Source organism: Anaerosolibacter carboniphilus, assembly GCF_014205875.1.
GTDB classification, from domain to species: domain Bacteria; phylum Bacillota; class Clostridia; order Peptostreptococcales; family Thermotaleaceae; genus Anaerosolibacter; species Anaerosolibacter carboniphilus.
In genome coordinates, this window is record NZ_JACHEN010000023.1 from 1 (window position 1) to 57671 (window position 57671).

The following is a 57671-nucleotide window of genomic DNA, read 5'->3' on the forward strand; positions in this document are numbered from 1 at the left end:
CACACCTGTTCCCATACCGAACACAGAAGTTAAGCCCTTCAGCGCTGATGGTACTTAGGGGGTAGCCCCTTGGGAGAGTAGGTCGTCGCTGGTTTTTTTATTACATAAAGAATGCAAGACGAAGAAGAGTCGTCTTGCATTCTTTTATTTTATCATCATCCTACTTAAAATCTTCCAAATGAGATGAGGAACTTAAAAACCTGTTGCACGTCTAAACATACATAGGCTATCATATATATATATCAAGAGAATTATGAAAACAAGCTAAGGTAGAGTGAATACTTTATAACCTTAGAAGATCAGCAGAGAAGGGGGGATTTGTGGGATATGAAAGAACTCTTTGAGACAGGGAGCACATTTCATGAGTTTGTAAATAGAGACAAAGATACCTATAAAGAAAAAACCCTAGAGAACTATCACCAAATCGAATTAGATAAGGGATTAGAAAATGAAATAAAAGAAATTGATGAGATTGTCAATATACTTGTTTTTGCTGAAATATGGTGCCCAGACTGTATGATTAATGTTCCAGCCTTACAGAAAATGGCCGATATCAATGATAAAATTATCATCCGTATCGTGTCCCGTGAGGGGAATGAAACTCATATGGCCAATTATTCGCTAAATGGCAAACCTAGGATTCCAACATGTATCGTGATGAATCAAGGATTTCAAGAAAAGGGCGCTTTCGTAGAGCAACCTCAAGCCCTAAAGGATATTGTAGCAAAAGGAAATCAAGCAGAGATTATTGTAGCCAGAAGAAAATATCAAAAAGGTGAGTATACTCGTGATACCATCAAAGAAACATTGGATATAATCAAGAAATCTTAATGATATTGAAATTTCTAGCTTTCTATGAAATTCATAGGAAGCTTTTCCTATTTTTTGATCATAGTGGGTATAAATGATATGAATGGGAATAAATAAGAAGGAATCTCTAGTAAGAGAGAAAAAGAAGGCAAAAGAAAGAAGTGTTTAACGAAAATTGCATGGAATGAACAATTATCATTTTGACATCAAAAGGGGTAGGTGGTACAATATTTAGTACATCGACTTTACCAATTATACCAAATGTAGTAATAGGAGGTACTATTATGCAAATTTCAGAAAACGCCTTGAAGGTTTTAGAGAGACGCTATCTCGCTAAAAATGAAAAAGGTGAAGTGATCGAAACAGTAGAAGAAATGTTTAGAAGAGTGGCAAAGCATATTGCTAAGGCGGACGAACACTATGACGCCAATGCCGACCTTCAAACTTTAGAAGATAAATTTTATCATATGATGACAAACTTAGAATTTTTGCCAAACTCTCCAACTTTAATGAATGCCGGTAGAGAGCTAGGACAACTCTCCGCTTGCTTTGTACTTCCGGTGGAAGATACGATGGAAGGAATCTTTGATGCCATTAAGAACGCAGCGATTATCCATAAGTCTGGAGGAGGTACAGGATTTAGTTTTTCCAGATTGAGAGCCAAAGGATCTACGGTGGCCTCCACAGGAGGTGTGGCATCAGGCCCCATCAGTTTTATGAAGGTATTTAACTCAGCTACAGAGGCTGTGAAGCAGGGAGGAACACGCAGAGGTGCCAACATGGGGATTCTGCGGGTAGACCATCCAGATATACTAGAGTTTATTCAGTGTAAAAAGGAAAACACTGAGATCACAAATTTTAATATCAGTGTAGGAATTACTGAGGCCTTTATGGAAGCAGTACATGATGGCACAAAATATGATTTAGTAGATCCCAATACCAAAGCGGTTGTAGGACAGTTAAATGCGAAAGAAATATTTGATAAGATTGTTGATATGGCATGGACAAATGGAGAGCCAGGAATTGTATTTCTGGATCGTTTAAATAAAGATAATCCTACGCCTAAGGTTGGAGAAATTGAAAGTACCAACCCTTGTGGAGAGCAGCCACTGCTTCCTTACGAGTCATGTAACCTGGGTTCAATTAATCTGATGAGAATGATTAAGGGAGAAGGAACTGAAAAGTACATAGATTATGATAAGTTAGGAGAAGTTGTAGATTTAGCGGTACACTTCCTGGACAATGTGATTGATGTAAACAATTATCCCCTTCAGGCCATTGATGAAATGACCAAAGGAACACGGAAAATTGGTCTGGGTGTTATGGGCTTTGCAGATATACTTATCGAATTAGGCGTCTCCTATAATTCAGAAGAGGGCGTACAGCTGGCTGAAGAAATCATGGGATTCATCGATCAAAGATCAAAGGCAATGTCTATGAAACTGGCTGGGGAAAGAGGCGTGTTTCCATATTATGAAGGCAGTATTTATGAGAAGAAGGGCATGAGACTAAGAAATGCTACGACAACCACCATAGCGCCAACAGGAACCATTAGCATTATCGCGGGTGCTTCCAGTGGTATTGAGCCCCTCTTTGCCATCTCATATTTTAGAAATGTGATGGACAATGATAAGCTTGTGGAGACCCATCCTCTATTTGAAGCGATGATAAAGGAAGAAGGATTGTATTCTAAGGCTCTCATGGAGAAGGTGGCGGAGCAAGGCAGTGTTGCGCATATAGCTGAAATACCTGAAAGAATAAAGAAAATCTTTGTTACAGCCCATGATGTATCACCAGTGTGGCATATTAAAATGCAAGCCGCATTTCAGAATCATGTGGACAATGCAGTATCCAAGACAGTAAACTTTTGCCATGATGCTACAAGGGAAGATGTAAGAGAAGCTTATACGCTGGCCTATCAGTTGGGATGTAAGGGTGTAACCATCTACCGTGACGGAAGTAGAGAGGGCCAGGTATTAAATATTGGTACAGTGAAAGAGGAAACGATCAGAGAAGAAGCTGCAACGACAAAAGTATCAGCATCTATTACACCGAGGCCAAGACCAGATATTACAGCAGGATTGACTGAAAAGGTGAGAATTGGTTGTGGAAATCTATACATCACGGCAAACTATGATAATGATGGTATTTGTGAAGTGATTACCAACTTAGGAAGAGCCGGTGGATGCCCTAGCCAAAGCGAAGCAACCAGCCGTATTGTGTCTATTGCTTTGCGTGCCGGTGTAAGCGTGGAGGCGATCATAGAGCAGTTAAGGGGTATAAGATGTCATTCTACGCTGACCCAAAGGGGTAAAGGGAATAAGGAGATTAAGGTATTATCCTGTCCTGATGCCATCGGAAGAACCCTAGAGAAGGTACTCAATATGCATGTGAAATCCGCTGAGCCCAATGTTCAAGATATGGCCTTGGAGATAGAGGAAGAAGTGGTAGAAGGATGTGCCAGCAACTGTTCACTGTGTGCTATGTCAGAGATGTGTCACAACGAGTATCGAGATGAAGTATCTATTGGGATAGACAAAGGCGACAATGGTTGCCCAGAATGCGGATCAAAAGTAGAGCATGAAGGCGGCTGCATGATCTGTCGAAGTTGTGGATTTTCTAAGTGTGGTTAATGTATTAACATATGATAATAAGGTATTGCATGACAGGCTGTACAGCCTGTCTTCATTTTTAGTGTGGAATAAAGCAGGAACAACAGTTAGTATTAAATCGATATGAAAATGAAAGACAAAAAAGAAAATATGATATTTAAAAAGAGAGAATATATTGGAGTTGGAGAACGGACATTTATTTTATTATGTTCTATCAAATCAGAAAGAGAGATTACCAATTAATGCAAGTATTGCTTGAAATTTAGAATACTTTAGTACTGGTGAATATTGAAGTTCATAGCTCAATATTCTTTTTATTTGGGAGGAAAAATTTGAAAATAAACGAATGTTTTATATATGTTAATAGTTTTACAATTTTTATTTGCTTTTCAGGATTAGCTACTCACTAGATTTAGGGAGGATTTTTATGGCTAAAAAGCCAAGTATATTTTATGTAGTACCTATGATTTTGATTTTAGTGGTTGGTATATATTTTTCGCTAATAAGCGAGGCAGATGTTATTTCTGATCTAAAGTATCACAATAACCCTATATTGACTTTTGAAGAACAGCGGTGGTTAAAAGAGCAGGGATCTTTGATTTATGCTGCTGATAATGATGCGCCTCCGCTTAGATTTGTAGATGGGGCAGATAATCAATATAAGGGGGTTGTGGTGGATTATATCAACCTTTTATCATTGGAGCTGGGATTTAATATTGAGCTTCATCCATTGCTTTGGGAAGATGCTTTGAAAAGTCTTGAAGAAGGCAAGACGGATATATGCGATATGTTTAAAAGCAAAGAGCGTTCTAAGCACTTTCTTTTCACCAACCCTATATATAATCTAAGAGCGGTATTAGCCGTAAAATCAAATGACCAAAAGATTGATCATATAGAAAATATGACTTTAGCTACACAAAAAGGTGATTATGTTAATGAATACCTTATGAATACTTACCCTGGAATAAAGATTGTTCAGGTAGATAATATTAGTCGTGCTCTAGATTTACTTTTATCAGGAAAAGTAGATGCAGTAGCAGGAGACGAACCGGTCGTTCTTTATCAGATAAAAAACAAGGGTGCAGAATTTTTATTACATATAAAAGAAGAACCTCTTTACGAGAACGAGGTTGTCTTGGCTGTGCCAAAATCTAAGCCTGAACTCGTGTCTATTTTAAATAAAGGTATTGCCGCATTAGGAGAAACGAATCAGCTAGAGAGAATCCAGCAAAAATGGTTTGGGATTTCTGCTCCAATTGTTCAGATTCCTGATTATAGGACTAGAATCAAATATATTCTAGCAGCAGCTGGAGCTTTGATAATGATTATAATAGGTATGGTTACTTGGAACTATTTTTTGAAGCAGGAAGTAGAAAAGAGAACAAAGGAATTAATGGACAGCAAGCATGATCTTCAAATAACCTTCGATGGAATGACTGAATATATAGCTGTTACTGATTTAGATTTGAAGATTGTAAATATCAATAAGTCATTTTTAGATTTTCTAGGATATTCAAAGTCAAAGGTGCTAAATGAGCATTGCAGAGAAATATTTAAGGATTTTGGCCCTATGAACATTGAAAAAATAACTGTTGATACAATTACATTAGAAAAGAGTTTGGAAGAAGAACTCTCAAATAAGAATAATTATTACGTAGTTCGCACCTATCCCCTAAAAGATACTACAGGCAGTATGAAAAACATCTTAGTAGTAATTCAAAATATTACGAAAGAAAAGATATCGGAAAAACAGATACTGCAAGCTAATAAAATGGCCGCTATTGGGCAACTAGCGGCTGGTATGGGGCACGAGATTAGAAATCCCCTAGGGATCATTAGAAGTCATAGCTATATCCTTAGATCTTTATATGATGATGAAAGATTAATTTGTTCCCTTGACTATATCGACGCATCCGTAGAAAGAGCCAATAGAATTATTGATAATCTTTTGGAATTTTCAAGACTTACAGGTGATGATAAAGGATGGATTAATGTTAAAGAGTTTATATCTAAACTTTTTGAACTTGAACATAAAACATTGATGAAGCTCAACATAAAATATTCCATTGCGTGTGATGAAAACACAAGGTTGTACTCCAATGTAGAATCGTTAAAACACATTTTGATTAATTTAATTTCCAATGCCAAAGATGCCATAGGTGAAAATGGGAGTATAAACATAAGTGCATCTTCTGAAGAAAATCGAATCGTATTCAGAATCGTAGATACTGGGGAAGGAATACCAGAAGATGAAATTGAAAAAATATTTAATCCTTTTTATTCTACAAAAGATCCAGGCAAAGGAACGGGATTAGGTTTATATATTGTATATAATGAAGTTGAGAAATTAAATGGGCATATCGCTGTTTCAAGTATTCCTAATGTTAAAACAGTATTTGAAATTTCTTTACCCATTGATAGTAAGGAGAATTCTATATGATGGAATCAAGTAAGATATTAATTGTTGATGACGAAGTTGAATACAGAGAAACCTATAGAATGTTGTTGGAAGGCAGAGGCTTTTTTGTCGGAGAAGCTAGTTCATCTCAAGAAGCCCTTGAAATACTTGAAAGAGAGTATTATCCCATCGTGTTGTCGGATGTTATCATGCCGGGCAAGGATGGATTCTATTTATTAAATGAAATAAAGAGGATATACAAGGATTTGATAGAAGTAATAATCCTGACTGGATATGGGAGTATTGAGAGTGCTGTTAAGGCCATGAAAATAGGGGCCCTAGGATATTTTATTAAAAGCAGGAATCCGGAAGAATTATTTACTGAAATAGAAAAGGCTAAAAGATTTATAAAATTAGAGACACAGAATAATATTGTGAAGAGAGAAGTGAGTTCAAAGCTATTTTTAAATCAGACAAAAAATCCAAAAATGCTTAGGGTTTTAAAGGAAGTTGATGCTGTTGCTCAATCTTCGAGTAACATTTTATTGACAGGGGAAACAGGCGTAGGCAAAGAAGTAATTGCTAATTTGATTCATCAAAAGAGTAAAAGATCTAAAGAATTATTTGTACCAGTGAATTGCCAGGCAATATCAGATAGTTTATTGGAATCGGAGCTCTTTGGTCATGAAAAAGGCTCTTTTACGGGTGCAACTTCAAGGCGCATTGGACGATTTGAAGAAGCAAATGGTGGAACAATATTTTTAGACGAAATGGGAGAAATGTCTCTCAGCACACAAGTTAAAATCTTAAGAGTATTAGATAACAAGCAGATTGAAAGAATTGGATCTAACAAACAGATTAATGTGAATTTCAGATTGATCTCTGCCACAAATAGAAATTTACCAAAAGAAATAGAATTAGGGAATTTTAGGGAAGATCTATATTATAGAATCAATACCATAAATATTGAAATTCCACCCTTGAGAGAAAGAAAAGAAGACCTCAAAGGCATGATTGACTTTTGGATTACACATTTCAGCAATGAAATGAAGAAAAATATCAGAGGTATAGACAGGGATACAGAACAGTATTTATTAGAGTATAATTATCCAGGAAATGTGAGGGAGTTAAAAAACATCATTGAACGCATCGTGGTATTAGCTACGGATGATGTTTTAAGACTTGATACTCTAAGCAATAGGAGAATCAAAGAGATAAGTGCCAGTCAAAACAATAAGATTATTCCTTTCAAGGAAGCCAGGCAAAGGTTTGAAATAGACTATATAAAGAATGCATTAGAAAAATGCGATAATAATATTACACAGGCCGCAAGTTTGATGGGTATAAGCAGAAGGCAGTTATTTAATAAGTTAGTTGAATATAATTTAAAAACTAAATATTTTTAGCAGGGCTGATGTCAAGATTTATCCTTAGAACCAGGATAAACTTGGCATTTTTTTTGCATAAGTAAAGGCACGAAGGTGAGTTGTGTACCTCGAATTAATATGGACAAACATGTTTATAAAGGAGGAATTGAAATGGGTAGTGCAGTGAAAGGAACTTGGGTTGAAATTGAAAACCAAGTATTATCAGCGACTGAAAGAGCCTCACAAGTACCTGAAGACACAAAGAATACGCCACTTATGATGTGGACGAGAGGTTTTTTGATGGAAGAATCAGCGGAAATCGGTGATGATGTATCCGTTCGTACCTTTTCAGGTAGAATTGCAAGAGGAAAGCTAGTTGAGATCCATCCAAGGTTTGCACATGATTTTGGAAATCCAGTACCTGAATTGTTAGAAACAAGTGTATCTTTAAAAGAAGATTTTGCGAATATGCAGGAGGTGTAAAATGAGAGATCTATCATATGAAGGGGTAATGGCCAGAAAAAATGAAATCATGAAAGATGCTGTGGGAATAGATTATAGCGTTTTTGAATATGGAAAAATTGCATTTGATTATGAAAAAATGATGGATAATGTGGCTTATTCTATTGAAGAAATGCAAAAAATTCAAAAAGAAACGAAAGTAGGTAATACGCCACTGTTCGAACTGAAAAATATTACAAAACTAGTTAGAAAGTATTCAGAACCTGGAAAAGGCGCAAGAATTTTTATAAAGGATGAAGCAGCAAATGCTTCAGGGTCATTTAAAGCAAGAAGAGCAGCGATTTCTGTTTATCATGCTCAAAAAAATGGATACGAAGGAGTGATTGCCGCAACCAGTGGCAATTATGGTGCTGCTGTTGCATCCCAAGCTGCTCAAAGAGGACTTAAGTGTATAATCGTTCAGGAAGTATATGATTCAAGCAAAAAGGGGCAGCCAGAGATCATTGAAAAAGCCCGTAAATGTGAGGCTTTTGGAGCTGAAGTAATACAGCTTACCGTTGGACCTGAATTGTTTTATACTTTCTTAAAAGTAATTGAAGAGACAGGGTTTTTTAATGCTTCTTTATATACACCCTTTGGAATTGCAGGGGTTGAAACATTAGGATATGAGATTGCCAATCAAGTGATGAAAATGGAAGGAAGGTATCCAGATATAGTTGTTGCAACCCATGCTGGTGGTGGTAATCTTACAGGAACTGCCAGGGGGCTAATAAAGGCGGGAGCAACAGATTGTAAAATGGTAGGGGCATCGGTAGACTTATACGGACTACATATGGCCTCTGATAAGGACTTTAATAGAAAATCCTTTACTACAGGTCATACTGGATTTGGAATTCCTTTTGCAACGAAACCTGATCGTGCAGATGTGCCTAGAAATGCAGCCAGAGTATTAAGATACATGGATAAATATGTAACGATAACCCAAGGAGAGGTATTCTTTGTAACAGAGATGCTTGCAAAGCTCGAAGGCATCGAAAGAGGTCCTACAGGCAACACTTCTTTAGCAGCAGCTATTGCTTTGGCGAAAGATATGAACCAAGATAAGATCATTGTTGTTCAAGAAACTGAATATACAGGAGCTGGAAAGCATCCAATGCCTCAATTAACCTTTGCAAGAAATAATGGTATTGAAGTTTCCAGAGGAAATCCAGAAGGAAATATTCCAGGAAAAACAATTGTGATTCCTACATCTTTGGCGCAAGTATCTGCAAAAGATGTTGATTTGATGAAGCTTAAAACAACATACTTAAAAAATATTGCAAATGATTATAAATTAGATGAACTTGGGACTGAAGATATCAAATTCATATCTGAAGAAATAAAATTACCAGTAGAAAAAGTTATTGAGATATATAGAAATCTATAGTGAGAAAAATGATCCGTTCAAATTGCTATGAAATAAATTTCCAGGTGGAAGAAAATTTCATAGCAATTTTTTTCCTAAATGGCAAAAAGATGAGCTGTTTTACGAAAAAATAAATAAGATAGAGGTCATTTTGAGGATTTTTTATGAAGAGAACTTGGCATAGCATTTGCAATATTAGTATATGACGAAAGTCAATCGCAATGATTCATATATTAAGGAGGGTAAACATGAACAACGAAATGAAGAAGCTTGAGTTTTATGGTGGAGAATGGATGTCATTTATTCCGTTCATAGTATTTCTTGTATTAATTGTTATGACTACATTTGTAGTGGGCTCTATTTCAGATGGTGCATTATGGATTCCAGCATTTATGGCACTTATTGTTGCATTTTTCTTTGCAAAGGACAAGAAGTATTACAGTGAAGTAATTATTAATGGTATGGCTAGCAAGGAAGCCATTATTCCTGTAGTTTGTTGGATTTTTGCTGGCGTTTTTTCGAGAATTCTTAGAGAATCAGGGCTTGCAGGCGGTATTGCAGGTATGGCTGCATCCTTAGGTATTAGTGGTACATTTTTCATAATCGTGTCATTTTTAGCTTCAGCCATATTTGCAACAGCATCAGGTACTGGCTTTGGTACCATTGCAGCAGGTATGGGGGTTTTATATCCTGCAGGCGTTGCCCTTGGCGCACATCCAACACTTTTGGCTGGAGCTATTGTATCTGGTGGAGCATTTGGCGATAATTTAGCGCCTGTTTCCGACACAACGATTTGTTCTGCAACTTCTCAAGGGGTTGATGTTCCAGGTGTTGTAAAGTCCAGATTAAAGTATGCGCTTACTGCAGCGACAATCACTATAATTGGTATAATAGTATTCGGCATGATGTATAGCGGAGACACTGGAGCGGTTGGAGCTATAGAGTATAATTCTACTGCACTAATAATGTTAGTTCCTGTAGCTATTACGATATGGGTCGCCATTAAAACAGGAGATATTATTATCGCAACTACAATAGGTACTGTATTAGCTGGACTAACTGCTGTTTTTGCTGGACTGATTGATTTTATTCAAATTGATCCAGGGCAAGAAGTTACGAAGAGTGCTCTATTTAGAATATTTGGGGAAGGTCTTGATAGAACTGTTGGTGGAGTAATCTATACTGGTATTAATAGTATGATTCAAGTTGTAATGTTGGCAATTTTGCTATTTGGTTCTATTGCTATTATGAGGGCTGGACAAGGCGATGTTAAGTTACTTGAAGCTATTGGTAAAATCGCAAAAGGACCCAAAGGGGCAGAGTTCTCGATCTCTGGTATGACGATAATACTTTCATCATTAATGGGCTTAAATGCTCCAGCTATTTTGGCAGTGGGAACTTCTTTTGCAAAACCTCTTTCTAGAAAACATGGCATCAGTCCATATAGAACAGCAAACCTTTTAGATGCTACTTCCTGCACATTAGTTTATTCGCTACCCTGGACACCTGCAATCATTTATACGATTGGGTTTACGAGAGATGGTATCCATCCACTTACAGCAATGGAAGTTACACCATTTGTATTTTATGCTTTTGCGATGTTAGCAGTTATGTTAGGGAGTATAATACTGGGGATTGGAAGAAATGATAATATGGATCTTAAGGAGACAAAAAAGGAACAAGCAGCATAAGTATATTTCTTTAGTATTGAAAGAAATATTGGAGAAACTCATGAAGAGGTTCTTGACCTAAGGACAGCAAGAAGAGATCGAGATATGGATGGGGTGAAATAAAGTCTCGAAAATATCATAAGTACACAGGAAAGCAGAATAAAAAATCTTTCTAAAATTATTGAAGATATGAACAAAGTGCAGTCTGATCTAAATAGTATTATTTAAGTCGTAACATAGAAAGTAAACGATAGATGAATATATGATATTTTTTACAAGCAAAGCCCGCTTTTTAAAAGACCAGAATCCATAAAAAGTGATATTGAGGGAGAAGACCTCCTGTTGTAGCATTTTGAAAACTACAATAGGAGGTCTTTTTATGGCATAAAGAATGGGGGGTAATCATTAAGATAGTACTACAAATGAAAAGAGAGGGTAAGGTCAAGGACAATTTTAGAACGCAAAATAGAAATTATGTTTCAATATAATATAAATATATTGAAACATAATTTCATATCTGTTATTATGGGAATATAGAGAAAAATCAGAATGAGGTGACGATATTGGAAATTGATTTAAACAAGTTAGCGACAGAGGGAAGAAATCCAGAAACAATTCAAATTGACAGGGTGCCTACATTGGAAATGATGAAAATGCTGAATAATGAAGATAAAAAGGTAGCATTTGCAGTAGAAAAGGAATTGGAAAGGATTGCTAAGGCAGTAGATGTGATCACAGAGAAGCTTGAAGAAGGGGGGAGATTAATATATATTGGGGCTGGAACAAGTGGAAGATTAGGCGTTTTGGATGCATCTGAATGTCCACCGACTTTTGGCGTGGTGCGTACTATGGTACAAGGCGTTATTGCTGGGGGAGATATAGCCATTAGAAATTCAGTGGAAGGCGCAGAGGATGATATGGAAGGGGCTGTCCAGCAACTAAAGGAAATAGAATTAAGTTCTAAAGATGTGCTGGTGGGAATCGCCGCCAGTGGAAGAACACCTTATGTCTTAGGAGCATTACAATACAGCAATAAGATGGGTGCCGTCACCATTAGTGTATCATGCAGCCCAGATTCAGAAATAGCAAAAGTCGCTAATATTGCCATAACGCCAGTTGTAGGACCAGAAGCAGTTACAGGCTCTACGAGATTGAAGGCTGGAACAGCTCAAAAAATGGTGTTAAATATGCTATCCACTGGTGCAATGATTCGGCTTGGGAAAGTATACGAAAATTACATGGTAGATGTGCAGGCATTAAATGAGAAGCTGGTGGAGAGAAGCAAGCGAATTGTTATGCAAGTGACAGGTGTGAGCAGCGTTGAAGCATCCACTGTCTTGGAAACTACAGGATATGATGTAAAGCTAGCAATTTTTTTAATAAAGACAGGACTTGATATTGAAACGGGACGGAGAATCCTAAGTGAACATAAAGGAAGATTAAAAAAGGCCTTGGAGAGTCTTCAAGAGCTAGCCTATTAAAAAGTTTAGCTTTTGTATTGCCAGTACACATATGTGCAATGAGCAATAACAAATTAATATGAGTATGGGTTTAAAGGGGGAAATAGAAGTGAGTGAAAAAATTAGAAGGATCTCTGAAGGCATCCTTGAAGGCGTAGGAGGAAAAGAAAACCTTCAAAGCATCACCCATTGTATGACAAGAGTAAGGGTCACCCTAAGGGACTACGGAAAATATGATAAGGGAAAGCTTGAAAACTCCTTTGGTGTTATGGGCGTTGTAGAATCAAATGAACAGATTCAGATTATTGTGGGCCCAAGCACTGCTACAAAGGTTACAAAGACTCTTGGAGAGATCACCGGCATCGAAGAAGATACACTGGAACTGGGAAATGCTGCTGCTGTAAAACAGCAAGTGACCACGAAATACAAAGCACCATTTAGTGATCTTTTAAAGAAGATTGCTAATATATTCATACCTCTTATTCCTGCATTTATTGGCTCGGGTCTTATTATGGGAATCAATAACATTGTAAAAAAATTTGAACTTATTAGCAATGCAAATATTGTCGGATTATTAGGGATATTTGCAGCTGCAGTATTTTCTTACATGGCCATCATGGTAGGGGTGAATGCAGCCAAGGAATTCGGTGGTTCTCCTGCAATTGGAGGATTAATGGCAGGTATTTTGATTTCTCCCGGGTTGGCAGATATTATATTGTTTGAAAAGAATCTTGTTCCCGGTAGAGGTGGAATTATTGCGGTACTTTTAGTAGTAATCTTTGCATCTTTTGTAGAACGGAAGTTTAGAGAGCTTGTGCCAGAATCATTGGAATTAATCATAACGCCCGTATTGACTATTCTAATATCAGGCTTTGTGGCTGTGGTAGTGCTACAGCCCATAGGCGGAGTTATTTCTGACGTTATAGGGGCGGCCGTTACAGGAGCCATCGAGAATGGTGGTGCTTTGATAGGAGCTGCATTGGCAGGTACTTTCTTACCATTGGTGATGACAGGGCTTCATCAAGGTCTTACACCCATTCATGCAGATCTCCTTGCGAAGACAGGTGTAAATACATTGCTTCCGATATTGGCAATGGCGGGATGTGGACAAGTAGGCGCAGCCATCGCTGTATATGTTAAAACAAAAAATATAAAGATAAAGAAAACCATCGCCAGCGCCCTGCCTGTAGGAATTCTTGGGATTGGAGAACCATTGATCTATGGGGTAACATTACCTTTGGGCAAACCTTTCTTAGGTGCTTGTATAGGTGGTGCAGCAGGTGGTGCTGTGATTGCCATATTCAATGTAGGTTCTATCAGTATGGGTTTATCCGGCCTGCCATTGGCAACCCTAATACAGTCTAGCCAAATACTATTGTATCTAATAGGTGTATTGTCAGCCTATGCTGTAGGTTTTGCCGCCACTTACTTCCTAGGATTTAAAGATCCTGAAAATTATGATGTATAGTAGTCCCCTTACAAGCTGCTGCGGAATTTTGTTCCGAAGCAGCTTGATTTCCATATGAAGAGATTTTCTAGCAGAGAAATATTTAGGAGGAATAGACCTATGATTGGAATTTCAGTATTTGCGGGAATGGGAACTAGCCTGGAAGAAAACTTACAATATATGCAAACCGCCAATAGGACAGGTATAAAGTATCTTTTCACATCATGTCATATCCCTGAAGCAAGAAATACCAGCAAAGACGAATTAGCAGTCATACTGAAGGAAGCTTCCCAACTGGGAATGTATATCATCATGGATATATCAAAAAGCTATTTTGAAGAAAGGGAATTAGAAAAATATCCAATCCACTCTTTACGATTGGATTTTGGATTTAGCACTCGGGAAATTGCTGAGATGACTAGAAGATTTGGATTTAATATTACGCTGAATGCCAGTACTCTAGAGCAGGAAGAAATTGAGAAAATATTGGAATATGGAGGGGAAATAAGCAAGATTACTGCATGTCATAATTACTACCCTAGAAGGGACACAGGGATATCCGAACAACTCTTTGTCCAGCGAAACAACACATTAAAAGGGTATGGCATAAAAACCATGGCCTTCATACCTTCTCAATTTAGAAAGAGAGGACCTATTTATGAGGGATTACCTACCTTAGAAAAGCATAGAGAGATGGAGCCTAGTATAGCCGCACAGCACCTTGTACGCTTGGGTGCGGATATTGTAATGATAGGAGATGCCATGGCCTCTGAAGGAGAATTGAAAAGATTGGGAAAGCTGAGGAAGGAAATCATGATGATTCCAATCAAGCTAGAAAAAAATATAGGAGAGAGTGAGAAAAAACTACTTGGTTTCATACATACAAATAGAACAGACCCAGGAGAGTATGTCATCCGATCGCAAGAAGCTAGAGAAGTAAAGGATGGAAAAATCCATCCTAGGAATACCTTGGAAAGATATAAAAATTGTGTCACAATAGATAATGACGGCTATAAAAGATATGAAGGGGAATTGCAAATTCTTAAAAAGGAAATGGCAAAGGATGATAGGGTGAATGTAGTGGCTGATGCCAGCAGTGCAGAAATATTGGTTCATCTGCTGCAACCAGGGGAAAAATTTGTATTTGAAATCATGGAGGATGAAGCATGAGTACGATTTTAAAAATCAAAGAGCGCAAGGAAGAATATACACAGTCAGAGGTTAAACTTGCGAATTACATTCTTGAACACACTCATGACATATACAATTTGTCTGTTCAAAGCTTAGCGGATCTATCTCAAACCAGCCCTGCCAGTGTAGTAAGATTCTGTCAGAAAATAGGATATGAAGGTTTTCAGGAATTTAAGATTGCATTGGTAAAAGATATTAGCCAAAGTCAGAACAATGATGAGATTATCTATGAGGATATTACGATCCATGATAGTGTCAGGGAAATTATGCAAAAAATATCTCAAGAAAATACGATAGCAATTGAAAATACGCTGAAATTAATGGATGAAACTGAGATTGAGCGAGCCATAGAAGCCATTGCCAATGGGAGAGATATCTATATTTATGGGGTAGGGGCATCAGGGTTGGTTGCCATGGACTTCCAATATAAGCTAATGCGAATTAAAAAGAAGGTAAGTATGTATTTAGATAGTCACACCCAATTGGCTTCTTCTGTACATATTGGAAAAGAAGATGTAGCCATTGGAATTTCCTACAGTGGAAAAACGCTAGAGACATATAAAGCCATGGAAATGGCAAGAAAAAAAGGGGCAATTACGATTGCCATAACCAAATATGGAAAGAATCCGCTAAGTGAAATTGCAGATATTAATATTCAAGTAGCTGGCATGGAAAACAATATTCGCGTCGGTGCCATTGCTTCTAGAATTGCGCAGCTTACAGCTATCGATGTCTTGTTTGTAGGCGTAGCCAAAAAGGATTTTGCGTTGGTCTCCGAGTATATACAGAACACCCGGAAGATTGTTGAAGACTTGAAGTTGAAGTGATATTGCTAGCAACAAAATGTCTGCGAGAAACGTAGCCTTAAATGGTATTTCCTACAGCAGCTTAAACAAGAAAAGTGTAAAGACAGGTGAAAACCTGTCTTTTTCATTGATATTGAAGGATATATGAGAAAAGCTAAGAATTAAATAGATATGGAAAAGAAAGAGGTGATGGGATGAAGAAAAAGCACTTTAAAATAAGTATAGTAACCATCTTGGCTGCATTAGCAATAACTGCTTTGATATATACAGGTGTAATATGGCCAAATAGTATATTCGCTAGTAAGTACCCAGTACATGGAATCGATATTTCACACCATCAGAATGAGATCGATTGGGATAAGGTAAAGGATGAAAACATTAAATTTGTATTTATTAAAGCAACGGAAGGAAAAGATTTTAAAGATAGGCTTTTTGAAGAAAACTGGGTAAAGACGAAAGAAGCAGGATTGATCAGAGGGGCATATCATTTCTTTACCTTTGGAAGTGCAGGGAGTGATCAGGCGACAAATTTTATTCGATCCGTTCCAATTGAAGACAAGGTACTTCCACCTGTTATAGATTTAGAGTTTGATGGCAATTCAAAATCAGTTCCCAGTCCAGAAGTGGTAAAAAAAGAATTACGAAATTTTATTCATAGCATAGAGGAACACTATAAACAAGAACCCATTTTATATCTTACCTATGATTCGTATAGTCAGTTTATAAAAGGGGATTTTTTAGAATATCCTATTTGGATCAGAGATATTGTGAAGCAACCAAGCTTTAAAAATGGTAGGGAATGGCTATTTTGGCAATATTCTAATCGTGGTAAAATAGATGGTATTGAGGGCTATGTGGATGTGAATGTGTTTCATAGTGATTTAACGGAATTGGAGAAGCTGTTGAGCCCCAATAAAGATTAATTTAAGTACATAAAAGGGAAGGTAAAAATATGAAAGTAAAACTAATTTATAACCCGGTTTCAGGGGACGGAACTTTTAAAAATCATCTGGATTACATCATTGACAAATTTCAACAGCAAGGCTTGCAAATAGAGCCCTATAGAACCAATAAAAGAGAAGAGCTAGACCAGATGATTTCGCTGATGGATGAAAAGGAATATAAAAAAGTACTCATTGCAGGTGGTGATGGCACGCTGAATCAAGTGATGAATAGTCTCCTGAAATATGATATTCATCTGCCCATAGGAATCTTCCCTGTTGGAACAGCCAATGATTATGCACAATATTTCAACCTACCCCGTGAAATGGAAGAAATCGTAGAAATTTTGCTTAGAGATAACTATACGCTGTCGGATGTAGGGCTTGTGAATGATAGATATTTCATTAATGTTGCAAGTCTGGGTGTATTGATTGATATCAGTCAAAGAACGAATCTGGAACTTAAACACAATTTAGGGGTGTTGGCATATTATTTACATGGTATTGCTGAATTGCCCAAAGTGAAACCAGTGAATATTCAAGTCCATAGTGAAGATATGCATTATGATGGCGAGATACTTTTTATGCTGATCATGAATGGTAGATCAGCAGGTGGATTTCATAAACTTGCACCCACTGCTTCCATCAATGATGGATTGCTAGACGTTTTTATTTTCAAGAAATGTCCCATCTATGAATTAGGGGCTTTGCTTCTCGCAGCAATCAGTGGAGAACATGTGAATAATAACAGCGTCATTCATTTTAAAACACAGTACTTGTCGATTCATACGGATGGGGATGTTGGTACGGATCTAGATGGTGAAGGAGGACCAGCATTCCCTCTCAATATTCGAGTCGTTCCAAACAGACTTAAAATATTAACTCGTCATCATAATGAAGACAATACTATACTGCAAAAAAATCTAGAGTCCACTTACGGGAGAATGGCCTTCGTGAAAGATATTCTAGAAAACAAGCGGTTAACATAGTCGTATATTTTTTTAGAATATAGTGGATCTAGAAAAACCTGCCATGAGAGATATATAGAAAACAGGTCCCAAATAAAAAGAATATGACGTATCCTTTACTAAAGAAAAAGATATAGCTAAAGGGAGGACTTTTATATGAAAAAAGTAATTATATCAGGGCTTGTGGCAGGATTGTTAAGCGTTACGCCTATATTTGCAGATGAGATAAACAACACTGTAAATCCAGGCATCACACCGGATAGTCCATTATATACTGTAGATCAGTTAGTGGAAGATATTCAGCTCTCATTGACATCAAATATTGAAAGAAAAGCGGAGATTCTACTTGCCATTACCCAGGAGAGATTGGCAGAAGCGAAACAAATGACAGAAGAGGATAAGGTTGAATTTGTTAAAAAAGCCATGGAAGCATATGGGGAGAAAATCGAGGAGGCTTTCGAGACGGTATCAGAAGCAATACTAAAGGAAAGTATCGACAGTGCAGCGAAAGAGGCCCTAAGCATTCAGTTGGAAGACTCGACTGAGGTTATCGAATCTGTAGAAGCAGTGATAACGGACGAACAAAAAGAAAAATTAGGCGAAAAGAGAGATAGTGCTTACCTAGTAGCCAATGTGGTAAGAGACTTGGATATGGAGAAAGTAAAGATATTGAGGGAAGAACAGAAGTTGGGCTATGGACAAATCGCAAAGGTATTCTCACTAGCAGATGCCAGTGGAAAATCTGTAGAAGAAATTGCAGACATGATTACTGTCGAAGGCAAAGGCTTTGGTGAGATTGCAAAAGAATTAGGTATTCATCCTTCTGAAATGAAGATGAAAGCAAATAAAAAGAAGCAAGTGAGCCAGATTAAAGAGGCGAAGACAGATCTTGAAGATGTACCAGTAGCGTTGGAAGAGGCAAAAGAAACTGAGGCTGATGAGGCAGAAAAAGCTGCTGATGAGAGAACAAATGAAATTGAGAAAATAACAAAACAAGTAGAAAAGAAAATAGAAAAGATAAATAAAGCACAAGAGAAAAAGCAAAAAGAAGTAGAGAAGCAACAACAAAAAGAACAAAAGGAAAAAAAGGACAGCAAGAAGGATAAGAAAGATGAATAGAGTCATTGGTTAGAAAATACTGGACATATGTAAGAAAGACAGGTTCGATGAGGGACCTGTCTTTTTGACGTTTATGGGGCAAAGAAGAGCAAAGATCTTGTATAGGCTTAATCTGGGCAGTGTACAGTACATAAATATTCTATAGATTTTGTGCAGTGAGGGCATAATTGCACTAGGAAGTGAATACATCTTTTAGCAAGGGACAAGTAATAAAAAGAGTGGTTCGAAATAGGTAGATTTTGTGCATAGGGGGAAGGGTAATGATAGGAATTGTAATCGTATCACATAGTCAAAAGGTGGCAGAGGGAATTAAAGAAATTGCTGAGGAGATGAATAATGGCAGCATTTTGATTAAAGCAGCAGGTGGTGTTGAAGAAAATGATGGCAGAATTGGAACCAGTACCTTTAAAATAAGAGAAGCTATTGAAGAAGTCAGTTTCAAAGAGATTGTATTAATATTTGTGGATATGGGAAGTGCAGCCATGAATGCAGAGATGGCTGTGGATATGCTTGACTTGAAAATAAAGGAAAAGGTACGGATGGTAGATGCACCATTGGTTGAAGGCGTAATCGCTGCAACGATTCAGGCTACCATAACAGATAACCTTGAAAATATTATCATAACGGCCATGGAAAGCAGAAATTTGCAGAAATTCGATGGATGCATATAAAAGCAGGAAGAAAATTATAAAAAAAAGGCAGGACTATCATATATTGGGGACAAGGTAAATAAGAATATATGGGAACTTTATAAAAGGACACAAAAGGAGCTTTTAAATATACTTCAATAATAATTAAAGGGGGATAAGAAAATGAGAAGATTGGTTAACAATCCTTATGATGTGGTGGAGGAAATGCTGGAGGGCTATACCAAGGCTTTTCCCAATCATGTAAAACTTTTGGAAGAAGATGGACGGGTTGTAGTAAGTGTGAAGGCACCAGTAAAGGATAAGGTGGGTATCATCATTGGTGGCGGTTCAGGACATGAACCCTTATTCTTAGGTTATGTGGGGGAAGGATTTGCCGATGCTGCAGTAATCGGAAACATCAATACTTCACCATCACCAGAGCCCTGCTATAATGCTGTAAAAGCAGTAGATGCTGGAAAAGGTTGCCTCTATATGTATGGCAATTACGCAGGAGACGTTATGAACTTTGATATGGGTGCCGAGATGGCTGCTGACGATGGTATCCGGGTAGAAACGGTATTAATTACAGATGATGTTTATTCTTCAGAAAATATTTCTGATAGAAGGGGTGTGGCAGGAGATTTCTTTGTTTTTAAGGCTGCCGCAGCAAAAGCAGCCATGGGAGCAGATCTTGATGAAGTAAAAACAGCAGCGATCAAGGCCAATGATAATACTAGATCTATGGGCGTTGCTTTATCTTCCTCAACCTTGCCTGTAACTGGGAAGACAATATTTGAAATGGAAGATGGAGATATGGAAGTGGGCATGGGAATCCATGGTGAGCCAGGGGTAAAAAGAACGAAGCTTGCGCCAGCGGACGAAGTGGTGGATGAAATCATGAAATATGTTATTGCGGATCTTCCTTTTGAAGCAGGAGATGAAGTGGCTGTCCTTGTAAATAGTTTGGGTGCAACACCATTAATGGATTTACATATTTGTTTTAGAAAAGCAGCACAAGTGCTAGAGGAAAAAGGCATCAAGATTTATCAATCCTTCATTGGTCCTTATGCAACATCCATGGATATGGCAGGGATGTCTATTACCTTGATGAAGTTGGATGATGAATTGAAAGAGTTGGTAGACTATCCATGTGACGCACCTTACTGTGTCATTAAATAAGCAATGGTTTTGAGGAAATGAAGTCTGAGGGGGAGAGACGAAAGCATGTGCGAAGAATTTTTAATAAATAAGGGTTACTTTATAAAAGTAATCGAGGACTTAGCCCAAATGATAGAAGAAAAAAGGGATTATCTCAGCGGGCTGGATTCTGATATTGGAGACGGGGACCATGGTATCAATTTGAGTATTGGCTTTCGTGAAGTCATGAAGAATCTAGGGGATTGGAAGGAGAAGGATTTAACGTTTCTCTTCAAAAAAATGGGGATGGCATTGTTAGGAAAGGTAGGCGGCTCGGCTGGACCTCTATATGGAAGCTTCTTTATGAAGTTCGCTGAACAAGCAGGTGGCAAAGAGTCCGTAAGCTTTGTAGAATTTTATAATATGTTTAAAGCTGGAATTGAAGCCATTGAGATGCGGGGAAAAGCAGTTGTGGGAGAGAAGACAATGGTGGATGCCCTTCGCCCAGGCCTGGATGAATTTACAAAGTCTATGGCAGAAGGCGCAGCACTGAAAAAAGCTTTTGAGAGATTTGTGGATGCGGCTAGGCAAGGATCAGAAGCTACCATTCCTTTGATTGCAAAGAAGGGCAGGGCCATGCGATTGGGAGAGCGGGCTATCGGACATCTTGACCCAGGTGCAGCCTCTGCGGTGCTAATGCTCGAGATATTCTATAACAATCTATAACCAATAGGGAAGAGACCAATTGACGATATAAAGTCGACAATTGGTCTATCTATTCCCCTAAGACTTGAACGATAGAGGTGACTTGGACATGAGAAAAAAGATCATAGGCGCCAGTTGGAAGACCCATATCCACTCCATGTCTGAGGGAAAAGAATTAGCGGAGGGAATCAAAAAAAGGGTAGGGCACTTGGAAAGTGTTGAAATCTTTATTCTGCCTACTTATCCCTTGATTCCTGCAATTGCTGATATTTTTCAAGACAGCAATATCAAATGGGGGGCACAAAATATTTCCCATGCAGATAAAGGCGCCTTTACGGGAGAGGTACCACCTCAAATCTTGAGGGAATTAGGCTGCAGATATATAGAAATTGGTCATGCTGAGAGACGGAATTTTTTTCATGAAACAGATGAGATGGTGGCCAAGAAAGTGAAGCTTATCTTAGCTCATGACATGATTCCGGTAGTTTGTATAGGCGAGTCAAAAGAGGAAAAGGATGAGAAATTAAGTGATGTAAAATTAAAAACCCAAATACTATGGGCCATGAATGGCCTGGATGAAGAAGAAAGAAAAAAGGTCATATTGGCTTATGAACCTATTTGGGCAATTGGGCAAGAGAAAGCGGCAAAATCTGATTATGTAGAAGATGTTCACTGCTTTTTGCGACAAGTTCTCCAAGCAGAATATGGAAAGGAATCTGGAGATATGATTCGCATTATCTACGGTGGATCTGTAAGTCCAGAGAATGCAACGGAATTAGCTAAGAAAGAAAATATAGATGGTTTGTTCATCGGAAGATTCGGATTAAAAGCTGAAGGCTTTGAAAAAATTACACGGGCTGTTCTACAATATCAAAGATGAATAGAATGAGAGATTTTATTTCAAACGATGTATGTGAGGTATAGGGAGTGGGAAGATGAGAATTGCTATCGGATGTGATCAAAATGCGTATGCGCTGAAAACGATCATTATAAATCACCTTAAAAAGGTTGATGTGGAATTCGCGGATTTTGGATGTCATGAGGGAGAAGAGGTACTTTATCCTGATGTGGCCCATACAGTGGCAAAGGAAATTGCTAATGGAAAATATGATAGAGGAATTTTGTTGTGTGGCACTGGACTTGGCATGGCCATCACTGCCAACAAAGTTCCTGGCATTCGGGCTGCCACCTGTCATGATGTTTTCTCAGCGGAAAGAGCAATAAAAAGTAATGATGCCCAGATTATAACCATGGGAGCACAGGTAATCGGTCCAGAGTTGGCAAAAATGTTGATTGACGCCTGGCTTGCATCTGAATTTCAAGGAGGAAGATCAAAGCCAAAGGTGGATCTTATTAATGAGATTGATGGTATCTATCATCAGAAATAAATATTGAAAAACAAGAAATCCATCCATTGCAACCCTACAGGACTTAGTGGGGTTGTTTTTTATAGTATATTTTTAATAATATGATTGTTCGTTTGTAGAAAAATGTGACATAAGATGTTCCGTAGAGGCGCCCATTGGGCGTCAATGATGGGGTCATTACCAGGCAGAACGGACGTGCAATGCACGCCTCTACGATATGTCGCATATTTTATTTAATACGAAATAGAGTTTGAATATAAAAATGCATACTTTGTTATTGTATGGTAATATATGTATAAAAACATTCGAAATAGCAAGAACTTTCAAAGAAAGTGCTAAGGATGAAATGGGGTATGGATTATGAGAATAACAAAGAAACAAGCAAGACGTTATATGCTTGCACATCAAAATCTTCTTTTTCCTGAAAAGCTGCAAGGGAAGGAAGGGATTCTTGACTATATCAGAAAGGTAGGCTGTATACAATATGATCCCCTGGACGTGGTGGGGTATAATTCTCATTTGGTACTGCAGTCTCGCATTAAGAATTATAATATGGCGTATTTGCAGGAACTTCTATATGTAGATCGCAAGCTACTCGATGGATGGGATAAAAATATGGCAATCTATCCAGTAGGGGATTGGCCCTATTTTGAAAGATATCGTCAAGAAGCTTTTGATCGATACGGAGATAAGTTCAAGGAGATGGAGGCAGTATTAGAAAAGGTACGGAAAGTTCTTCAGGAAAAAGGTCCTCTATCTTCCTTAGATTTAGGCTTTGATGGAATGATTGATTGGGCTTGGGCGCCTACCCGTATTGCGCGAGCTGCCTTAGAAAGTATGTACTTCTGGGGTGAACTGATTGTTCATCATAAAATGGGAACCCGAAAGTTTTATGATTTTACAGCTAAATATATTCCCTATGAACTACGATCAAAGTCAGATCCAAATGTAAGCATCGAAGCATACTTTGAATGGCATATAAAAAGGAGAATCGGAGCTCTTGGACTCCTGTGGGGGCGGCCTAGCGATGCTTGGCTTGGTATACACTGGATGAAAAGCAAGGAAAGGGGAGAAGCTTTGATCCGGTTAGAAGAAAAAGGGGAGATTGTTGACATTGATGTCGAGGATATCGAGTACCCACTGTATCTAAGAAAAGAGGATATACCACTGCTATATGAGATATTGAATATGGAGTTTCAGGAGTTTAGGGTATCCTTTATTGCTCCTTTGGATAATTTGCTGTGGGATCGAAAATTAATAAAAGAAATTTTCGGATTTGAATACATTTGGGAGGTATATAAGCCGACCTCTGAACGTAAATATGGCTATTATATATTACCTGTTTTATATGGAGATCAATTTGTTGCTAGATTTGAGCCGAAATTTCATAAGAAAACAGGGGTATTGGAGATTTTCAACTGGTGGTGGGAGCCTGACGTATTGATTACTGGAGAATTACAGGAAGCTGTTTCAACATGTCTTATGGAATTTGCGGACTACTTGGGGGCAAGGAAGGTGGCGTTGAATGGGGAAGGAAATGCAATCGAAAATCTTGATTGGCTTAGGTTTGTTTGAAGGGTGAATGAATACAATTTAAAAATAATTTAACTGGATAAGGCATATTTCGTGGATACGTATCGTATGTTTATTATAGTACGAGCTGTAAATAAAGATTGGATACATAAATTATTAAATATAATTTAATGAAAAAACATACAAAATGAAAAAAAATTTAAAAATGTTAAATTAATAATTAACATTTGGAAGGAAAAGTTAATTCTACGGCGAATGTAATATTATTGTAATATAAATGTAAACAATATTAAACGGGGGTGTAATAATTGAAAAAGGCAATTGCATTAACAGTATGCGCTTCATTCATGTTTTCTTCAGTTGCATTGGCTGCGGATAGCGTGACATTGAAGCAAAAGGGAGTAGATGTTGTAGCAGCAGCTACATCATGGACTCCAGAACCAGCTAAGCCAGCACCAGCACCAGCGGCTAAGCCAGCGGCAAAACCAGCAACAACAAAAACTACTCAAACACCAACTGCCACAGCTACAACACTTAAGTTAGGTTCTAAAGGTAGCGCTGTTAAGGATCTACAAACGAAACTTAACGGAAAAGGTTATCAGCTTAAAGCGGATGGTGTATTTGGACAGTTAACTTTAGCTGCAGTGAAGGACTATCAAAGCAAGAATGGTCTTACAGTTGATGGTATCGTTGGAGCAGCAATGATGGAAAAATTAAACGCTGCTGCGGTTGCGACACCAACTCCTGCTGCAACACCAGCTCCAGCACCAGCACCAGTTGCAACAACAGGTAAAACAACTATAAAAATAGGAAGAACTCAATATGCGCCTCATGGAACAAAATCTTTTGCAGATACAGTAGTTGTATTGGCAGGGGATAAAATCGTTGGCGTTTCCATTGATGAATATCAATTCATGGCGGCGGCTACAACAAAAGCTGTTCCAAACTCAGATAGTGATTTTGGAAAGAACTATGCAGATCCAGCCCAAGTATTAGGATCTAAGAGAGCAAATGTAGCTTCTTACAGCGAAAACATGAAAACAAAAGGTGGCGCAACAATCGCTATCGATAAGAACTTAGATGCTGTTCAAGCTTATGCCATCGGAAAAACAGTGGCAGAGTTAGAAGGAATCCTTGCTAAAAATACAAAAGAGCAGATGGTTGACGTAGTGAGTGGTGCTACATTAGCAGATACTCATGGATATCTTTCTTCAATCGTTGCGGCTGCAAAAGAAGCAAAAGCAAACGGTTCCATTGAGCTAGATGCTGCAGCATTGACTGGCTTGAAAATAGGAAGAACTCAATATGCGCCTCATGGAACAAAATCTTTTGCAGATACAGTAGTTGTATTATCAGGTAACCAAATCGTTGGTGTTTCCATTGATGAATATCAATTCATGGCGGCAGCTACAACAAAAGCTGTTCCAAACTCAGATAGTGATTTTGGAAAGAACTATGCAGATCCAGCCCAAGTATTAGGATCTAAGAGAGCAAATGTAGCTTCTTACAGCGAAAACATGAAAACAAAAGGCGGGGCAACAATCGCTATCGATAAGAATTTAGATGCTGTTCAAGCGTATGCCATCGGAAAAACAGTAGCCGTATTGGAAGGAACACTTTCAACAAAGAGCAAAGAGGAAATGGTTGACGTAGTGAGTGGTGCTACATTGGCTGATACTCATGGATATCTTTCTTCAATCGTTGCTGCTGCAAAAACTGTTCAAAGCGCACCTGCAGTAGATGCCGTTGCATCTGCTTCCATCGTAGATAATGCTGCTGCTTTTGAGCAGGCGATAGGCAAAGATGGTAAGTGGATCATTTGTACATTAAATGATTTAACTACAGACAAGAACCTTGTTTTAGAAGGTGAGTTTAGAGATAAAAACTTACCAGAAAATGATCTTAAACGTAAAATAGCCCTTTATACTCAAGACGACAAGAAAAATGTAACAGCTAGATTTACATTAACAGCACCAAAATTATCAATTAAGAGTCCAAATGCTAGAATCCAAAGCGGAACATTCAAGGGAGACCTGTACGTTTACGCAGCAAATTTCCAATTGGTAGATGCTAAAGTTGATGGAAATGTATACTTCGTTACTCAAGAGGCAAAAGATACATTTACTATGGATGAAAAAAGCTCTGTAACAGGAAATAAAATATTGGCAGACGTAGATGTTGTTGCAACAGCTTCACTTGTACATGATGGTGCTGCTTTTGAAAAAGCAATCAGCAAAGATGGTACATGGATTGTTTGCCCACTAAGAGACTTGACAATTGATAAAGCTCTTGTGGTAGAAGGTGAATTTAGAGACAAGAACCTGCCAGAAAACGATTTTAAACGTAAAATAGGTCTTTATACGCATAACGACCCAAATGATAAGAAGAAAGCAACTCACAGCTTTACTTTAACAGCACCATCTATCACATTTAAGAGTCCAAATTCTACTCTTCAATATGGTACTTTTGTTGGCAATATTTTTGTTCAATCCAATAACTTCTCTTTAGTAAATTGTGAAGTTAAAGGAAATATCTACTTCGCTACACAAGAAGCCATGGATACTTTCACAATGGATGAGAAAAGCTCTGTATCAGGTGTGAAAGAATTAATGAAGTAGTAGTTGATGTAGTTTTAAAAAGAATATAGGAACCCCAAAGCGGGTAATCCATAAAAAGTGGAAGCCAGGAGCGATTGTTCCTGGCTTTTTTCTAAGATGAAAGAAAAGATATAAATTGGGCAGGCTAGAAATATGTATTTGTTGATCAGAAACAATACCCATTTAGGAAAGGAATATGAGTCAAGATGAAGAAAATCGGATGTTTATTGATTCATGGGTTTGGAGGAAGTGTTTACGAAGTAAGTCCTTTGGCTGAGTACCTTGAGCGTAAGGGTTATGGTGTAATCTGCCCTGCTTTAAAAGGTCACACGGGAAGAAAAGAAGATCTACGAGGTATCACATATCATGACTGGTTAGATTCTGCAGAAATGGCCTTAATGGAATTACTTGAATCCCACGATTATATTTTTTTGATTGGATTTTCCATGGGAGGATTGATTGCAATCAATTTGGCTTCCAAGTATAATGTAAGTGGATTAATAACAATTAATACGCCCATATACTATTGGGACTTTAAAAGAATCTACCTCAATATTGTCCATGATTTAAGAAATAAGGAGTATACAAATATTCATCGATATATGAAGTCATCGGGGAACACAACGCTATCAGCTCTTTTTCACTTTAAATTGTTACTTACCCGGACGAAACCGATTATTAGAAATGTCAAATGTCCACTATTTGTGACACAAGCGTTAGACGATGATACGGTGCGGAAGCAGAGTGCCCGCTATATCCATGAAAGAATGAGTGGAAAAAGGAAAAAGCTAAGGTTTTATGATCATGGTGGTCATTTAATTCTGCGAAGCTCCTCAGCATCAAAGGTGATGGAGGATATATGGACGTTCATAAACGAGATTGAATAATTTGAAGGGATGTGGTTTGTATGACAATAAAGAATAATAAGGGGAGAGAGCTTTAATAGGACTGAGAAATGATCAAAGTCTTATTCCGTTCTCTCCCATAGGATATCGTAATATAAGAGATAAAGGAGAGAATATGGAGAAAAATATTCAAATTATAAAGACAGAGAAGTCATGGATTGAAAGCAATGCTATCGAGCAATTACATCAGATTGCCCAATTAAAGGGTATTATAAAAGCCATTGGGTTGCCAGATTTGCATGTAGGCAAGACACCAGTGGGCGCCAGTTATATTACAAAGGATGTTGTATATCCCCATATCGTTGGCAATGATATCGGATGTGGAATGGCATTTTTTGCAACAGGATTGAAGAGAAATAAGTTTAAAGTAGAAAAGATTAAGAACAAGCTGGAAAAGATAGATGGTATTGAGAATGTGGATATCTCCATCTATACAAGGGCTATAGATCTACCTTTCAAAGAAAAGTTAGGAACGATTGGTGCGGGAAATCATTTTGCTGAGATTCAGGAAATTGCTCAGATCTATGATCCTGAAGGGATGGATGAAATCGGGATAGACAAAGAACATGTCTATCTTTTGGTGCACAGCGGGTCTAGAAACTATGGAGAATTTGTTCTTAGGAAATACATTGAAGAATATCATTGTCAGAATGGTTTATCTACTGATAGTCAGGCCTTTGCTTTGTATTGGGAGGATCATAATAAGGCATTGGAATATGCAAAGCTGAACAGAGAGTTGATCGCCCATAGAATCGTAGATATAATCAGTGGGAAGGCGAATCAGAAGCTTCTCGATAGCGTGCACAATGGTATTTTTAAGAAAGAAATTCAAGGAGAGGTCCACTATATTCATCGAAAGGGAGCATCGCCTTCTGATGCAGGATATGTGGTGGTTGCAGGATCCAGGGGTTCTAAATCCTACATCGTCAAGCCCATGGATAACCTAGTTGAATATGGATTTTCTATTTCCCATGGTGCTGGGAGAAAGTGGTCTCGCTTTGGTTGTAAGGAAAAACTAGAGAATTTATACTCAAAGAAAGCCATTAGACACCATGAACTGGTGAGCAATTTGATTTATAGGGACAAAAATGTTGTTTATGAGGAGGCCCCGGAGGCATATAAGAATATTGAAAGGGTAATAGAGGATATGCTAGAAGCAAAGATGATTCAGTTGATAGCCAGCTTAAACCCTCTGCTTACCTACAAGTCATAGCGATTAGTGAATAAAGGGCAGTTCCTGGAGATAGGGGAACTGTCCTTAAATTTTTTAAATGTGAGAAAAATATTTGGTTTTGAAAAAGGAAACATTTTTTTAATGTTGAATATGGATTATTAACATAACTTTAAGCAAACCTATTTTTCAATTGCTGCAATTTCTACAGAAGGATATAGCGCATAAAAATTTTGTAAAGAGGGATGATCAAACGATGACAAAACAGGAAAGAAGCTGGATTCTACAGGATTGGGCAAATTCAGCCTATTCCATAGCGATTTCCACAGCGATTTTGCCTATTTTTTTCAAAGATGTGGTATCTAAGGGGATAGAGGCCAGTCTTTCCACAGCTTATTGGGGATATGGGAATGCCATAGCTACGCTTCTGGTTGCCTTGCTGGCGCCCATTTTAGGAACCCTCGCAGACTATCGAGGGAAGAAGAAAAAATTCTTTGTGTTCTTTTTTCTTCTAGGTACGATTACTACGACTCTTCTAGCTACTTTAAATGAAGGAGATTGGCTAAAGTGTATCATCATTTATGGACTGACAGCCGTAGGTTTTGCAGGTTCTAATATTTTTTATGATGCCTTTCTTGTAGATGTAACTGATGAAAAAAGAATGGATTGGGTATCTTCACTGGGTTTTGGTTTTGGCTACATTGGAAGCACCATTCCTTTCATCATCAGCATCGTCTTCATTATGAAGCCTTCGCTTATCGGCTTAGGATCCACAGTTGCAGCCACGAAGTTATCTTTTGTGATTACAGCGCTGTGGTGGTTTGTTTTTACCATTCCCATGTTGAGGGACGTAAAACAAGTGCATTACATTGAACCCGTTGACCATCCCATTAGGGAAAGCTTTGGAAGATTATGGGGAACTTTAAAAAGTGTACAGAAGAATAAAAACATCTTCTTATTCTTGATTGCCTATTTTTTCTATATCGATGGTGTTTCTACCATCATTAAAATGTCTGGGGTTTATGGCAGAGATGTGGGGATTGATGGAAATACTCTGCTAATCATTCTATTGGTTGTTCAATTTGTAGCGTTCCCGTTTGCTATCCTTTACGGAAAATTGGCCCAGCGATTCTCTGCTAGAACGATGCTATTTGTGGGAATAGGGGTATATATCTTAACAACGGTCTACGCATACTTTATCAAGACGTCATTCGATTATTGGATATTGGCGATGCTTGTAGCCAGTTCACAAGGAGGCATGCAGGCCTTGAGCCGATCATTTTTTGGAAAGATTATTCCAAAAGAAAACGCTTCTGAGTATTTTGGACTCTATAATATCTTAGGAAAATTCTCTGCTTTCATGGGTCCTCTTTTGGTAGGCGTAGTATCTCAGATGACAGGAAATTCTCAGCAAGGAATATTTAGTTTGATTCTCCTCTTCATTATTGGAGGATGGGTCTTGACAAAGGTTAAGAATAACTAACCTACTCAGCGTAGTAATATATCATTAGATGTAAAGGGGAGAAAAAAATGAAGGATTGGATCTCACAATCGGATAGGATTTTAATAAGAACCACAGCAGAAAACGATCTTAGCTACGTATTGGAGGCTGAACAGGGAACGGAGAATAGCCCGTATGTAGCCCAATGGACAAAGGAGCAGCACCAAGATGCAATGAAGGACCAGGATATTCTTCATTTGATTATTGAAGATAGGATTGAGAAAAGAGCCATTGGTTATGCGATTATTGCTGGATTTGAGAGCATCCATAAAAGTATAGAGTTAAGAAGAATTGTCATAACAGAGAAGGGGAAAGGTTTTGGGAGGGAGGCCTTACGCTTAATCAAGGTACTGGCTTTTGAAAAATATAAAGCCCACCGACTATGGCTGGATGTACGACAACATAATTTCCGTGCCCAAACGTTATATCTATCAGAAGGTTTTGTAAAGGAAGGCTTACTGCGGGAATGTGTTCTGTATAAGGGACGCTATGAATCGATATGGATCATGTCAATCCTAGAAGAAGAGTATTTAAAAGCCAAGTAGGTATATTACCGGTTAGCTCCATAAATCTATGGAGCTTTTATTTTGTGGATAAATCATTGGTTTCTGTTAGAAGCTATTGCTAAGGGAGTAACTTCATGATATACTGATTAAAAAAGAGCAGGTGATCTTTAATGCAAGTGCAAAAGGAAGAAGTGCGAGAAGCCCTTATCAACAAAGCTGCCGATGAATTTTTCCAGCATGGTTTTGAAAAAGCATCTATACGTAGAATTGCCAAGGCAGCAGGAACGACTATCGGAAATTTTTATAATTATTTTCAAAACAAAGAGGAACTTTTTTATACCATTACTACGCCTGTATATGAGAACTTTATAGATTTATTCAGTGACCACCATCAGGAGCAAGTGGAACACGGTATTCATCTCGAAATATCTAAAGATTTGCGGAATAAAATTCATGAGGCCATGAAAGGTTTTGATAAAGCCTTTAGTAAAGGTCTCGTTATTTTAATTGATGGAAGCAAGGGTACAAAATATGAACATGTAAGGGAGGAAATCCTAGTGTTCATTACGGTTCATTTTGAAAATCATCTAAAAGTTGTTTCTGAATCCGCTCAAAGACAGTTTCATCCATATTTTTCTCGTGCCATTGCTTCCGGATTCTTGGATGGCCTTTTGGATATACTGAAAAAGGAATATTCGAAATCAGAAATGGAGAGCCTAGTAGCAGATTATGTTCTGTTCTATATTCTAGGTGTTGCAGATTTGGGTTGAGAATAGAAATAAGGAAATAAGAAATTTTTTTGATTTAAAAAAGATCAAGCGATCGTTTATAACTGGGGAATAAAGTAGCAACTTAAGGAGGCAAGGGTAATGATTGAGGTAAAAGATCTGAAATTTATCTATCCAAAGACAAAGGAAGAAACTTTAAAGGGAATCAGCTTTTGCATAAAGCAGGGAGAAATATTTGGTTTCTTGGGGCCTAGTGGGGCAGGGAAAAGTACTACCCAAAAAATTCTCATCGGATTGCTAAAGGATTACAGTGGGAAAGTATCTATTATGGATAAGGAAATCAAGGAATGGAGCAGAGATTACTATGAGAAGATAGGTGTCTCCTTCGAACTTCCAAACCTTTACCAAAAACTTACGGCCTTGGAAAACCTTCGATTAATACAATCCTTCTATAGTGGAAAAACGGAAGATCCCATGATGCTCCTAAAGATGGTTGGGTTGGAGGACAAAGGAAACCTAAGGATATCCCAGTATTCCAAAGGAATGAAGATGCGCTTGAACTTTGTTCGATCACTCTTGCATAAACCGGAATTGATTTTTTTAGATGAGCCTACATCAGGGTTAGACCCTGTTAATTCCAAAACGATCAAAGAGATTATTTTAGAGAAAAAGAGGGAAGGAAAAACTATATTCCTAACAACCCACAATATGGCTGTCGCCGACGAATTATGTGATCGAGTGGCCTTTATTGTAGATGGAGAGATTAAGTTGATTGATTCTCCAAAGGAACTGAAGGTTCAGTGGGGACAAAGGAAAGTAAGAGTTGAATACTTGGAAGATCGTTTTACAGTCCAAAAAGATTTTGATTTAGATCAGATAGGCTTCAACGAATCTTTTATTCAATTAATAAAGAATAAGCCTATCAAAACAATGCATACCCAGGAAGCAACCTTAGAGGATATTTTTATCCAAACAACTGGGAGGGGACTATCGTGAGAAGATTGCGTGCTTGTATCAAGGCTGACCTATATCTGCAAGTGAAATATGGTTTTTATACAGTATATGCAATTGTTACAGCTGTATATATACTGCTGCTAAAACAGCTTCCATCAGAGAGCCTTAAGATAGTGACTCCTATGATTGTATTCTCAGATCCATCCATGCTCGGCTTCTTTTTCATCGGGGGGTTGGTCTTGCTGGAAAAGGGAGAGAACACCCTGGAGTATATAACTGCTACACCATTAAGAATTGGAGAGTATCTTCTATCTAAAATGATCTCATTAACACTTTTAGCGTTAATGGCAAGCTTTATTGTTACATTATTTTCTTATGGAGATCTGGTCCATGGAATACAGTTGACCATAGGAATTATACTGACATCCAGCTTTTTTATTCTTGTAGGTTTCATTGCTGTGGCGCGATTTCAGACCGTGAATAGATATATATTATCTTCAATAATTTATATGACATTTTTATTTTTACCGTTGATTAGCTATTTTGGGCTGTGGCAGAACTGGATATTTTATTTGTTTCCAACCCATGCTTCTCTCATATTGATTGGAGGCGCTTTTCAGTCTACAGAATGGTGGAAGCTTGGTTATGGTATAGGATACTTAATTCTATGGATTTTCATAGCCTATCCTCTGGCCCATCGAGCCTTCTATCGTTTCATGATCTTAAAGGAGGGAGAAAGATCATGATGAAAAAAATATTGATTTTGACGATGAACGATTTGAAAAATATCATCAGAGAACCGATGTTAATCTTTATCTTGGTTGGCCCTTTACTTCTCTCCTTTGGCATGCATTGGTTCTTGCCCGCAGTATCGGCTTATGCGGCACCTTACTTTGATCTAAGCAGGTACTATTCATTAATCGTAGCGTTTATTCTTTTGATGACCTCTATGCTTATGGGAATGATTACGGGATTTTTGCTGTTAGATGAAAGAGATGACCAGGTATATATGACCTTGATCGTTACACCGCTGGGGACAGAAGGCTACATGATGTATCGGATTGCTTTTCCTGTGATCATCAGCTTTTTATATGCGCTTATCACCTTACCACTAGTGGGACTAATGAAAATATCTTTTGCTCCGCTGCTGCCCATTGCGATAATGTCTGGTCTGGAAGCACCTATTATTGCCTTATTTCTAGCAGGCTTTGCTGCAAACAAGGTAGAGGGGCTGGCTTTATCAAAAGGATTAGGATTATTTATGATTCCTCCTATTGCAGCCTATTTTATCCAATCAAACTGGCGCCTATTGGCAGGTGTAAGCCCTTTCTATTGGCCAGTCCACGCGTTCTTGGCAATTGGGAATAGCAGCGGAACTTATTGGATTCATATTCTTGTGGGAATCTTTGTCCATGGATGGCTGCTCTATGGTCTTGTTCACTTGTTTAAGAAAAGAATGAGATAGCTTTGCTAACATACATTTCTCAATTATATACCTGTAGGATACCACTTGGGTAGATGCTAAATGTAAGGCCTCCTGACATATAGGAGGCTTATTTTTATATATAGGAAATTATGGTCTTCGATTTCCTATATATGGGGTGTGCAGAGGGGATTCCCCCTTTGCCGCTTTCAGGAAGGTGCTCAGGCTGCCTCGCAGCCGTCGAAGGAAACCTAGGGTTTCCTAGCGAAAACAAATTGCCGGTAGGCAACTTTGTTCATCGTTGTTGAATTCTAATGAAATTCTAATCTTGTTTTAAGATATATCTAATTTTTTATGGATATATTAGAATAATATGGCAGTATAAATGTTAAATATTAAAAAAAGATTTTGAAAGTATCCATACAAATGTGAAACAATTTCGTATACAAAGTGTATAAGATATTGGGGAATATTTTGGAAAAATAGGAGGGAGTTTGTGGATAACAAACGTATATTCAGTTAAAGTTTGATAGGAATTATAAAAAATTTTATAGAAGGAAGGGAGAAAGAGTGAAGGAACACGATCAGCAAAGTACTATGCATATTCCAGAGTTGGAGGAACAGAAGAACATTTTTGGAAGATGGTCTGCATTTTTTATTGATCGCTTTAGGATTGTATATCTAATCATTGCAGCCATACTTATATGGGGAATTGGAGCATACATAGAAATGCCAAGGGAATTGGAGCCAGAGGTGGTACTGCCTTATGGACATGTGTTAACGACCTACGTGGGCGCTGGTCCAGAGGAGATGGAGACATTAGTTACCAAGGAGATTGAGAAGAAGCTGGATGAACTTGAGCATGTAAAGAAAATATCTTCTTCGTCAGGATACGGCTACTCATCAATTTTTGTAGAGTTTGAGCAGGGCGTGGATATGGATGATATGCTTCAAAAAATGCGAGATAAGGTATCAACAGCTCAAACGGAGCTGCCAGAAGATGCTGAGACACCTCAGATATCGAGGCTAGAGACCAATAATGCCCCTATTATGATTATCAATGTCAGTGGCGACTACGATTTTGCAACTTTGAAAAGTATCACGGAGAAAATCAAGGAAGAAATTGAAAAGAATAAGGAAATCTCTGAAGTACAGATCATTGGAGGCTTAGAGCGAGAGATCAAGGTCATTGTAGATCCCCAGAAACTTTCCGTGTACAATTTATCATTAGATCAAATCAAAAATGCGATTGCATCATCGAATGTGAATTTTCCTGGGGGAAATATTGTTCTGGACCAGAAGAACTATAATATTCGTACGGTGGGAGAGTTTTTAGATCCAATGCAATTGGAGAATGTCATCATTACATACATGGGAAACAGTCCTTTGTTCTTAAAGGATATTGCTGAGATCGAGGATGGTTATGCTGAGATCGACTCCTATTCGAGAATGGCCTATGGTATCGGAAGCGATCAAGCCAGTGTAAAAAAATCTGTGGCCCTATCCGTGAAAAAGAAGACAGAGGCAGATGTCATCAAAGTCAGTAAAAAGATTCATCAGCTTTTGGATCAAGGAGAAGGGACCCTGTATCCAAAGGATATACAGGTGGAGGTCAGTGGAGATACAGCGGTGTATGTTGAAGATGAATTGGGCACTGTCGTGCAAAACTCCAAGTCAGGTCTTCTTTTAGTCATTATTGTATTGTTCTTATTTATCGGTTTTGGAGAAGCATTGATTGTTTCTTTGGTTATTCCATTATCCATTTTTATTGCTTTTGGCCTTATGGATATAGCAGGGATGACGTTTAACAGTATTACCCTCTTCTCACTCATCTTAGCTGTAGGAATGCTGGTGGACAATGGGATTGTTGTTATGGAGAATATAGATCGCTTGAGGCACATGGGTTTATCCGCGAAGATGGCTGCTGAAGTGGCTACCAATCAGATTGCACCTGCCGTAGCCTCGTCTACCCTTACGACCTTGGCGGCCTTTTTCCCAATCATGTTGACCACAGGAATCATGGGGGCATGGATCAAACCCATTCCCATTACCGTTATTTTTGCTTTGTCGGCCTCTTTTCTCGTGGCGGTAACGATTACACCAGCTTTATGCAGCATGGTATTAAAAGAACATAAGGGTGCAGCAAAAATTGCCAGCCATCCCAAAATAGAAAAGCTAATGAAGTTTGCTTCTGTTTTTCTAGTATGCGGCCTATCCTTATATGCTTTTAAGGATGAAACGGGAGGTGTCTTCGGCTTTGGTACCCTTTCCATTGTATTTGCAGCTCTATTTACTACAGCCATGGCAGCGAAACAGTTTTTAAGAAGAAAGGACGGCAAATCCCACCCGATTATCAGAAGATATGGAGATACTTTATATCAAATCATAGGGGTGAAGTGGAAGAGAAGGGTAGTATTGGGCGCTGTATTTACGGCCTTTGCGCTGAGCATTGCTCTTATTCCACTGGGTATTTTGAAAGTAGAAATGTTTTCGCCTACGGATGCCACACGACTGTATATCAATATTGAAACCCCATTAGGCACAAATATTGATGTAACTTCTCAAATTGCTGAAGAGGTAGAAAAAAGACTATTGAAGTATAGTGAGATCAAGAGTTTTGTATCCAATATTGGAATCACGGGTGCTGACAGTTTGGATACCATCAGCATAGGTTCCAGCAGCACACCAAATAAAGCAAGAATTATTATAGATCTCCATGAGGAGAAATATCGGGATCGGACCAGTATGGAAATAGCAGCAGAGCTTAGGGAAGTCATTAAGGATATTCCTGGGGGAAAAATCCAGGTACAGGAATTGGAGAGTGGCCCACCTTCCAGTAAGCCGGTTTCCATAGAACTGAGAAGCGAAAGCTTTGATGATCTTAGAATGGTAGCGTCAGATTTTGCAGAGATATTGAAATCCGTTGAAGGTACAAGGGATGTAGAGAGCAGCATGCAGGAAGGTGCACCTGAATTGCAGGTAAGGGTAAATAAGGAAAGAGCGAGCCTTCTGGGCTTAGATGACATGACAGTAGCTTTAGGCATCCGAAATGCTACCCATGGATTAAAAGCTACTACCTTTAGGAATAATCAGGATGAGATTGATGTTGTAATTCATACATCAAAGGAAGAACTGAAAACGATCAAAGATCTGGAGAAGATTTATTTTCATTCCCGAACAGGTCAATCTATTCCATTCAATCAAGTAGCAGAGATTGTGGAAACCCAGAGCATGACAGCCATTGCCCACGATGATTTAAAGAGACAGGCCAGCGTTTCCTCAGATGTAGAGGTAGGAATCATTCCAGGAGATGTAGTGAAAGCCTTTCAAGAGGCCATTGCTCAATATCCTATACCAGAAGGCATGACAATGGGATATGCAGGAGAACAACAGGAGATGGAAGAATCCTTTACAGATATGTTCAAGAACATGGCGATTGCCGCGATTCTAGTGTTTCTCATACTGGCAATACAATTTAATTCCTTGTCTCAGCCTTTTATTATTCTGTTTTCAGTACCGATGGCTCTTATTGGTGTCATGCCAGGGTTGGTTCTTACAGGCAATACCTTCGGCTTTGTGTCCTTTGTAGGGGTAGTAGCCTTGGTAGGAATTGCAGTAAATGATGCTATCGTATTAGTAGATTATATCAACTACTTAAGAAAGAGCGGCTATGACCTAAAGGATGCAGTGAAAGAAACGGGTATCACCCGATTTATGCCTGTTATGGCAACCACGATTACAACAGCGGGAGGTATATTGCCGATTACCATAAAACAACCATTCTTTGCGCCCATGGGCTACGCTTTGATCTTTGGATTAAGTATGGCTACGATCCTTACATTGATAGTAGTGCCTGTGTTATATACGATATTGGAGGAATCAAAAATGAATAGAGCAATAAAAAGAGAAAAGGGTCTAGTAAAGGAGGCATAGGAAATGAAAAAACTGCTAACTCTGTTATTGGTCGTTAGTTTTATATTTACAGGCTGTGCTTCAAAAGATGCAAATCCTGTGGACGCTAAAACTGGAGAAGAGACAACGGCAAAGAAAGACGTCACCTACGTGAAAGTAAGTCCTATCATTGTGAAGGATTTCACCCAAAAGCTGTCCTTGCCGGGAACATTAGAGCCCAAGGAAACAGTAGTGATTACGCCTAAGATCAATGGATCTGTGGAGGGAATCTATGGAGATATCGGAAGTAAGATAAAAAAAGATACACTTTTATGTAAGCTTTCGGATACGGAGTTTAGACTTCAATATGAGAATGCTGAGATTAGCCTCAAGAAAGAAAAACTTACCTATGAAAGCATTAAGAGAAATTATGATCGTTATAAGTCGCTGTTTGAAAGCGGAGCCTTGTCCCAGGCAGACTTTGAAAGTAGTGAAGATCAGTATGCGTTAGGACAGGAGCTCCTGAATTTAGCTCAGAATAACTACGAGCTAGCAAAACAAAATCTTGTCTATACGAATATTAAAGCGCCTATTTCTGGTGTGATTAGTCAGAAGGATGTTGCCATAGGTGAGAATGTAAGTCCTGGGAAAATGCTCTTCACGATTGTGAATGTAGATGAAATATATGTAGAAACAGGTATATCGGAAAGAGATATTCCGAATATCAAAGTGGGGCAAAAAGTAGTGGTCAAGGTAGATTCCATGGGAGAGATGGTATTAGAGGGACAGATCACCCATATCGGACCCGTGCCTGATCAGCAGACAAAAGCTTATCCTATAAAAGTTCTTATAAAAAATAAGGATCAGGTACTTAAGCCTGGAATGTTTGCAACGGTAGAAATTCTTTTGGATGTCCATAAGGAAGCCATGGCTGTACCTAAGAGTGCCATTCTTACTGAAAATGATAAGCAATTCATATTTATTGAAAGGGATGGAAAAGCATATAAAAAATTAGTAAAAACAGGATATAAGGACAACGATGATTGGGAGATTATCGAAGGCATTGAAAAGGATGCAAAAGTAATTGTAGTGGGAAAGGATAAACTGATGGATGGTAATCCAGTAGAAATAAGGGAATAGCAAGGATTTGATGACGAAATATAAGAATAAACATATACTAAAAATAGAAGTAAGCGTAAGAAACGGTCTAAGGTAGGCAAGGCTCTTCAAGTTTTTGTCTTTAAATAGAAGATTGGGAAGAAATATGCTTTGAATGGAGTAGGCGCAACCAATATAGAGGGGGGAGTGATACCTGTGGTAAAGAGTTTGCATTATAGAGAAGTAACCAGTCTAGACATGGCGCAAGATCAGCAAATTCAGCAATGGTTAGAGAGCCATCGTCATGAAAAAGGTATTCACTACAAAAGAAAAGGAAAGAAGATATACATCCTCATCAGCGGTGGAGAAAGGCCTACAGGAGGGTATAAGGTCGTCATTGACCAAGCAAGGTTAGAAACCTTAGACAGTGCTTATGTATCTGCTCATATAACAGGACCAAAACCAGGTGTTATGGTAGTACAAAAGCTTACGTATCCCTATGCTTGTATTCAAGTTGAAAGCGAGGATATCAAGAATGTGCAGGGGGCTTTAATGGGCTAGAAATGCTAACTTCCCTAAAAAATATATCTTATTTATGAGAAAGAAGCTATTACAAATGAGTCACCAAAAATGAAATCCTCCATATATTGATATTGGGAATGGACAATCCAAAAATTCCCGAATATGAGAGGAGGAAGAGAACCCATGTCATGTAATAAAAAAATTCCTGGCCCAACCCTAGGCATAGAAGATAGATGCTGTACAGCTACAACAGGCTGCAGTTTTGACGGGACTTTAAGAAATGTAGTAACAGAACCTATTTATGTGCAGAAAGTGTATGATGCAGCATTGTTTAACCTCCAAGGGCTTAGAACTATCGAAGGACAAATTTTCACACCAGCATTAGGCAGAGGGGCAAGAATTATTGCTATTCGAGAAATTCGATGCAGAAAATTCTTTAATCCTCAAAACATCAATGATCCCAGAAACTTAACCGTAACACCAACCACAACCTTGGCTGGTGCTGAATTTGTAGAAGATGGTGCAGGGAGAGATGTTCTTGTAATTGGGCCCGATGGTACAGCTTCAGAGAGATTAGTCTTTGCCAATACAACTGAGTGCGATGAGGAAGGTAGAGGAACACCTATTTTTGGAACACAGAATATCGCCATCACAGGAAGTGTTGTAGTTGAAATTGATGTGGTCTATCAAGATGACTGTGATAGAGATAACAGAGCGACATTGAAAGCAATCGTCCCCATTGCAACACCAGCTGCACCTTTGATTTTGACAAACTTCTTCGAATTATGCTTGCCATCTGTATTCGATAGTGCTTTCTTGCCAAGATTTACTGAATTCTGCAATATCGATTGCGAAGTAAGATTGGCTACCAATAGCATCCGAAGAGATATTATGATCGATCCTGCCACAGGAACCGTAAGAGCAAATCTCATCATCGCTCTTTGCGTGACCTGTGAGAAGAAGATTGTGGTACCTGTTCAGCTTTGCGTATTGTCTACAGGCTTCCCAGTATTGGAGGCTAATGTAGAGCAAATCTGCTCAACATTCCCACAATTATTCCCAAATCAGATTGATGAATCTTCGAAACCTTGTGGTCAAGAGTTCTAATAGTAACTCCCTGGCGAATGCCAGGGAGTTTGTTCTTATTCATTCAGTCAGGAGAGGTTATAATATGGTAAATAAATATGTTTACAAAAAATGGATCATAGGTTAAGACTGTAGAGGCGCCCATTGGGCGTCGGAGAATGGATCATTGCCTACGAACATGGACGTGCAATGCACGCCTCTACTATTATGTCATAATATTAATTATATATTGTTTATTTATAAAGGGCAGAGAGTGCTATAATAGATATAGAGTATATGACATGAGGTGAGAATTGTATGAACAATACGATAAATGTTATCAAGGATCAGACATTAACTTATCAACAAAAGGTTATACAGCTTGCCAGGGAGGCAGAGAACGGTATTCAAGTGCTGAATATCTCTCAGAATGTAAAATCTTATATGGATAAAGGTATTATTTGTGACATGTTTGAAGGCAACGCACCCTATCGACCAAGATACATTCTGCCGGATTATCAAAGGTTCATGAAACAGGGCAGCAACTTCTTAGGGCTACAAGCCCCAGAGAGTTTGGGGGAGGCCATCAATCATCTGTTGATCCTCTATAAGCATGTACCCTCCATTACATCTTTTCCAGTCTTTCTTGGAGAATTGGATCAATTATTAGAGCCATTTATCGATGATGAAGAGGAAGCCTATAAAGCCATTAAATTATTTTTAACCCACATTGATCGTACATTGACAGATTCCTTTGTCCATGCCAATATTGGTCCCAAAGCAACGAAAGCTGGACGATTGATTTTGAAGGCTGAAAAGGAGTTGAAAAATGCTGTACCGAATCTAACCCTTAAGTATAACAAAGATACGGAGAGGGAGTTTGCCCTGGAAGCCATATCTACAGGATTAGAAGTATCGAAGCCGTATTTTGCCAATCATGAAATGTTTGTGCAGGATTTCGGAACAGCCTATGGTACTGCCAGTTGTTATAATGGGTTGCCCATAGGGGGTGGAAGCTATACTTTGGTACGGCTGAATCTGAAAAAATTGGCCGAGGAAGCGGGTAGCTTGGAAGAGTTTTTGAAAGTCTATATTCCGCGGGCAGTTCAGTTGATGAATATTTTGATCGATGAGAGAATTCGATTCCTTGTAGAGGAAAGTGGTTTCTTTGAAAGCAGTTTCCTTGTGGAGGAGGAACTTGTGAGAAAAGATCGGTTTACTGCCATGTTTGGAATATTTGGCTTGGCTCAATGCGTAAATCTACTTTTAGATGCCAAGACCCCAAAAGAACGTTATGGACATAGTGAAAAAGCAATGAAGCTAGGTTATGATATCATTAAAACCATCGAGCGAGAAGTGAATCAATATGAAAGCCCCTATTGCATTGCTACAGGGAAAAGATTTTTACTTCACGCCCAGTCAGGAATCTCCGGGGATGTGGAAGAAACCGCAGGCTGTAGAATTCCCATTGGTGAGGAACCAGAACTCATGGACCATATTCTTCATGCAGCAAATTTTCATCCCCTTTTTCCATCCGGAATCAGTGATATTTTTACATTTGAAACCACAGCAAGGAAGAATCCAGAATTTGTGTTGAATATTATTCAAGGTGCCATGGAAAAGGGGCTAAGGATGTTTGCTTTCTCTTGCAGCGATAATGATTTAATGCGAATTACAGGGTATTTAGTAAAGAAATCAGAGATGAAAAAGCTAAAAGAGGGCCAACAGGTACTCCACGATACAGTAGGATTAGGACTGGAGGCGGCTGAAAAACAAAATCTATATGATCGAAAGGTCACGCAGAATGACTAAGGGTTATGTCCATAAAATCATACCCTTTAGTGCTGTGGATGGACCAGGAAACCGAATGGTGATCTTTCTCCAGGGATGTAATTTTAACTGTATCTATTGTCATAATCCTGAGACCATTCACCTATGCAATCACTGTGGTATTTGTTCAACCTGCTGCCCCTATAGCGCTTTAGATTGGAAAGACGGAAAAGTCGATTGGAATCAGGATTTGTGTCAGCATTGTGATCACTGTATAAAGGCATGTCCCCATACCAGTTCGCCAAAGGTAAGAGAGATGAACGTAGAAGAGGTAATCTCTCAGATTCAAAAGGTAAGACCTTTTATTTCCGGTATTACGGTATCGGGGGGAGAGTGTACTCTGCAGATAGATTTTGTTAAGGAACTTTTTAAAAAAGCCAAAGATATGGGGCTGACTACATTTCTAGACACCAATGGTTTTGTGTCCATGGGTCACTTGAAAATCCTGGGAGAAGATATGGATATGGCCATGGTGGACCTAAAGGCTTGGGATGTAGAAGCGCATGAAATGCTTACTGGACAGGAGAACACTTTGGTTTTACAAAGCATCCGATATCTTGCAGCGCAGCGCAAGCTCTACGAAGTGCGAACGGTGATCGTACCAGCGCTATTGGATAATCATGAAACTGTTCAAAAGACCGGTCAGCTGCTTGCGATGCTAGATCCAGATATAAGATATAAACTCATCCGATTTCGTCCAATAGGAGTACGAAAAGAGGCAGCAAACTTAAAAGAACCCTCCGATGAGTTGATGGAAGACCTCATGGACCTTGCAAGAAAAGAGGGCTGCAAACATATAATCATTGTATAAAACAGACCTTCCCAGATCATCGGGAAGGTCTGTTATTATGTTTCCATTTGAAATTGATGGGAACAGCTAGGGCATGTGACCCGGATTCTTCCCTTGTTCGTAGGGACCCTTAGTCTTGAACGACAGGAAGGACAGTCTAGAATGGTAAATTTCAGTGCGCGTTCAATTTTTTCGGGATTGAAGCCTACGATGGCCTCGTCACCGATGAGAAAAGTGGGGACACCTGTAATTTTTCGCTGTGTCATTTCCCTTGCAGCGGCAGGATCATGGTGAACATCCTTCTCAATAAATGGAATTCCTTTTCTCGAAAGATACTCTTTCGCAGTATGGCAATGGGGTCATGTTTTTGTTGTTAAAACGATGATTGGCTGCATAGAGGATGCCTCCCTTGTATGTCAGATATTTTGCAAAATCACTACTTTCATTATACCCAAAGGATGTAGAAACCAGCAAGCGTGTGATAGAAATGGATGAGAAGCATTTAATCGTTACGCTGAATGACGCCGCAGGCCAGACGCTTTCCAGCATCGCCAGCAGGTTGACTACGATAATCATCGGGACTTTGATGGATGATTACAGCTTTTCCAATGGCATCCTTTACTCTAAATTTATTTGTAAAGAAAGTCATTTTTGCAACTCCGTCATTTGAGAACAATACAGGAAAATCTCCCGCATGATTTCCATGGGGCTGATTGGTGGGATTCCAGTGTTGGCCTGCTGCTTCGAAGGGTTTTTCAGGGTCACCGATGGTACAATCACCTTTTTCATGGAGGTGAAAGCCATGGGGCCCAATGGGAGGTTTCTCTTTACTACCTGGTTGATAAGGTGGAAGGCCAACCACTTGGACATAGACCTCTGTGCCGCCAGGGACATCTTTAAAATAGACCACGCCTCTTAAATCTGGTGCCAAGGGGCCACCTTTGAGATGGGCTATTGCGAGGGTTGGAGTGGATGAAGTATTATTCCCTCGGAAGGAAGGACGTTGATAATATGAAGATATTGGATACATGGGCATATAGGGAGCGGTATCCATATAGTAACCTGGATAATAAGGATATTGCATAAGATGTATCTCCTTTCAATTATATTAGAGTGGTGGGATTTACTGAAAAAACTTGGATGATATGATCTAACACTATTCACTTTATCCTATGCATGTTGAGATAAAGATGTTATAGATAGAGACATATTAGATAAAGAATGCAACATAAATATCACAGATTAAGATTAAGGTTGTAGGGGCGATTCACGAATCGCCTGGTATTTGGGAATATCTATTATAGGCAACATCGTAATTACTGTCATGCTGAGTGCAGCGAAGCATCTAAAAGATTAAAAACAGATCCTTCTCGATGTTCAGGATGACAGCTGGGTTGGTATTAGTGGTCTGCGGGCGAGCACTGTTCGTCCCTACTGCTTTTATTCGATCTCAATCTTATGTCGTATTTTTCTGTGAATAGTCCTATTTATGATTGCTATTATTTTTAAAAAAATATAAAATATATATAATAAAATTTTTATGGAGAGGGCGATAGAGAAATGAATACTTCTGAAATTATGAATGTTGCTTTGGAACTGGCCAACCTGGAAGAAGTACCCTTTGACTCTGGAATTTCTGTTGAAGGAGAGAATATTAAAAAGATATTGATTGGCGTGGATATGGAAACTCCAGAAATCTTACTGGCGAAAGAGCTAAATGTAGATTTGGTGATTAGCCATCATCCTCATACAGGAGAACAAGATGTATACTTCCATAAGGTATTAAACGTACAAATTGATAAAATGATGGAATTTGGGATACCGATTAACAAAGGACAAAAACTCCTGAAGAAAAAGATTGGCCTTTTGGAAAGAGGTGGGCATGCAAGAAATTATGACAAGGTGCGGTCTGCAGCGAAGCTTTTAAAAATGCCTTACATGAACATTCATCTGCCTGCAGATATTGTAACAGAAAGATTTGTCCAGGATCATATCAATGAGAAGATCAAAGACAATCCCAAGGCTACTTTAGGAGACCTGATTACATATTTGCATGAGATTTATGAATATCAGCATACGCCAGCAGGACCAGTGATTCGTGTGGGAAGTGAAAGGGACTATGCAGGAAAGGTAGCTGTGTTGATGGCTGGAGGAACCAATGGAGGGGCAGATGTTTTTAAGGCTTATTTTGAAGCAGGTGTAGGAACGATCATCTGCATGCATGTACCAGAGGACGTCAGAGAAGAAGTAGAGAAACAAAACATCGGAAATGTCATTGTGGCTGGCCACATGGCCAGCGATTCCATCGGATTGAATATATTCATTCGGGAGTTGGAGAAAAAAGGACTTGAAGTGATAAGGATGTCAGGAATTATCGAATAAAATAAGAGGGGAGCTTTGGCTCCCCATTTGCATTACTTACATGTGCAACAATCGCAGCCACAAGCTGCTTCTTTTTTTGCTTCCAGCACGATGAAAACTTCTTTCAATGTACGGATGAATAGTTGATTTTCTTCCATGGTGCCAATGGATACTCTGGCGTAGGTGTCAAACATTGGTCGAATGATGATTCCTCGTTTTTGCATTTCACTAAAAATTTCCTGGGTATCATACTGACAGTTGAAGAAAATATGATTTGCCTCAGAAGGGGCGTAGGTGATGCCCATTTCATCAAAGGCACGATAAATATACTCTTTTCCTTCTTTGTTCAGGGCATAGGCTTTTGATACGAAATCTTGATCTGACAGGGCAGCGATGGCCGCCATTTGGGCAACGCTACTTACATTAAAGGGATTCCGAATTTTATTTAATGCAGTAATGATCTCTTCGTTGGCCATGGTATAACCAACACGAAGGGCAGCTAGGCCATAGATTTTAGAAAACGTTCTCATCACTAGAACGTTAGGGTAACGATCGATGAGTTTATAGGCCTCCCTAGGATAATCATCTCTGGTTACGTATTCATTGTAAGCTTCATCGTAAATGACCATAATATGACCAGGTACTTTATCTAAAAATTCGAGAAGTTTCTTTTCTCCAAACATGGTACCCGTAGGATTGTTTGGGTTACAGAGCCATATGAGCTTTGTCTTGTCGGTGATAGCCTGATAGATGCTGTCTAAATCATAAGTAAAATCTTTCAGAGGTACAACCACAGGAGTACCACCCATCATTTTTGCTGTAGAAATGTACCGAGGAAAAGTCACGTCTGCTACAATTACCTCATCCCCATGGTTTACATAGGCTTTGGAGATCATATCTACCATTTCATCGGAACCGCCGCTAGGGAGTATTTGAGATGGCTTTAAACCAAACTTGGCCGCTAGTGCATCTTTTAACTCTGTGCAATTTCCATCTGGATATAAACTCAAATGATCTAAGGCTTGCCGAATAGCTTCCCCAACCTTTTCAGAATATCCTAAAGGATTCTCATTAGATGCTAGCTTTACCACATGGGTAAGTCCGTATTCTCTTTTTACATCAGCAATGGGTTTGCCAGGCCTATAAGGCTGTAGATCCATAATTTCAGGTCTATGTTGAATTGCCATTTGAGGTGCCTCCTCTCAATTTACAAAAAAAATGTAAGTCATCCAAAATTATTATAACATAAAGATTTTACAGAAGGTATTACATTTTTTAAAAATATGAAAACGTTCTCCTAAAATAATTGCTTACTAATTTTACTAATCTATGAATATGCTACCAGTGCCGTGGCATAATAATAGGAAATATATAGCAAAAGGAGAATGATTCCGTGAAAAAATTAACTTTTCCATAACAAAATATGAAATAATAAAGGAATTTTCTGAAAAGTATAGAATAGTATAAATACTAGTTGTCTAAATATTACAACAATAATGAAGCGAGGGGGAAGCTATATGAAGGGATATCCAAGTGATAAAATAAGGAACGTAGCACTGATCGGTCACGGCGGCTGCGGGAAAACGATTTTAACGGAAGCGATGTTGTATACGACGAAAGTCGTTAATAGATTGGGAAAGGTAGAGGACGGAAATACTGTATCTGACTTTGACAAAGAAGAAATCGCGAGAAAAATATCCATTAGTACATCCCTAATTCCTATTGAGTGGAAGGAACATAAGTATAATATCCTCGATACACCCGGGTATTTCGACTTCGTTGGAGAGGTAAGCAGCGCCTTGAGGGTGGCCGGCGGGGCCATCATATTGTTGGATGCATCATCAGGCATTGAGGTTGGTACGGAAAAGGTTTGGAAATATACAAGCGATCTTAAGATGCCGAAGTTCATTTTCATTAATAAAATGGATAAGGAAAATGTTAATTTTGATAAGTTATTGAATGATTTAAGAGAGACGTTTGGCAAGGCAGTGGCGCCTTTTGCAATTCCTCTAGGTGAAATGAATAATTTCAAAGGCTTTATCAATGTGGTCGATATGATCGGCAGAGAATATAACGGTAAAGAATGTGTAGACATAGCGGTTACCGATGAGATGATGAATGCGATCACCCCTATTCGGGAGATGTTAATTGAATCCGTAGCGGAGAGTGATGAGGTATTGATGGAAAAATTCTTCGGTGGAGAAGAATTTACAACCCAGGAAATCCATGATGGTCTACGTAAAGGTGTATTGACCGGAGATATCGTGCCTGTGCTGGTAGGATCTGCGATAAATAATATAGGTATCCACACATTGCTTGATATGATCAGTGACTATATGCCATCTCCAAAGGATATGAAGCCTTATGAAGGGATTGACGAAAAGAGTGGAAATCCAGTTGCAAGAAAGATCGATCATACAGCACCATTCTCATCCTTTGTGTTCAAGACAGTAGTAGACCCCTTTGTAGGAAAGATCTCCTTACTAAAAGTAGTATCTGGCGAACTAAAGTCAGATATGGAAATCTTTAATCCTGAAAAAGGCGAAGTAGAAAAAGTAGGAAATCTGTTCTTGTTAAGAGGAAAGAACCAAGTGCCTACTGACAGGGTGGTTGCAGGAGATATCGCAGCTATTGCCAAGCTGCAATATGCATCCACAGGAGATACCCTATGTGACAAGAATCATCCCGTCAAGTATCACAAGATCGAATTCCCAGAGCCGACGTTGTTCATGGCAGTGGAGCCTAAGGCAAAAGGGGATGAGGAAAAGATTGGCGTGGGCTTGAATCGATTAACTGAGGAAGATCCAACCTTTATGATCGTGAGAAATGCTGAAACAAAACAAACCCTCATTGGTGGGCAAGGAGATATCCATATCAATGTGATCACCAATAAGTTAAAGCATAAATTTGGTGTCGATGTGCAGCTTGCTGACCAGAGAATACCATTTAGAGAAACCATCAAAGGAAAAGCGGATGTCCAAGGAAAACATAAGAAACAATCTGGTGGACACGGACAATATGGAGATGTAAAAATTCGTTTTGAGCCAGCAACAGAAGATTTTATATTTACAGAAGAGATTTTTGGTGGTTCTGTTCCACGACAATATATTCCTGCTGTAGAAAAGGGATTGAGAGAATGCTTGGATACAGGCGTTCTTGCAGGATATCCCGTGGTAAATCTTAAAGCGGTACTGTATGATGGTTCCTATCATGATGTGGATTCTTCTGAGATGGCCTTTAAGATTGCTGCATCCTTAGCTTTCAAAAAGGGACTTGAAATGGCGAAGCCTATATTGTTAGAGCCTGTCATGCATGTAGAGATCGTCGTTCCTGAGGAATACATGGGTGACATTATGGGCGATATGAACAAGCGTAGAGGTAGAATTTTGGGAATGGAACCGATTGGAGATGGAACCCAGAGAGTGGTTGCGGAAGCGCCACAAGCAGAATTGTTGAAATACGCCATCGACTTACGATCCATGACCCAGGCAAGAGGCAGCTTTACCATGAAATTTGAAAGATATGATGAAATGCCTCAGCATCTAAGCCAAAAAATAATTGAATCAGCGAAGGCTGAGAAATAATAGAAATATGAAAAAGACCTTTTTCACCTCGGAAAAGGTCTTTTTCATTGGGCATGAACAGTGAAATACTGAAAATAGAAATGTATTGAATAATATCTAAGGGTTTACAAAAACTAAAAAAGATCAAAGAAAAGAGGAGGCTTTAGGATGAGTGATCATTATATAAATTATGACAGAGAGCCAGTGGTAAATTCCCATGAAAAGTTAATAGATATTATCAAGGATATTGGACCTGAGGATGAATTGGTCATTACCATGGATGCTTTCGATGCTGATCAATCGGGCTACATTTTTGGCATTCTGGAAAGGCATGGTTTTGAAGTACTTCCCAAGGGAAGCAACGAGGGAGACAAATATCATATTGTTGCTCATCGCAAAAAGAATCATAAGCATTCCTAGCAGATGAAAATAAAATAGACATGGAAAATAGCCAATCAGATGATTGGCTGTTTTATTAAGTGGTAAAAATAAATAGAGAAAAATAAAAATTGAAAGCTATTTTTAGAAAATAACAAAATATGGTGAAAAAACATAGAAAATAAACCTTGAAATCAGTAAGTGAATTCATTAAAATAAAAATCAGAAAGGTCAAAGAAAGTCAAAAATGGAGTGTTGCCTATGTCTAGACTTAGTAATATTATCGAAATGTTTATAAAGGAACTATTAAATGATTCCAACAATCTAGCAGTAGAGATACAAAGAAATGAGTTGGCAGATTATTTTCATTGTGCACCATCTCAGATTAACTATGTGTTAATGACCAGATTTACAGTGGACAAGGGCTATCTGATCGAGAGTAGAAGAGGTGGCGGCGGTTATATCAAAATTGTTAAGGTGAATGTAGACAAAAACCAATATTTAAGGATGTTGATGGATGAAATTGGAGATGCCATTGGCAAGATGAAGGCAGAGGGCATCATCCATCGATTAATGGAGAAGGACTTGATTTCTGAAAGAGAGAAGCGATTGATGCTGGCAGCTATCAGTGACCGAAGTATTAATACGCCGATCAACTTAAAGGATCATATACGGGCCAACATATTGAAAAGCATGGTGGCAACGATTTTCTTAAATGGGAGGGAATAGCATGTTATGTGAGAACTGTAATAAAAACACAGCAACGGTCCATGTAACCAAAATATTAAATGATAAAAAAACGGAGCTCCATTTATGTGAGCAATGTGCGAAGCAGAGTGAGGGTGTGCCCTTTGATACATCCTTCACCATCAACAATTTTCTAACAGGGCTTTTGGATTCTATCCAGGATTCACCCATCAAAGTAGATTATATTAAGACTACGAAGTGTGATCATTGTGGAATGACCTATGGGAAATTTAAGCAGTTAGGGAGACTTGGCTGTGCCCATTGTTACAATGCATTTCAGGAAAAACTTCTTCCCCTTGTAAAGCGTGTTCAGGGTGGTGAGATTCATACCGGCAAGGTTCCCAAAAGGGCTGGTGGAAGCATTCGGTTGAAAAAAGAGATTAAGCGTTTAAAAGGGGAATTAGAAAAAGCAATTCGTAGTGAAGAATTTGAAAAGGCAGCCGTCTTAAGGGACCAGATCCGAGAGACAGAAAGCCAAATCAATCAGGAAAATTAGGGAGGGGTGTACCATGGCGAAGTGGATGGAACAGCTAGGACCTGAAAGTGATATTATTATCAGCAGTAGAATTCGACTGGCTAGAAACATAGAAGAGTTTCCTTTTCCGGTAGCACTGACAAAAAATAAAAGCAAAGAGTTGATTAAAAAGGTAAGAAATGCGATCCTAGAAGGAAATACCACCTTGAAAAATGATTTTGAGGGTTTTGAATTAGAAGAGTTGCCTCAGTTGGAAAAACAGGCATTGGTGGAGAAATACTTGATTAGCGCTGCGCTGGTGGATCAGGCAGAGAAAAGTGCTGTTTTGTTGAACAAGGATGAATCGGTAAGTATCATGATCAATGAAGAAGATCATATACGGATTCAATGCCTATTACCAGGTTTTCAATTAAATGAAGCTTGGAATACTGCAGATAAAATTGATGATGTTTTGGAGGGAAATATAAAGTATGCCTTTGATGAGGAATTAGGATATCTTACCTCCTGCCCTACCAATGTAGGTACAGGTATTCGTGCTTCTGTCATGGTACATCTGCCTGCTCTGACCATGACAGGCTATATCAATCGAATTCTACAAGCAGCCAGTCAAATTGGTTTGGCAGTACGAGGAATTCATGGTGAAGGTACTGAGTTTACGGGAAATATATTTCAAATTTCCAATCAACTGACTCTTGGACGGAATGAAGGAGAGATTATCGCAAACTTAAAGGATGTGACTCTCCAGATTATTCAAAAGGAAAGAGATGCAAGGAATACGCTGTTATCTAGCAACCGCATCCAGCTGGAGGACAGAATGTATAGATCCTATGGAATCTTAGTCAATGCTAGGATATTAAGCTCTCAAGAATTTATGAAGCTTCTATCTGATCTGAGACTGGCGGTAGACATGAAGATTATCGAAGGAATTTCTCTAAATGTCATCAATCAAATGATGGTGATGGCGCAACCAGCCTATTTACAGAAGAGTGCTGGAAAGCCTTTGAGCGTCAATGAAAGAGATATTCGCAGAGCAATGATTGTTAGAGAAAAGCTTACAAGCATGAAATAGAGGCGGCATGCTTTAGAAATGCTTAATAGAAATTTTGATGGAAATACTACAATGAGTGAGAATAAAGAAATATCGTTGGAGGTGTGAAAGATGGCTATGTTTGGGAGATTTACAGAGAGAGCGCAAAAAGCAATTCTCCTCGCACAAGAGGAGGCGCAAAGTCTACGTCACAATTATGTAGGCACGGAGCATCTATTGCTGGGTCTACTACAAGAAGGAGAAGGCATTGCAGCAAAGGTACTCCTAAGCCTTGGAATTGGTGTAAAAGAGTTAAAAACTAGAATTGAAACCATGATTGGTACAGGAAATGAAGATAGTGCCCAACTGTTAGGCTTTACGCCAAGAACAAAAAGGGTATTTGAATTAAGCTTTTCTGAAGCTCGAGCCCTGGGGCACAATTACATCGGTACGGAGCACCTACTATTAGGTTTGATCCGAGAAGGGGAAGGTATCGCTGCGAAACTATTGGTGGACAGCGGCGTAAGCCTTGGAAAGGCAAGAGACGAAATCATCAAGCTCCTTGGCAACTCTATTCCCAACAAGGACGTGGAGGGCAATCATTATATGGCAAACAATAAAGGAACGCCAACATTGAATGAGTATGGTAGAGATTTGACAGAGATGGCCAAGGAAGGGAAGTTAGATCCTGTCATTGGCAGGGAGAAAGAGATTGAAAGGGTTATCCAGATCCTCAGCCGTAGAACAAAAAATAATCCTTGTCTCATTGGTGAGCCTGGTGTAGGTAAAACGGCCATCGCAGAGGGATTGGCCCAAAGGATTGTGGAAGGAAATATACCCGAACTACTAAGAAATAAGCGGGTTGTCACCCTAGACCTAGCTTCTATGGTTGCAGGAGCAAAATACCGAGGAGAATTTGAAGATCGGTTGAAAAAGATCATGGAGGAACTCAGGAAATCAGGGGATGTGATTCTCTTTATTGATGAAATGCATACAATTATTGGTGCAGGTGCTGCAGAAGGAGCCATTGATGCTTCCAATATTTTAAAGCCTGCCTTGGCAAGAGGAGAATTGCAGGCCATTGGTGCTACCACTTTGGATGAGTATAGAAAACATGTTGAAAAGGATCCAGCCTTAGAGAGAAGATTCCAACCCATCACTGTAGAAGAACCAACGGTGGAAGAGTCCATCCAGATTCTAAAAGGGCTGAGGGATCGATATGAAGCACATCATCGGGTAAAAATTACAGATGATGCATTAAGAGCAGCAGCAGAGTTGTCTCATCGATATATTCGGGATCGATTCTTACCGGACAAAGCAGTGGATGTAATCGATGAGGCTGCATCAAAGGTGAGACTACAAATTGTAACTCAGCCACCAGAGCTAAAAGACTTAGAGGAAAAGTTGGAAGAATTGCTAAAAGAAAAGGAAGAGGCCATCAGTGGTCAGGATTTTGAAAAAGCAGCAAAAATAAGGGATGAAGAGAAAAAAATCAAGGATGAATTGGCAAATCGAAAGAACAATTGGCGTGTAGGCCACGGGGATCAAGCAACGGTGGGAGAAGATGAAGTAGCTGCCATTGTATCGGACTGGACGGGTATTCCTGTAAATAAAATGGCTCAGGAAGAGTCAGAAAAGCTCTTAAACATTGAAAGCATTCTTCATGAGCGTGTCATCGGTCAGGAGGAAGCTGTAGAGGCTGTGTCTAAAGCAGTTCGCAGAGCAAGGGTTGGATTGAAAGATCCAAAGCGCCCCATCGGTTCTTTTATCTTCTTAGGTCCTACTGGAGTAGGAAAAACAGAACTGTCCAAAGCGTTGGCGGAAGCCCTCTTTGGTGATGAAAATGCTATGATTCGAATCGATATGTCAGAATACATGGAGAAACATACGGTCTCAAGATTGGTTGGTTCTCCTCCAGGATATGTGGGATATGACGAAGGTGGCCAATTGACAGAAAAGATACGAAGAAAACCATATTCAGTCATCCTATTCGATGAAATTGAAAAAGCCCATCCCGATGTGTTCAATATCCTGCTGCAAATATTGGATGATGGACGATTGACAGATGCTAAGGGTAGAATGGTAGATTTCAAAAATACTGTGGTAATCATGACATCCAATGTGGGTGCCCATACCATTAAAAAGCAAAGTACCTTAGGATTTGCAGGAAATGAAGAAAATGAAAAAAGAGATGCCTACGAAAAGATGAAAGAGAATGTGACAGGGGAGCTAAAGAGAACCTTTAGACCTGAGTTCTTGAATAGAATTGATGAGACCATTGTGTTCCACGCATTGGAGGAAGAGCATATTCAGCGGATTGTGGAATTGATGATCAAGGATTTATCTAAGCGAATGAAAGAATTGAACATTTCACTGGATGTATCCCAAGAAGCCAAGAAACTGTTGGCCGAAAAGGGTTTTGATCAGGCGTATGGAGCAAGACCATTGAAACGTGCTATTACGAAGATGGTGGAGGATGGATTGTCAGAAGAAATGTTAAAAGGCAAGATTAGCAAGGATGATAACATTCTCGTGGATGTTGAGCATCAAGAGATTGTATTTAGGGAAAAATAATAAAAGCTCTCAGGAAGAACTCCCAATCTTGGGATTACTCCTGGGAGTTTTTTTATATGGAGATTGAGAAATAGCTGTAGGGGCGAACAGTGTTCGCCCGTTATTTGTGGTGAGCGCAATTCTGTATAGATGCATAATTGCTGTCATTCTGAACGGCAGTGAAGAATCTCAAAGGAAGATCCTTCGCGATGCTCAGGATGACAGACGGGCTAGTATTCCTGGTCTGCTGGCGAACACTGTTCGCCCCTACGATCTTAATCTCTAGTATATTTTTAGAAAATACATAAAAAAACAGTAAAAATATATTGTATACAAGAAAGGAGTATGTTATTATGAATACTATAGTTTTCCACAAGAAAACAAATGTGCTTAAAATACGGACAAAGAGGTGGAACCATGGGCAAGAAAAAGTTTTTAATTATTGACACAGAAATCTTACCAGATGTATATGAAAAGGTTCTTTTTGCCAAGGAGCTCATCCGTCTTGGAAAGGCGAAGGGCGTCACGGAAGCAGTAGAAATGGCTGAGATCAGTAGAAGTACTTTTTATAAATATAAAGATTTTATTTTTTCTACATCAGAGCATGCAGCGGGACAGAAAGTGACGATATCCCTGCTGCTAAATCATACGCCAGGGATATTATCGAATATACTGAATCACTTGGCTAGCTGTAAGGCAAATATCTTGACCATTCATCAGGATATTCCCATCAATAATGCAGCCAATATCAGCCTTACTTTTGATATTTCCAGCGTAATCATAGGTATGGATGAACTGTTGAACAGTTTAAAAGATCAAAGTGGGGTATTGAGAGCAGAGCTAATCGCAATGGAATAGGAGTGAGGAAAGTGGTGTCAATTGGAGTATTAGGATATGGAGTCGTTGGGTCTGGTGTAGTGGACCTGCTCCAAAAAAATGGTGATAAACTACGCCAGAAACTAGGTGTCGATTTAAATGTTTTTAAAATTTTAGTTAAAAATCTAGATAAGCACAAGGGGAGGAGCCCTCTGTTAACCAACAAAGCGGAAGATGTTATCCATGAAAAGGTAGACATCGTGATTGAGGTGATGGGAGGAATTGATCCAGCCTATGCATATGTGAAAAAAGCCTTGGTAATGAAAAAGCATGTTATTACAGCCAATAAGGATTTGGTTGCAGCCCATGGGGAAGAACTTATGGCATTGGCTCGTGAAAATCAAGTGTGTTTTGCCTATGAAGCAAGCGTAGGAGGCGGCATACCCATTATTCGGCCTATGACAGATTCTTTGGCAGCCAATGACATTTCTCAAATTGCGGCAATTCTCAATGGAACAACCAATTATATTTTAACCAAAATGTATAAGGAAAATATGGACTACAAGGCTGCTCTTCAGGAAGCCCAACGTTTGGGGTTTGCAGAATCCAATCCAGAGTCCGACGTCATGGGATATGATGCGGCGAGAAAATTATCCATCCTATCTACCTTGGCCTACGATCAGAAAATTGATTGGAAGGAGATCGATGTGGAGGGGATCACCCATATTGATGCACAAGATATAAAATATGCAAAAAAACTAGGGTGTGTGATTAAGCTTCTTGCCATTAGCAAGAAAAAAGGGGATGGCATATTTGCAGCGGTACGCCCTGTCATGGTCAGTGAAAAGGGACCCTTTGGACAGATCGACAATGAATTTAATGGGATTATGTTTCAAGGAGACGCCATCGGGGAAATGATGTTCATTGGAAAAGGAGCTGGGAAGTTACCTACTGCCAGCGCGGTAGTCGGTGATATTGTCCATATTGTTCAAAACCATAAGGGTAAATATGGGAAAGTAATCGTCGAAAGGAAGCAACCTTGTCATAAGTGGGAAAATCCTTTCCAGTGGATGCTGAGGATCAAGACTGATGATCGGTACAAAGTAATGGGTAGCATAAGTGAATTATTTTCCATTAACAATTTCATGTTTGACGATGCTCAAGACAAAGGAGAAGTTATATGTGTTGTAGAAATAGAGAACGAATTGAGTGGATATGAAAAGCTTCGTCATTTAGAAGCACAAGGATATATTAAGGGCATTAAAAAGATAATGAAATTGGAGGAGATCGCTTCATGAAATGGAATGGCCTAATTCATCAGTATAGGAAGTACTTACCGGTAACGGAGGAAACACCTATTGTAACCTTATGTGAGGGCAATACACCCTTGATTCGAGCAGAGAATCTAGAAAAGGAAATGCCAGGACTAGAGATCTACTTGAAATATGATGGTTTGAATCCCACAGGCTCTTTTAAGGATAGAGGAATGACCATGGCAGTTACCAAGGCGGTAGAAGCAGGAGCTAAAGCGATTATTTGTGCATCGACGGGGAATACTTCAGCCTCAGCAGCAGCCTTTGCAGCAAAGGCGGGCATCCGATGCATCGTTATTATTCCTAATAAGAAAATTGCTATGGGGAAACTGGCTCAAGCTTTTGCTTATGGCGCAGAAATAATAGCTATTGATGGAAACTTTGATGATGCCTTGCAGATGGTAAAGGAAATTTCAGAAAAATATCCCATTACCATGGTAAACTCCATTAACCCTTACAGAATCGAGGGACAAAAAACCAGCGCCTTTGAGGTGTGTGAGCAGTTGGAAGAGGCTCCCGATTATTTATCTATACCTGTAGGTAATGCAGGCAATATCACCGCTTACTGGAAAGGATTTAAGGAATACAAGGCAGAAGGAAAAATTGATAAATTACCTAAACTTTTGGGTTTCCAGGCCAGTGGGGCAGCTCCTATTGTGGAGAATCGGGTGTTTGAGAATCCAGAGACCATCGCTACGGCAATTCGAATAGGTAACCCAGCCAGTTGGGATAAAGCAGTAACTGCCCTCAATGAATCGGAGGGTATGATTCATAAGATTACCGATGAGGAAATTCTTGAAGCCTACAGCATGGTAGCCAGTAGAGAAGGTATATTTGCAGAGCCTGCCTCCTGTATATCTATCGCAGGTATCTACAAATTGTATAAAGAAGGAAAACTGGAGAAGGGCAAAAAGGTTGTTTGCGTTTTAACAGGCAATGGACTCAAAGATCCTGATACTGCTGTAGGACTTGGTGGTTCTATCAAAGAATTAAAGGCGGATTTTGGTTTAATTGAGAAGGAAATCATAGGATAAGGATTGTGAGAACGATGACCTATCATATACGTGTACCAGCAACAACGGCTAACCTAGGACCTGGTTTCGACGCTCTTGGGCTGGCATTAAAGCTGTATAACGAGTTTCGAATAGAGACGATTGAATCAGGTATAGAGATGCTAGGGTGTGATGATATTCCCTTGGGAGAGAATTTAATCTACACGACCATCCAAAGACTGTTTCATGAATATCATCATGAGAAATACGGGGTTAGGGTGATCTCTCATAAGATAGATATCCCCCTTAGCAGAGGCTTGGGAAGCAGTGCGGCTTGTATTGCAGCAGGCATAGTCATTGCCAATAGGGCCATGGGTGAACGACTAGGACTTGAAGATATGATCCGGATCGGCACAGAATTGGAAGGTCATCCCGATA

The 57671-nt window shown here is 39.0% G+C and carries 48 protein-coding genes, 1 rRNA gene and 1 pseudogene (1 of these 50 running past the window's edge); 47 read left to right on the forward strand and 3 right to left on the reverse strand.

Annotation, left to right across the window (positions count from 1 at the left end; genetic code table 11):
* From rrf to HNQ80_RS17080, 36 genes are all read left to right on the forward strand, one after another.
* Positions 1-94, forward strand: a 5S ribosomal RNA gene (gene rrf / locus HNQ80_RS16905); the annotation flags it as partial.
* 233 nt (positions 95-327) lie between these two features.
* Positions 328-831, forward strand: coding sequence for a thioredoxin family protein (locus HNQ80_RS16910; RefSeq protein WP_184311855.1), 504 nt, complete (start codon positions 328-330; stop codon positions 829-831).
* 263 nt (positions 832-1094) lie between these two features.
* On the forward strand, positions 1095-3443 hold the full coding sequence (locus HNQ80_RS16915) for a vitamin B12-dependent ribonucleotide reductase (protein ID WP_184311856.1): 2349 nt from the start codon (positions 1095-1097) through the stop codon (positions 3441-3443).
* Between the two features lie 406 nt (positions 3444-3849).
* Positions 3850-5862 carry a transporter substrate-binding domain-containing protein gene (locus tag HNQ80_RS16920; protein WP_184311857.1) on the forward strand — a complete coding sequence of 671 codons (2013 nt, stop codon included), beginning with the start codon at positions 3850-3852 and terminating at the stop codon, positions 5860-5862.
* Positions 5859-7226, forward strand: coding sequence for a sigma-54-dependent transcriptional regulator (locus HNQ80_RS16925; RefSeq protein ID WP_243183354.1), 1368 nt, complete (start codon positions 5859-5861; stop codon positions 7224-7226). Before HNQ80_RS16920 ends, HNQ80_RS16925 begins: the two co-directional genes overlap by 4 nt.
* 132 nt (positions 7227-7358) lie before the next feature.
* Positions 7359-7670, forward strand: a complete 312-nt coding sequence (gene ortA / locus HNQ80_RS16930; protein ID WP_184311858.1) for a 2-amino-4-oxopentanoate thiolase subunit OrtA — start codon at positions 7359-7361, stop codon at positions 7668-7670.
* Between the two features lies 1 nt (position 7671).
* On the forward strand, positions 7672-9075 hold the full coding sequence (gene ortB / locus HNQ80_RS16935; protein ID WP_184311859.1) for a 2-amino-4-oxopentanoate thiolase subunit OrtB: 1404 nt from the start codon (positions 7672-7674) through the stop codon (positions 9073-9075).
* A 272-nt stretch (positions 9076-9347) separates the two neighbouring features.
* Positions 9348-10745, forward strand: coding sequence for a Na+/H+ antiporter NhaC family protein (locus HNQ80_RS16940; RefSeq protein WP_279289009.1), 1398 nt, complete (start codon positions 9348-9350; stop codon positions 10743-10745).
* 533 nt (positions 10746-11278) lie between these two features.
* Positions 11279-12205, forward strand: a complete 927-nt coding sequence (gene murQ, locus HNQ80_RS16945) for an N-acetylmuramic acid 6-phosphate etherase (protein WP_408626322.1) — start codon at positions 11279-11281, stop codon at positions 12203-12205.
* An 88-nt stretch (positions 12206-12293) separates the two neighbouring features.
* Positions 12294-13652, forward strand: coding sequence for a PTS transporter subunit EIIC (locus tag HNQ80_RS16950; protein WP_330602920.1), 1359 nt, complete (start codon positions 12294-12296; stop codon positions 13650-13652).
* Positions 13653-13751: 99 nt separating this feature from the next.
* Entirely contained in the window at positions 13752-14801 is a 1050-nt protein-coding gene (locus HNQ80_RS16955; RefSeq protein WP_184311862.1) for a MupG family TIM beta-alpha barrel fold protein, read from the forward strand.
* On the forward strand, positions 14798-15649 hold the full coding sequence (locus HNQ80_RS16960) for a MurR/RpiR family transcriptional regulator (RefSeq protein WP_184311863.1): 852 nt from the start codon (positions 14798-14800) through the stop codon (positions 15647-15649). Before HNQ80_RS16955 ends, HNQ80_RS16960 begins: the two co-directional genes overlap by 4 nt.
* Positions 15650-15822: 173 nt before the next feature.
* On the forward strand, positions 15823-16551 hold the full coding sequence (locus tag HNQ80_RS16965) for a glycoside hydrolase family 25 protein (RefSeq protein ID WP_184311864.1): 729 nt from the start codon (positions 15823-15825) through the stop codon (positions 16549-16551).
* Positions 16552-16580: 29 nt separating this feature from the next.
* Positions 16581-17558, forward strand: a complete 978-nt coding sequence (locus HNQ80_RS16970; RefSeq protein ID WP_184311865.1) for a YegS/Rv2252/BmrU family lipid kinase — start codon at positions 16581-16583, stop codon at positions 17556-17558.
* 135 nt (positions 17559-17693) lie between these two features.
* A complete protein-coding gene (locus HNQ80_RS16975) occupies positions 17694-18656 on the forward strand; it encodes a DUF5667 domain-containing protein (protein ID WP_184311866.1) in 963 nt (320 codons plus the stop codon).
* Between the two features lie 260 nt (positions 18657-18916).
* Complete coding sequence (gene dhaM / locus HNQ80_RS16980; protein WP_184311867.1) at positions 18917-19327, forward strand: dihydroxyacetone kinase phosphoryl donor subunit DhaM; 411 nt, start codon at positions 18917-18919, stop codon at positions 19325-19327.
* Positions 19328-19468: 141 nt separating this feature from the next.
* Entirely contained in the window at positions 19469-20464 is a 996-nt protein-coding gene (locus tag HNQ80_RS16985) for a dihydroxyacetone kinase subunit DhaK (protein WP_184311868.1), read from the forward strand.
* Between the two features lie 45 nt (positions 20465-20509).
* The gene (gene dhaL / locus HNQ80_RS16990) at positions 20510-21148 is read left to right on the forward strand and encodes a dihydroxyacetone kinase subunit DhaL (RefSeq protein WP_184311869.1); all 639 of its coding nucleotides are present in this window, start codon (positions 20510-20512) and stop codon (positions 21146-21148) included.
* An 88-nt stretch (positions 21149-21236) separates the two neighbouring features.
* Positions 21237-22007 (forward strand): triose-phosphate isomerase, encoded by a 771-nt coding sequence (gene tpiA / locus HNQ80_RS16995; RefSeq protein ID WP_184311870.1) that lies wholly within the window; start codon positions 21237-21239, stop codon positions 22005-22007.
* A 55-nt stretch (positions 22008-22062) separates the two neighbouring features.
* Positions 22063-22515 (forward strand): ribose 5-phosphate isomerase B, encoded by a 453-nt coding sequence (rpiB, locus tag HNQ80_RS17000; RefSeq protein WP_184311871.1) that lies wholly within the window; start codon positions 22063-22065, stop codon positions 22513-22515.
* A gap of 339 nt (positions 22516-22854) precedes the next feature.
* Positions 22855-24069, forward strand: a complete 1215-nt coding sequence (locus tag HNQ80_RS17005; RefSeq protein WP_184311872.1) for a winged helix-turn-helix domain-containing protein — start codon at positions 22855-22857, stop codon at positions 24067-24069.
* Positions 24070-24335: 266 nt separating this feature from the next.
* On the forward strand, positions 24336-26645 hold the full coding sequence (locus tag HNQ80_RS17010) for a peptidoglycan-binding domain-containing protein (protein WP_184311873.1): 2310 nt from the start codon (positions 24336-24338) through the stop codon (positions 26643-26645).
* A 185-nt stretch (positions 26646-26830) separates the two neighbouring features.
* Positions 26831-27511: an alpha/beta hydrolase gene (locus HNQ80_RS17015; RefSeq protein ID WP_184311874.1), complete on the forward strand. Its 681-nt coding sequence runs from the start codon at positions 26831-26833 to the stop codon at positions 27509-27511.
* A 133-nt stretch (positions 27512-27644) separates the two neighbouring features.
* A complete protein-coding gene (locus HNQ80_RS17020; protein WP_184311875.1) occupies positions 27645-28742 on the forward strand; it encodes an RNA ligase RtcB family protein in 1098 nt (365 codons plus the stop codon).
* Between the two features lie 214 nt (positions 28743-28956).
* On the forward strand, positions 28957-30183 hold the full coding sequence (locus HNQ80_RS17025; protein ID WP_184311876.1) for an MFS transporter: 1227 nt from the start codon (positions 28957-28959) through the stop codon (positions 30181-30183).
* Between the two features lie 47 nt (positions 30184-30230).
* Positions 30231-30746, forward strand: a complete 516-nt coding sequence (locus tag HNQ80_RS17030) for a GNAT family N-acetyltransferase (protein ID WP_184311877.1) — start codon at positions 30231-30233, stop codon at positions 30744-30746.
* Positions 30747-30877: 131 nt separating this feature from the next.
* Positions 30878-31477 (forward strand): TetR/AcrR family transcriptional regulator, encoded by a 600-nt coding sequence (locus HNQ80_RS17035; RefSeq protein WP_184311878.1) that lies wholly within the window; start codon positions 30878-30880, stop codon positions 31475-31477.
* Positions 31478-31576: 99 nt separating this feature from the next.
* Positions 31577-32431: an ABC transporter ATP-binding protein gene (locus HNQ80_RS17040; protein ID WP_184311879.1), complete on the forward strand. Its 855-nt coding sequence runs from the start codon at positions 31577-31579 to the stop codon at positions 32429-32431.
* On the forward strand, positions 32428-33135 hold the full coding sequence (locus HNQ80_RS17045) for an ABC transporter permease (RefSeq protein ID WP_184311880.1): 708 nt from the start codon (positions 32428-32430) through the stop codon (positions 33133-33135). The genes HNQ80_RS17040 and HNQ80_RS17045 overlap by 4 nt, the downstream gene beginning before the upstream one ends.
* Positions 33132-33854, forward strand: a complete 723-nt coding sequence (locus tag HNQ80_RS17050) for a hypothetical protein (protein WP_184311881.1) — start codon at positions 33132-33134, stop codon at positions 33852-33854. Before HNQ80_RS17045 ends, HNQ80_RS17050 begins: the two co-directional genes overlap by 4 nt.
* A 528-nt stretch (positions 33855-34382) precedes the next feature.
* Complete coding sequence (locus HNQ80_RS17055; RefSeq protein ID WP_184311882.1) at positions 34383-37745, forward strand: efflux RND transporter permease subunit; 3363 nt, start codon at positions 34383-34385, stop codon at positions 37743-37745.
* Positions 37746-37748: 3 nt separating this feature from the next.
* Positions 37749-38843: an efflux RND transporter periplasmic adaptor subunit gene (locus HNQ80_RS17060; RefSeq protein WP_184311883.1), complete on the forward strand. Its 1095-nt coding sequence runs from the start codon at positions 37749-37751 to the stop codon at positions 38841-38843.
* 129 nt (positions 38844-38972) lie between these two features.
* Positions 38973-39362, forward strand: a complete 390-nt coding sequence (locus tag HNQ80_RS17065; RefSeq protein ID WP_207727065.1) for a protease complex subunit PrcB family protein — start codon at positions 38973-38975, stop codon at positions 39360-39362.
* 144 nt (positions 39363-39506) lie between these two features.
* Entirely contained in the window at positions 39507-40430 is a 924-nt protein-coding gene (locus HNQ80_RS17070; RefSeq protein WP_184311885.1) for a hypothetical protein, read from the forward strand.
* 276 nt (positions 40431-40706) lie between these two features.
* Positions 40707-42200 (forward strand): YjjI family glycine radical enzyme, encoded by a 1494-nt coding sequence (locus HNQ80_RS17075; protein WP_184311886.1) that lies wholly within the window; start codon positions 40707-40709, stop codon positions 42198-42200.
* Positions 42172-43029: a YjjW family glycine radical enzyme activase gene (locus tag HNQ80_RS17080; RefSeq protein ID WP_330602922.1), complete on the forward strand. Its 858-nt coding sequence runs from the start codon at positions 42172-42174 to the stop codon at positions 43027-43029. Before HNQ80_RS17075 ends, HNQ80_RS17080 begins: the two co-directional genes overlap by 29 nt.
* Before the next feature lie 35 nt (positions 43030-43064).
* On the opposite strand, the pseudogene HNQ80_RS26035 reads toward HNQ80_RS17080, so the two are convergent.
* Positions 43065-43355: pseudogene (locus tag HNQ80_RS26035) on the reverse strand (glutaredoxin domain-containing protein); the annotation flags it as partial.
* A 155-nt stretch (positions 43356-43510) separates the two neighbouring features.
* Positions 43511-44092, reverse strand: a complete 582-nt coding sequence (locus HNQ80_RS17090; RefSeq protein WP_330602923.1) for a superoxide dismutase family protein — start codon at positions 44090-44092, stop codon at positions 43511-43513.
* 476 nt (positions 44093-44568) lie between these two features.
* Here HNQ80_RS17090 and HNQ80_RS17095 point away from each other — a divergent pair, with 476 nt between their 5' ends.
* Positions 44569-45390, forward strand: coding sequence for a Nif3-like dinuclear metal center hexameric protein (locus HNQ80_RS17095; RefSeq protein WP_184311889.1), 822 nt, complete (start codon positions 44569-44571; stop codon positions 45388-45390).
* A gap of 32 nt (positions 45391-45422) precedes the next feature.
* Here HNQ80_RS17095 and hisC read toward each other — a convergent pair whose 3' ends face one another.
* On the reverse strand, positions 45423-46556 hold the full coding sequence (hisC, locus tag HNQ80_RS17100) for a histidinol-phosphate transaminase (protein WP_184311890.1): 1134 nt from the start codon (positions 46554-46556) through the stop codon (positions 45423-45425).
* Positions 46557-46886: 330 nt separating this feature from the next.
* Between hisC and fusA the strand changes: the two genes are divergently transcribed.
* The 10 genes from fusA to thrB form a co-directional block, all read left to right on the forward strand.
* Positions 46887-48953, forward strand: a complete 2067-nt coding sequence (gene fusA / locus HNQ80_RS17105) for an elongation factor G (protein ID WP_184311891.1) — start codon at positions 46887-46889, stop codon at positions 48951-48953.
* Between the two features lie 147 nt (positions 48954-49100).
* On the forward strand, positions 49101-49352 hold the full coding sequence (locus HNQ80_RS17110; protein WP_184311892.1) for a hypothetical protein: 252 nt from the start codon (positions 49101-49103) through the stop codon (positions 49350-49352).
* 219 nt (positions 49353-49571) lie between these two features.
* The gene (locus HNQ80_RS17115) at positions 49572-50039 is read left to right on the forward strand and encodes a CtsR family transcriptional regulator (protein WP_184311893.1); all 468 of its coding nucleotides are present in this window, start codon (positions 49572-49574) and stop codon (positions 50037-50039) included.
* A 1-nt stretch (position 50040) separates the two neighbouring features.
* Positions 50041-50553: a UvrB/UvrC motif-containing protein gene (locus HNQ80_RS17120; RefSeq protein WP_184311894.1), complete on the forward strand. Its 513-nt coding sequence runs from the start codon at positions 50041-50043 to the stop codon at positions 50551-50553.
* A 13-nt stretch (positions 50554-50566) separates the two neighbouring features.
* A complete protein-coding gene (locus tag HNQ80_RS17125; protein WP_184311895.1) occupies positions 50567-51601 on the forward strand; it encodes a protein arginine kinase in 1035 nt (344 codons plus the stop codon).
* 90 nt (positions 51602-51691) lie between these two features.
* Positions 51692-54133: an ATP-dependent Clp protease ATP-binding subunit gene (locus tag HNQ80_RS17130; protein WP_330602924.1), complete on the forward strand. Its 2442-nt coding sequence runs from the start codon at positions 51692-51694 to the stop codon at positions 54131-54133.
* Between the two features lie 396 nt (positions 54134-54529).
* Positions 54530-54970, forward strand: coding sequence for an ACT domain-containing protein (locus HNQ80_RS17135; protein ID WP_184311896.1), 441 nt, complete (start codon positions 54530-54532; stop codon positions 54968-54970).
* 11 nt (positions 54971-54981) lie between these two features.
* A complete protein-coding gene (locus HNQ80_RS17140) occupies positions 54982-56226 on the forward strand; it encodes a homoserine dehydrogenase (protein ID WP_184311897.1) in 1245 nt (414 codons plus the stop codon).
* The gene (thrC, locus tag HNQ80_RS17145) at positions 56223-57275 is read left to right on the forward strand and encodes a threonine synthase (protein WP_184311898.1); all 1053 of its coding nucleotides are present in this window, start codon (positions 56223-56225) and stop codon (positions 57273-57275) included. The genes HNQ80_RS17140 and thrC overlap by 4 nt, the downstream gene beginning before the upstream one ends.
* 14 nt (positions 57276-57289) lie before the next feature.
* Positions 57290-57671, forward strand: the 5' end (the start) of a protein-coding gene (gene thrB / locus HNQ80_RS17150) for a homoserine kinase (RefSeq protein WP_184311899.1). The gene runs 506 nt beyond the window's last position; the window shows 382 of its 888 coding nt (coding positions 1-382); its start codon is at positions 57290-57292; its stop codon lies beyond the right edge, outside the window.

Coding starts and splice junctions, on each gene's coding strand:
- HNQ80_RS17115 (WP_184311893.1), top strand. CDS start 49,572: ATGTCTAGACTTAGTAATATTATCGAAATGTTTATAAAGGAACTATTA.
- HNQ80_RS16915 (WP_184311856.1), top strand. CDS start 1,095: ATGCAAATTTCAGAAAACGCCTTGAAGGTTTTAGAGAGACGCTATCTC.
- HNQ80_RS17130 (WP_330602924.1), top strand. CDS start 51,692: ATGGCTATGTTTGGGAGATTTACAGAGAGAGCGCAAAAAGCAATTCTC.
- HNQ80_RS17040 (WP_184311879.1), top strand. CDS start 31,577: ATGATTGAGGTAAAAGATCTGAAATTTATCTATCCAAAGACAAAGGAA.
- HNQ80_RS17095 (WP_184311889.1), top strand. CDS start 44,569: ATGAATACTTCTGAAATTATGAATGTTGCTTTGGAACTGGCCAACCTG.
- HNQ80_RS17080 (WP_330602922.1), top strand. CDS start 42,172: ATGATCGAAAGGTCACGCAGAATGACTAAGGGTTATGTCCATAAAATC.
- HNQ80_RS17060 (WP_184311883.1), top strand. CDS start 37,749: ATGAAAAAACTGCTAACTCTGTTATTGGTCGTTAGTTTTATATTTACA.
- HNQ80_RS16970 (WP_184311865.1), top strand. CDS start 16,581: ATGAAAGTAAAACTAATTTATAACCCGGTTTCAGGGGACGGAACTTTT.
- HNQ80_RS16910 (WP_184311855.1), top strand. CDS start 328: ATGAAAGAACTCTTTGAGACAGGGAGCACATTTCATGAGTTTGTAAAT.
- HNQ80_RS17110 (WP_184311892.1), top strand. CDS start 49,101: ATGAGTGATCATTATATAAATTATGACAGAGAGCCAGTGGTAAATTCC.
- ortA (WP_184311858.1), top strand. CDS start 7,359: ATGGGTAGTGCAGTGAAAGGAACTTGGGTTGAAATTGAAAACCAAGTA.
- HNQ80_RS16965 (WP_184311864.1), top strand. CDS start 15,823: ATGAAGAAAAAGCACTTTAAAATAAGTATAGTAACCATCTTGGCTGCA.
- thrC (WP_184311898.1), top strand. CDS start 56,223: ATGAAATGGAATGGCCTAATTCATCAGTATAGGAAGTACTTACCGGTA.
- HNQ80_RS17075 (WP_184311886.1), top strand. CDS start 40,707: ATGAACAATACGATAAATGTTATCAAGGATCAGACATTAACTTATCAA.
- HNQ80_RS17005 (WP_184311872.1), top strand. CDS start 22,855: ATGAGAATAACAAAGAAACAAGCAAGACGTTATATGCTTGCACATCAA.
- HNQ80_RS17020 (WP_184311875.1), top strand. CDS start 27,645: ATGGAGAAAAATATTCAAATTATAAAGACAGAGAAGTCATGGATTGAA.
- HNQ80_RS16985 (WP_184311868.1), top strand. CDS start 19,469: ATGAGAAGATTGGTTAACAATCCTTATGATGTGGTGGAGGAAATGCTG.
- HNQ80_RS17090 (WP_330602923.1), bottom strand. CDS start 44,092: ATGCAATATCCTTATTATCCAGGTTACTATATGGATACCGCTCCCTAT.
- HNQ80_RS17125 (WP_184311895.1), top strand. CDS start 50,567: ATGGCGAAGTGGATGGAACAGCTAGGACCTGAAAGTGATATTATTATC.
- fusA (WP_184311891.1), top strand. CDS start 46,887: ATGAAGGGATATCCAAGTGATAAAATAAGGAACGTAGCACTGATCGGT.
- rpiB (WP_184311871.1), top strand. CDS start 22,063: ATGAGAATTGCTATCGGATGTGATCAAAATGCGTATGCGCTGAAAACG.
- HNQ80_RS17030 (WP_184311877.1), top strand. CDS start 30,231: ATGAAGGATTGGATCTCACAATCGGATAGGATTTTAATAAGAACCACA.
- HNQ80_RS16955 (WP_184311862.1), top strand. CDS start 13,752: ATGATTGGAATTTCAGTATTTGCGGGAATGGGAACTAGCCTGGAAGAA.
- HNQ80_RS17070 (WP_184311885.1), top strand. CDS start 39,507: ATGTCATGTAATAAAAAAATTCCTGGCCCAACCCTAGGCATAGAAGAT.
- HNQ80_RS17120 (WP_184311894.1), top strand. CDS start 50,041: ATGTTATGTGAGAACTGTAATAAAAACACAGCAACGGTCCATGTAACC.
- HNQ80_RS17025 (WP_184311876.1), top strand. CDS start 28,957: ATGACAAAACAGGAAAGAAGCTGGATTCTACAGGATTGGGCAAATTCA.
- HNQ80_RS17050 (WP_184311881.1), top strand. CDS start 33,132: ATGATGAAAAAAATATTGATTTTGACGATGAACGATTTGAAAAATATC.
- HNQ80_RS16925 (WP_243183354.1), top strand. CDS start 5,859: ATGATGGAATCAAGTAAGATATTAATTGTTGATGACGAAGTTGAATAC.
- HNQ80_RS16940 (WP_279289009.1), top strand. CDS start 9,348: ATGTCATTTATTCCGTTCATAGTATTTCTTGTATTAATTGTTATGACT.
- dhaL (WP_184311869.1), top strand. CDS start 20,510: ATGTGCGAAGAATTTTTAATAAATAAGGGTTACTTTATAAAAGTAATC.
- HNQ80_RS17015 (WP_184311874.1), top strand. CDS start 26,831: ATGAAGAAAATCGGATGTTTATTGATTCATGGGTTTGGAGGAAGTGTT.
- HNQ80_RS16960 (WP_184311863.1), top strand. CDS start 14,798: ATGAGTACGATTTTAAAAATCAAAGAGCGCAAGGAAGAATATACACAG.
- tpiA (WP_184311870.1), top strand. CDS start 21,237: ATGAGAAAAAAGATCATAGGCGCCAGTTGGAAGACCCATATCCACTCC.
- HNQ80_RS17035 (WP_184311878.1), top strand. CDS start 30,878: ATGCAAGTGCAAAAGGAAGAAGTGCGAGAAGCCCTTATCAACAAAGCT.
- HNQ80_RS16975 (WP_184311866.1), top strand. CDS start 17,694: ATGAAAAAAGTAATTATATCAGGGCTTGTGGCAGGATTGTTAAGCGTT.
- dhaM (WP_184311867.1), top strand. CDS start 18,917: ATGATAGGAATTGTAATCGTATCACATAGTCAAAAGGTGGCAGAGGGA.
- ortB (WP_184311859.1), top strand. CDS start 7,672: ATGAGAGATCTATCATATGAAGGGGTAATGGCCAGAAAAAATGAAATC.
- HNQ80_RS17135 (WP_184311896.1), top strand. CDS start 54,530: ATGGGCAAGAAAAAGTTTTTAATTATTGACACAGAAATCTTACCAGAT.
- hisC (WP_184311890.1), bottom strand. CDS start 46,556: ATGGCAATTCAACATAGACCTGAAATTATGGATCTACAGCCTTATAGG.
- HNQ80_RS16920 (WP_184311857.1), top strand. CDS start 3,850: ATGGCTAAAAAGCCAAGTATATTTTATGTAGTACCTATGATTTTGATT.